The sequence below is a fragment of the Pseudomonas sp. PS01297 genome, from assembly GCF_029959305.1.
Lineage (GTDB): Bacteria > Pseudomonadota > Gammaproteobacteria > Pseudomonadales > Pseudomonadaceae > Aquipseudomonas > Aquipseudomonas helleri.
The window spans coordinates 1-57,671 of the sequence record NZ_JASCPQ010000017.1 but is presented as its reverse complement, the minus strand read 5'-3'; the positions used below and the strand labels follow the sequence as shown (position 1 = coordinate 57,671).

Annotated in this window: 51 protein-coding genes and 3 tRNA genes; 26 read left to right on the top strand and 28 right to left on the bottom strand. The window is 57.3% G+C overall.

What is annotated here, in order from left to right; translation table 11 throughout:
• Window positions 1–240: 240 nt before the first annotated feature.
• From groL to QMX84_RS08105, 4 genes are all read right to left on the bottom strand, one after another.
• Window positions 241–1,884, bottom strand: a complete 1,644-nt coding sequence (gene groL / locus QMX84_RS08120) for a chaperonin GroEL (RefSeq protein WP_153335516.1) — start codon at window positions 1,882–1,884, stop codon at window positions 241–243.
• 49 nt (window positions 1,885–1,933) lie between these two features.
• Window positions 1,934–2,227 (bottom strand): co-chaperone GroES, encoded by a 294-nt coding sequence (locus tag QMX84_RS08115; RefSeq protein ID WP_016779794.1) that lies wholly within the window; start codon window positions 2,225–2,227, stop codon window positions 1,934–1,936.
• A gap of 247 nt (window positions 2,228–2,474) precedes the next feature.
• Window positions 2,475–2,948, bottom strand: a complete 474-nt coding sequence (locus QMX84_RS08110) for an FxsA family protein (protein ID WP_048386665.1) — start codon at window positions 2,946–2,948, stop codon at window positions 2,475–2,477.
• A gap of 71 nt (window positions 2,949–3,019) precedes the next feature.
• Entirely contained in the window at window positions 3,020–3,745 is a 726-nt protein-coding gene (locus QMX84_RS08105) for a HugZ family protein (protein ID WP_282363543.1), read from the bottom strand.
• A 51-nt stretch (window positions 3,746–3,796) separates the two neighbouring features.
• Between QMX84_RS08105 and QMX84_RS08100 the strand changes: the two genes are divergently transcribed.
• Window positions 3,797–4,555, top strand: a complete 759-nt coding sequence (locus tag QMX84_RS08100; protein ID WP_282363542.1) for an SDR family oxidoreductase — start codon at window positions 3,797–3,799, stop codon at window positions 4,553–4,555.
• Between the two features lie 96 nt (window positions 4,556–4,651).
• Here the strand turns inward: QMX84_RS08100 and QMX84_RS08095 are convergent, their stop codons facing one another.
• Entirely contained in the window at window positions 4,652–5,665 is a 1,014-nt protein-coding gene (locus QMX84_RS08095) for a DUF481 domain-containing protein (RefSeq protein WP_048369621.1), read from the bottom strand.
• Between the two features lie 152 nt (window positions 5,666–5,817).
• On the opposite strand from QMX84_RS08095, the gene QMX84_RS08090 reads away from it, so the two are divergent.
• The 4 genes from QMX84_RS08090 (at window position 5,818) to QMX84_RS08075 (ending at window position 10,542) form a co-directional block, all read left to right on the top strand.
• On the top strand, window positions 5,818–6,171 hold the full coding sequence (locus tag QMX84_RS08090; protein WP_048369620.1) for an MGMT family protein: 354 nt from the start codon (window positions 5,818–5,820) through the stop codon (window positions 6,169–6,171).
• A 42-nt stretch (window positions 6,172–6,213) separates the two neighbouring features.
• Window positions 6,214–7,761: an AmpG family muropeptide MFS transporter gene (locus QMX84_RS08085; RefSeq protein ID WP_048386660.1), complete on the top strand. Its 1,548-nt coding sequence runs from the start codon at window positions 6,214–6,216 to the stop codon at window positions 7,759–7,761.
• A gap of 100 nt (window positions 7,762–7,861) precedes the next feature.
• The gene (locus QMX84_RS08080) at window positions 7,862–9,577 is read left to right on the top strand and encodes a proline--tRNA ligase (RefSeq protein ID WP_282363541.1); all 1,716 of its coding nucleotides are present in this window, start codon (window positions 7,862–7,864) and stop codon (window positions 9,575–9,577) included.
• Window positions 9,578–9,594: 17 nt separating this feature from the next.
• Window positions 9,595–10,542, top strand: coding sequence for a hypothetical protein (locus QMX84_RS08075; RefSeq protein ID WP_153335521.1), 948 nt, complete (start codon window positions 9,595–9,597; stop codon window positions 10,540–10,542).
• 7 nt (window positions 10,543–10,549) lie between these two features.
• On the opposite strand, the gene dinB is transcribed toward QMX84_RS08075, so the two are convergent.
• Window positions 10,550–11,626, bottom strand: coding sequence for a DNA polymerase IV (dinB, locus tag QMX84_RS08070; protein ID WP_262123676.1), 1,077 nt, complete (start codon window positions 11,624–11,626; stop codon window positions 10,550–10,552).
• Between the two features lie 279 nt (window positions 11,627–11,905).
• On the opposite strand from dinB, the gene QMX84_RS08065 reads away from it, so the two are divergent.
• The 5 genes from QMX84_RS08065 (at window position 11,906) to QMX84_RS08045 (ending at window position 16,783) form a co-directional block, all read left to right on the top strand.
• Window positions 11,906–11,982 (top strand) — tRNA-Met (locus QMX84_RS08065).
• Window positions 11,983–12,289: 307 nt separating this feature from the next.
• Window positions 12,290–12,366 (top strand) — tRNA-Met (locus tag QMX84_RS08060).
• 160 nt (window positions 12,367–12,526) lie between these two features.
• Window positions 12,527–12,603 (top strand) — tRNA-Met (locus QMX84_RS08055).
• 257 nt (window positions 12,604–12,860) lie between these two features.
• Window positions 12,861–15,503, top strand: a complete 2,643-nt coding sequence (mprF, locus tag QMX84_RS08050; RefSeq protein WP_048386654.1) for a bifunctional lysylphosphatidylglycerol flippase/synthetase MprF — start codon at window positions 12,861–12,863, stop codon at window positions 15,501–15,503.
• Window positions 15,503–16,783: an AcvB/VirJ family lysyl-phosphatidylglycerol hydrolase gene (locus QMX84_RS08045; protein ID WP_123751957.1), complete on the top strand. Its 1,281-nt coding sequence runs from the start codon at window positions 15,503–15,505 to the stop codon at window positions 16,781–16,783. Before mprF ends, QMX84_RS08045 begins: the two co-directional genes overlap by 1 nt.
• Before the next feature lie 105 nt (window positions 16,784–16,888).
• On the opposite strand, the gene QMX84_RS08040 is transcribed toward QMX84_RS08045, so the two are convergent.
• Window positions 16,889–18,790 carry a potassium transporter Kup gene (locus tag QMX84_RS08040; RefSeq protein ID WP_048369602.1) on the bottom strand — a complete coding sequence of 634 codons (1,902 nt, stop codon included), beginning with the start codon at window positions 18,788–18,790 and terminating at the stop codon, window positions 16,889–16,891.
• 309 nt (window positions 18,791–19,099) lie between these two features.
• Here QMX84_RS08040 and rimO point away from each other — a divergent pair, with 309 nt between their 5' ends.
• The 5 genes from rimO to tsaA all read left to right on the top strand — a co-directional run bounded on the left by rimO (window position 19,100) and on the right by tsaA (window position 23,051).
• Window positions 19,100–20,437 carry a 30S ribosomal protein S12 methylthiotransferase RimO gene (rimO, locus tag QMX84_RS08035; RefSeq protein ID WP_123751956.1) on the top strand — a complete coding sequence of 446 codons (1,338 nt, stop codon included), beginning with the start codon at window positions 19,100–19,102 and terminating at the stop codon, window positions 20,435–20,437.
• A gap of 104 nt (window positions 20,438–20,541) precedes the next feature.
• Entirely contained in the window at window positions 20,542–21,015 is a 474-nt protein-coding gene (locus QMX84_RS08030) for a GNAT family N-acetyltransferase (RefSeq protein WP_153433705.1), read from the top strand.
• Between the two features lie 71 nt (window positions 21,016–21,086).
• Complete coding sequence (locus QMX84_RS08025; RefSeq protein ID WP_123751954.1) at window positions 21,087–21,797, top strand: rRNA pseudouridine synthase; 711 nt, start codon at window positions 21,087–21,089, stop codon at window positions 21,795–21,797.
• A gap of 75 nt (window positions 21,798–21,872) precedes the next feature.
• The gene (locus QMX84_RS08020) at window positions 21,873–22,334 is read left to right on the top strand and encodes a DUF1456 family protein (protein WP_048386571.1); all 462 of its coding nucleotides are present in this window, start codon (window positions 21,873–21,875) and stop codon (window positions 22,332–22,334) included.
• Window positions 22,335–22,349: 15 nt separating this feature from the next.
• Window positions 22,350–23,051 carry a tRNA (N6-threonylcarbamoyladenosine(37)-N6)-methyltransferase TrmO gene (tsaA, locus tag QMX84_RS08015; protein WP_282363540.1) on the top strand — a complete coding sequence of 234 codons (702 nt, stop codon included), beginning with the start codon at window positions 22,350–22,352 and terminating at the stop codon, window positions 23,049–23,051.
• A gap of 113 nt (window positions 23,052–23,164) precedes the next feature.
• Here tsaA and fpr read toward each other — a convergent pair whose 3' ends face one another.
• Window positions 23,165–23,944: a ferredoxin-NADP reductase gene (gene fpr, locus QMX84_RS08010; RefSeq protein ID WP_048369522.1), complete on the bottom strand. Its 780-nt coding sequence runs from the start codon at window positions 23,942–23,944 to the stop codon at window positions 23,165–23,167.
• Window positions 23,945–24,061: 117 nt separating this feature from the next.
• Here fpr and QMX84_RS08005 point away from each other — a divergent pair, with 117 nt between their 5' ends.
• The gene (locus QMX84_RS08005) at window positions 24,062–24,988 is read left to right on the top strand and encodes a LysR family transcriptional regulator (RefSeq protein ID WP_048369520.1); all 927 of its coding nucleotides are present in this window, start codon (window positions 24,062–24,064) and stop codon (window positions 24,986–24,988) included.
• Here QMX84_RS08005 and QMX84_RS08000 read toward each other — a convergent pair.
• From QMX84_RS08000 to QMX84_RS07990, 3 genes are all read right to left on the bottom strand, one after another.
• Window positions 24,985–25,347: a diacylglycerol kinase gene (locus QMX84_RS08000; RefSeq protein WP_048369518.1), complete on the bottom strand. Its 363-nt coding sequence runs from the start codon at window positions 25,345–25,347 to the stop codon at window positions 24,985–24,987. The genes QMX84_RS08005 and QMX84_RS08000 overlap by 4 nt on opposite strands.
• A 74-nt stretch (window positions 25,348–25,421) precedes the next feature.
• Complete coding sequence (gene erdR, locus QMX84_RS07995; protein ID WP_282363539.1) at window positions 25,422–26,072, bottom strand: response regulator transcription factor ErdR; 651 nt, start codon at window positions 26,070–26,072, stop codon at window positions 25,422–25,424.
• A gap of 301 nt (window positions 26,073–26,373) precedes the next feature.
• Window positions 26,374–27,120 (bottom strand): tRNA-uridine aminocarboxypropyltransferase, encoded by a 747-nt coding sequence (locus QMX84_RS07990; protein WP_123751968.1) that lies wholly within the window; start codon window positions 27,118–27,120, stop codon window positions 26,374–26,376.
• Window positions 27,121–27,349: 229 nt separating this feature from the next.
• Between QMX84_RS07990 and QMX84_RS07985 the strand changes: the two genes are divergently transcribed.
• Together QMX84_RS07985 and QMX84_RS07980 are read left to right on the top strand one after the other, a co-directional pair.
• Window positions 27,350–27,760, top strand: a complete 411-nt coding sequence (locus QMX84_RS07985; RefSeq protein ID WP_262126232.1) for a quorum-sensing-regulated virulence factor family protein — start codon at window positions 27,350–27,352, stop codon at window positions 27,758–27,760.
• A gap of 198 nt (window positions 27,761–27,958) precedes the next feature.
• Window positions 27,959–29,068 (top strand): TIGR00730 family Rossman fold protein, encoded by a 1,110-nt coding sequence (locus tag QMX84_RS07980; RefSeq protein ID WP_262126233.1) that lies wholly within the window; start codon window positions 27,959–27,961, stop codon window positions 29,066–29,068.
• A 78-nt stretch (window positions 29,069–29,146) separates the two neighbouring features.
• Here QMX84_RS07980 and recX read toward each other — a convergent pair whose 3' ends face one another.
• From recX to QMX84_RS07955, 5 genes are all read right to left on the bottom strand, one after another.
• Window positions 29,147–29,614 (bottom strand): recombination regulator RecX, encoded by a 468-nt coding sequence (gene recX, locus QMX84_RS07975; protein ID WP_153335688.1) that lies wholly within the window; start codon window positions 29,612–29,614, stop codon window positions 29,147–29,149.
• Between the two features lie 8 nt (window positions 29,615–29,622).
• A complete protein-coding gene (gene recA, locus QMX84_RS07970; RefSeq protein WP_153335689.1) occupies window positions 29,623–30,735 on the bottom strand; it encodes a recombinase RecA in 1,113 nt (370 codons plus the stop codon).
• 84 nt (window positions 30,736–30,819) lie between these two features.
• The gene (locus QMX84_RS07965) at window positions 30,820–31,320 is read right to left on the bottom strand and encodes a CinA family protein (protein ID WP_048369506.1); all 501 of its coding nucleotides are present in this window, start codon (window positions 31,318–31,320) and stop codon (window positions 30,820–30,822) included.
• 77 nt (window positions 31,321–31,397) lie between these two features.
• Window positions 31,398–31,739 (bottom strand): phage holin family protein, encoded by a 342-nt coding sequence (locus QMX84_RS07960; protein WP_262126235.1) that lies wholly within the window; start codon window positions 31,737–31,739, stop codon window positions 31,398–31,400.
• Between the two features lie 280 nt (window positions 31,740–32,019).
• On the bottom strand, window positions 32,020–32,754 hold the full coding sequence (locus tag QMX84_RS07955; RefSeq protein ID WP_262126236.1) for an XRE family transcriptional regulator: 735 nt from the start codon (window positions 32,752–32,754) through the stop codon (window positions 32,020–32,022).
• Window positions 32,755–32,946: 192 nt separating this feature from the next.
• Here QMX84_RS07955 and mutS point away from each other — a divergent pair, with 192 nt between their 5' ends.
• Both mutS and fdxA read left to right on the top strand, forming a co-directional pair.
• Window positions 32,947–35,526: a DNA mismatch repair protein MutS gene (mutS, locus tag QMX84_RS07950; protein WP_282363537.1), complete on the top strand. Its 2,580-nt coding sequence runs from the start codon at window positions 32,947–32,949 to the stop codon at window positions 35,524–35,526.
• Between the two features lie 129 nt (window positions 35,527–35,655).
• The gene (gene fdxA, locus QMX84_RS07945) at window positions 35,656–35,979 is read left to right on the top strand and encodes a ferredoxin FdxA (RefSeq protein ID WP_123751946.1); all 324 of its coding nucleotides are present in this window, start codon (window positions 35,656–35,658) and stop codon (window positions 35,977–35,979) included.
• Between the two features lie 211 nt (window positions 35,980–36,190).
• Here fdxA and QMX84_RS07940 read toward each other — a convergent pair whose 3' ends face one another.
• On the bottom strand, window positions 36,191–36,841 hold the full coding sequence (locus QMX84_RS07940; RefSeq protein WP_123751945.1) for a TetR family transcriptional regulator: 651 nt from the start codon (window positions 36,839–36,841) through the stop codon (window positions 36,191–36,193).
• A 265-nt stretch (window positions 36,842–37,106) separates the two neighbouring features.
• On the opposite strand from QMX84_RS07940, the gene QMX84_RS07935 reads away from it, so the two are divergent.
• Genes QMX84_RS07935 through QMX84_RS07925 form a run of 3 tightly spaced genes read left to right on the top strand, consistent with a single transcriptional unit; the run spans window position 37,107 to window position 42,865 of the window.
• Complete coding sequence (locus tag QMX84_RS07935) at window positions 37,107–38,258, top strand: efflux RND transporter periplasmic adaptor subunit (protein WP_048369498.1); 1,152 nt, start codon at window positions 37,107–37,109, stop codon at window positions 38,256–38,258.
• Window positions 38,259–38,261: 3 nt separating this feature from the next.
• Window positions 38,262–41,417 (top strand): efflux RND transporter permease subunit, encoded by a 3,156-nt coding sequence (locus tag QMX84_RS07930; protein WP_282363536.1) that lies wholly within the window; start codon window positions 38,262–38,264, stop codon window positions 41,415–41,417.
• Complete coding sequence (locus QMX84_RS07925) at window positions 41,414–42,865, top strand: AdeC/AdeK/OprM family multidrug efflux complex outer membrane factor (protein WP_048386551.1); 1,452 nt, start codon at window positions 41,414–41,416, stop codon at window positions 42,863–42,865. The genes QMX84_RS07930 and QMX84_RS07925 overlap by 4 nt, the downstream gene beginning before the upstream one ends.
• 58 nt (window positions 42,866–42,923) lie before the next feature.
• Here QMX84_RS07925 and pcaC read toward each other — a convergent pair whose 3' ends face one another.
• From pcaC to pcaR, 8 genes are all read right to left on the bottom strand, one after another.
• Window positions 42,924–43,316 (bottom strand): 4-carboxymuconolactone decarboxylase, encoded by a 393-nt coding sequence (gene pcaC / locus QMX84_RS07920; protein WP_282363535.1) that lies wholly within the window; start codon window positions 43,314–43,316, stop codon window positions 42,924–42,926.
• A 10-nt stretch (window positions 43,317–43,326) separates the two neighbouring features.
• A complete protein-coding gene (gene pcaD, locus QMX84_RS07915) occupies window positions 43,327–44,127 on the bottom strand; it encodes a 3-oxoadipate enol-lactonase (protein WP_282363534.1) in 801 nt (266 codons plus the stop codon).
• A 13-nt stretch (window positions 44,128–44,140) separates the two neighbouring features.
• A complete protein-coding gene (locus QMX84_RS07910) occupies window positions 44,141–45,493 on the bottom strand; it encodes a 3-carboxy-cis,cis-muconate cycloisomerase (protein WP_282363533.1) in 1,353 nt (450 codons plus the stop codon).
• A 48-nt stretch (window positions 45,494–45,541) separates the two neighbouring features.
• Window positions 45,542–46,834 carry an MFS family transporter gene (locus tag QMX84_RS07905; protein ID WP_282363532.1) on the bottom strand — a complete coding sequence of 431 codons (1,293 nt, stop codon included), beginning with the start codon at window positions 46,832–46,834 and terminating at the stop codon, window positions 45,542–45,544.
• Between the two features lie 114 nt (window positions 46,835–46,948).
• Complete coding sequence (pcaF, locus tag QMX84_RS07900) at window positions 46,949–48,154, bottom strand: 3-oxoadipyl-CoA thiolase (protein ID WP_282363531.1); 1,206 nt, start codon at window positions 48,152–48,154, stop codon at window positions 46,949–46,951.
• Window positions 48,151–48,933: a CoA-transferase subunit beta gene (locus QMX84_RS07895; RefSeq protein WP_262126249.1), complete on the bottom strand. Its 783-nt coding sequence runs from the start codon at window positions 48,931–48,933 to the stop codon at window positions 48,151–48,153. The genes pcaF and QMX84_RS07895 overlap by 4 nt, the downstream gene beginning before the upstream one ends.
• On the bottom strand, window positions 48,930–49,787 hold the full coding sequence (locus QMX84_RS07890; RefSeq protein WP_048369484.1) for a CoA transferase subunit A: 858 nt from the start codon (window positions 49,785–49,787) through the stop codon (window positions 48,930–48,932). The genes QMX84_RS07895 and QMX84_RS07890 overlap by 4 nt, the downstream gene beginning before the upstream one ends.
• Before the next feature lie 196 nt (window positions 49,788–49,983).
• Window positions 49,984–50,826, bottom strand: a complete 843-nt coding sequence (gene pcaR, locus QMX84_RS07885; protein ID WP_048386546.1) for a pca regulon transcriptional regulator PcaR — start codon at window positions 50,824–50,826, stop codon at window positions 49,984–49,986.
• 798 nt (window positions 50,827–51,624) lie between these two features.
• Here pcaR and QMX84_RS07880 point away from each other — a divergent pair.
• Window positions 51,625–51,825: a hypothetical protein gene (locus tag QMX84_RS07880; RefSeq protein WP_262126247.1), complete on the top strand. Its 201-nt coding sequence runs from the start codon at window positions 51,625–51,627 to the stop codon at window positions 51,823–51,825.
• A 346-nt stretch (window positions 51,826–52,171) separates the two neighbouring features.
• The gene (locus tag QMX84_RS07875) at window positions 52,172–53,644 is read left to right on the top strand and encodes an inorganic phosphate transporter (RefSeq protein WP_262126248.1); all 1,473 of its coding nucleotides are present in this window, start codon (window positions 52,172–52,174) and stop codon (window positions 53,642–53,644) included.
• Window positions 53,645–53,775: 131 nt separating this feature from the next.
• Here QMX84_RS07875 and ccoM read toward each other — a convergent pair whose 3' ends face one another.
• The 3 genes from ccoM to QMX84_RS07860 form a co-directional block, all read right to left on the bottom strand.
• Window positions 53,776–53,889 (bottom strand): cytochrome c oxidase subunit CcoM, encoded by a 114-nt coding sequence (gene ccoM, locus QMX84_RS07870; protein ID WP_048386544.1) that lies wholly within the window; start codon window positions 53,887–53,889, stop codon window positions 53,776–53,778.
• A gap of 143 nt (window positions 53,890–54,032) precedes the next feature.
• Window positions 54,033–54,194, bottom strand: a complete 162-nt coding sequence (locus tag QMX84_RS07865; protein ID WP_088500241.1) for a hypothetical protein — start codon at window positions 54,192–54,194, stop codon at window positions 54,033–54,035.
• Window positions 54,195–54,290: 96 nt separating this feature from the next.
• Window positions 54,291–54,602, bottom strand: coding sequence for an aspartate-semialdehyde dehydrogenase (locus QMX84_RS07860; protein WP_262126251.1), 312 nt, complete (start codon window positions 54,600–54,602; stop codon window positions 54,291–54,293).
• Between the two features lie 155 nt (window positions 54,603–54,757).
• On the opposite strand from QMX84_RS07860, the gene rapA reads away from it, so the two are divergent.
• Window positions 54,758–57,604: an RNA polymerase-associated protein RapA gene (rapA, locus tag QMX84_RS07855; RefSeq protein WP_282363530.1), complete on the top strand. Its 2,847-nt coding sequence runs from the start codon at window positions 54,758–54,760 to the stop codon at window positions 57,602–57,604.
• Window positions 57,605–57,671 lie beyond the last annotated feature (67 nt).

Below are 57,671 nucleotides of genomic sequence, written 5' to 3'. Positions count from 1 at the left end.
CCAGCGTTGTAGGGCGTTTACACGATTTAGTTAACGGCCGCGCGATGTTGACGAGTCTTTCACTCGACGCTCACACACTACCGACAACAGCGACTGCATACTCGTGCGCCCACAGGTGTTTTGTGGGTGGTAGATCAAGAGATCGCAGCCTGCGGCAGCTCCTACGGGATACTCATCAGGCACAAAAAAGCCCCGCCTGATCACTCAGGCGGGGCTTTTGCGTATCGGGGTAAGGCTGGCTTACATCATGCCGCCCATACCACCCATGCCGCCCATGTCTGGCATGCCGCCGCCAGCTGGTTTGTCTTCCTGGATCTCAGCGATCATCGCCTCAGTGGTGATCATCAGGCTGGCAATCGACGAAGCCGCTTGCAGAGCCGAACGAGTCACTTTAGCCGGGTCAAGGATACCCATTTCGATCATGTCGCCGTATTCGCCAGTGGCAGCGTTGTAACCGAAGTTACCCGAACCCTGCTTCACTTTGTCGACTACAACGCTTGGCTCGTCGCCGGAGTTGGAAACGATCTGGCGCAGAGGTGCTTCAACAGCACGACGCAGCAGCGCGATACCAACATTCTGATCGGCGTTGTCGCCTTTCAGGTCAGAGATTGCCTGCAGAGCGCGAACCAGTGCCACGCCACCGCCAGGTACCACGCCTTCTTCAACGGCTGCACGGGTCGCGTGCAGGGCGTCTTCAACGCGGGCTTTTTTCTCTTTCATTTCAACTTCGGAACCAGCGCCAACCTTGATCACTGCTACGCCGCCCGACAGCTTGGCCAGACGCTCTTGCAGTTTTTCACGGTCGTAGTCCGAGGTGGTGTCAGCCACTTGAGCACGGATCTGAGTCACACGTGCCTGGATGTCCGCTTCAACGCCAGCACCGTCGATGATGGTGGTGTTTTCTTTGGACAGGATTACGCGCTTGGCGTTACCCAGGTGCTCCAGAGTGGTGCTTTCCAGGCTCAGGCCGATCTCTTCGGAGATAACGGTACCGCCAGTCAGAACAGCGATGTCCTGCAGCATTGCTTTGCGACGGTCGCCGAAGCCAGGTGCTTTAACAGCAGCGACTTTAACGATACCGCGCATGTTGTTCACAACCAGAGTCGCCAGGGCTTCGCCTTCAACGTCTTCAGCCACGATCAGCAGTGGACGGCCGGCTTTGGCAACGGCTTCCAGGACTGGCAGCATTTCGCGGATGTTGGAGATCTTTTTGTCAACCAACAGGATCAGCGGGCCGTCCAGCTCAGCCACCATGGTGTCTGGCTTGTTAACGAAGTAAGGGGACAGGTAGCCACGGTCAAACTGCATGCCTTCAACCACAGACAGTTCGTTTTCCAGGCCCGAGCCTTCTTCAACGGTGATCACGCCTTCTTTGCCGACTTTAGCCATGGCTTCAGCAATGATGTCGCCGATGGAGCTGTCGGAGTTGGCAGAGATGGTACCCACCTGAGCGATTGCCTTGCTGTCAGCGCATGGCTTGGACAGTTGACGCAGCTCTTTGACAATGGCGATGGTCGCTTTGTCGATACCGCGTTTCAGGTCCATCGGGTTCATGCCGGCAGCGACGGCTTTCAGGCCTTCGTTGACAATCGACTGAGCCAGAACGGTTGCAGTGGTAGTACCGTCACCAGCGTCATCGTTAGCACGGGAGGCAACGTCTTTAACCAGTTGCGCGCCCATGTTTTCGAAGCGATCTTTCAGTTCGATTTCTTTGGCAACCGAAACACCGTCTTTGGTGATGGTCGGAGCGCCGAAGCTCTTCTCGATGATCACGTTGCGGCCTTTAGGGCCCAGTGTTGCTTTTACTGCGTCAGCCAGGACGTTGACACCGGCGAGCATTTTTTTACGGGCGGAATCGCCGAATTTAACTTCTTTAGCAGCCATGTTCGTTCTTCCTTAAATACTTTGTAGTAACGGGAAAAGGAGCGGGAAATCAGCCTTCGATAACAGCGAGAATCTCGTTCTCAGCCATTACCAGCAGGTCTTCGCCGTCGACTTTCACAGTGTTGCTGCCGGAGTAAGGGCCGAACACAACCTTGTCACCCACTTTCACGGCCAGCGCACGCACTTCACCGTTGTCCAGAACGCGGCCAGTACCCACAGCAATGACTTCACCGCTGTTGGCTTTCTCGGCAGCTGAACCCGGCAGAACGATACCGCCAGCGGTTTTCTTTTCTTCTTCGCTGCGACGGATTACGACGCGGTCATGCAGAGGACGAAGCTTCATTGTCGATCTCTCCTAATTGTGGTGTTCATCGGCCGGTGTCAATACCGGCTGGGTTTGCAAGTCCGGAAATGCCGGGTGTTAATCGCTGAAGGGTGCCTGCTGTTGCCAGCAAAACCCTGCGGTGCCAGTTACATAAGGGCGCATCCAGTGATTACAAGAGCGCCCAGACGAAATTTTTTACCTTTCGCACCGCGCAAAAACAAACACGGCACTCTTGAGTGCCGTGCTTAAGCCTTTACAGGGAAACTTACTTGTCGCGGTGTTCAAACTCGCCTTCGATCACATTGGGCTCACGGCCCACGGGTTGATGCGTGCCAGGGCGATGCGCCGTTTCAAATTCCTCGGCAAAGGCACGCTGGCGCATCGCTTGCTCTTCTGCACGTTTGCGCAAGCGATTGACCAGAAAATGACGAACCGGCGGGAGCAGCAACAGCAGACCGGCGATGTCGCTGATAAAACCCGGCAGTACCAACAAGCCGCCACCCAACGCCACCATCAGGCCTTGAAGCATTTGTTGAGCCGGCAGCTCACCACGATTGAGGCTTTCACGCGCACTCAAGGCGGTGGCCAAGCCCGCAACGCGTACTACCAGAACCCCGAACAAGGAGCCTGCGATGATCAGCAGCAACGCCGGGAAAAACCCGATAGCGGTGCTGACCTTGAAAAAGACGTACAGCTCTAGCACTGGAAACAACAGAAAGAGCAATAAAAAAGCGCGCATCAAATGATTCCTCTCCGGAAGAATATCTTCCAACACAGCTTAGATGACGGCGCGCCTTTGTGAATTCAAGGTTATGCCGTTTCTTTTTTAGGCCATTCACTTGCGCGAGCCAGCAAAACCAGCGCTTCGCGCACTTGTGTCGAAGTGTTACAAGCCTCTGGAAAGGCCAGCCAGTACACACTCTGACCAATGCGCAGATGCATGCCTTCGCTGTCCAGGCCGACCATTTCTGCAGGTGTAGTCTTTGGCAGCCCGGCCAGCTCAACGTAATGAGCGATGGCGTTAGCGTGATCGTCGTTCATGTGCTCGATCATGCGCACTTCAACTGGTCCGGCAAAAGGGTTGGCCAGTGTGAGTTGATCCACCCAGTGAATCGCACCAAAACCACCGATATAACGATGGCGCACCGGGTTGAGCACCCAAAAGTCGAAGTCATGGGCGGTGTGATAGCTCTGCGACTCCGGGAAATAGCGGTAGTAACGCTCAGCCGCGGCTTCAATGGCCGCCGGGTCAGTCAGTTGCTCGGCTTCGGCCAGGTAGGTCAGGCGTCCTACCGCCTGCACGTCTTCGGCGCCACGCTCACCCACCATCAGTGAGCACTTTGGGTCTTTGCGCAGGTTGTGGGTGTGCTGAGCGATCCGGCTGATCAGGATCAATGGCCGCCCTTGCTCATCAAGGCAATAAGGCACCATAGACCCAAAGGGGAACCCTGGCATTGCCTTGGAGAGCGTGGCCAACGCTCCACGGTATTCCTTGAGCAATAATTCTCGGGCATGCTTGGCTACTTCAACGCTCAACTTATGACTCCTTAATAAAAATCCGTCGAAACGGTCGAGATCAGGGCACTCATGCAACTAAAAGACAAAGTAATCATTATCACTGGCGGCTGCCAAGGGCTAGGTCGCGCCATGGCCGAGTACCTGGCGGCCAAGGGCGCCAAGCTGGCTTTGGTGGACCTGAACCCGGAAAAACTCGAGCTCGCCGTTGCGGCCTGTCAGGCCCACGGAGTTCAAGCGCGGGCTTATTTGTGCAACGTCGCCGATGAAGAGCAGGTTACACAAACCGTGGGGCAAATTGCTGAAGACTTTGGCGCGATCAATGGTCTGGTGAACAACGCCGGGATCTTGCGTGATGGCCTGCTGTTGAAGGTCAAGGACGGCGTAGTCAGCAAAATGAGCCTGGCGCAGTGGCAAGCTGTTATCGACGTCAACTTGACCGGGGTTTTCCTGTGCACCCGTGAAGTGGCGGCGAAGATGGTCGAACTCAGCAGCCAGGGCGCGATTATCAATATTTCTTCCATCTCACGTGCTGGCAACGTTGGCCAAACCAACTACTCGGCCGCCAAGGCCGGTGTGGCAGCTGCGACCGTGACTTGGGCCAAAGAGCTGGCGCGTTACGGTATCCGTGTGGCGGGCATTGCTCCCGGGTTTATCGAAACCGAAATGACCTTGGGCATGAAGCCCGAAGCCCTGGAAAAAATGACTGCGGGCATCCCGCTGAAACGCATGGGCAAGGTCGAAGAAATTGCCCATTCAGCGGCGTATATCTTTGAAAACGACTATTACAGTGGCCGGATCCTGGAGCTGGATGGTGGTTTAAGGATTTAACCCCCGCCCTGCTGGAGCGGCCTGAGGCTACGATCTTTTGACGTTCAAGATCAAAAGATCGCGAGGCGAGCTCGCTCCTGCACAAGGGTCGTGGTGTTACCACATCACGCCAAAACCTGCGGTGTAGCGGGTTTTGTTGAGTGCGTTGTCTTTGCCGCTGCTACTGCCGATCAGGTCTTTTTCAGCCTTGAGGTTGAGCGATGCCCATTCGGTGACTTTGTAGCGCAAGCCAATTTCGGCGTCGAGGCTGTAGTCTGAATCCCCGCCCAGCGGCTTGCCCAGTTCACCGTTGGTAAAGATCGATACCGTTTTACCTACCAGGTAACGGTTGTAATCCCACTTCATGGCCAGCGAGTAGAAGTTGCTTTTACCGCCATCCGAGTATTCATAGTCGGTACGGTTCAGCAGTGAGCCCAAGGAAAACGCGCCCAGCTCGTCATCCCAGAACTGATAACCAGGACCAGTACCTACAGTGCGCTGACGGGAAATGTCTTCGATTCTGTCGCGGGTGTAGTTCAAGCGGCCCTGCCAGTACCAGTGCTCATCAATAAAGTGGTCAAGCGCGTATTCGGCATTCCAGTTGTTCGTGGTGACCACATCGTTCTGGGCCTCACGGTTGTAGGAAGCTTCGGCGTTGTGACGCCAGGCGCCGTGACGCGCCGAGGTTTTGAGGTCGATGTCGTAGTCGTCGGTGTCTTTGTCGGCGCGTTTGTAGTCCAGCGCGACGTCGACATTACCCTTCCAGACAAAGTCTTCGATCAGCGGTTTGGGTTTGACGATTTGCTGAATGCTCGCCAGCTCAACCGTTTTAGGCGCCTCGCCATTGGCCAGGATGACCTTGCCGTCTTCGGCCGCCTTGAGTGACTTAGCCTTTTCACCCACGTAGGCATCTTGTTTGACCAGCAGTTCCTGATCGCTTTCCAGGGTTTTGACTTGTTTCCAGTCAATCGGAATAGCGCCCGCATAGTCGGTCTGAATCAGCAACTTGCCCCCATCAAACACTTTTATCTTGCCGGACAGACGGTCGCCGTTCTTTAACCAGACCGTATCGGCGAGCAAAGGCGTGGACACATTCAAGACAGCAAGGCATAACAAGGTTCTGGACAACATAAGCAGATGCGAAACTCGGTTTTACGAAAGAATGACGGCATTATCCAGAAGGACACACCCCAAGCAAAGAAAGACCCGGTGTTTTTCGTGTAGTTCCTTTGCTATCGCGCGCGACGGAAACGTCTTATTTATAACTCCACGGTTTTCGCCCCATGAACTCACCCGACAGTGCATCGCCATCGCCTGCCGAGCTTCGACGAACGGCCCTGTACTCGACCTTGATGCAAGTGCCCGATGGCAAAGTCGTCACCTATGGCCAGCTTGCCGAGCTGGCAGGCCTGGGCCGAGCCGCCCGCTGGGTCGGCCGCACGCTAAGCCAGCTCCCCGAAGACACCCGCCTGCCCTGGCATCGGGTGTTGGCCGCAGGCGGCAGGATCAGTTTGCCTGCGGGCAGCCCTAGCGGTGATGAACAACGAGCGCGTCTGCGCGGCGAAGGATTAAGCATTGTTAATAATCGTGTGGATATACGACGCCATGGCTGGCGCCCGATAGAGCACTGCGGTTAGAGTGCGCCCTTTGTTTCCGCAATCAGAGGCAGACTCGAGTCCATGCCCCGTAAAACCTGGCGCGAAGCGCTAGCTGCCTATTCCAGCCCCTCAACCCTTGTGCTGTTGTTGCTCGGTTTCGCCGCCGGTTTGCCGTACATGCTGGTGTTTTCAACGCTGTCTGTGTGGTTGCGCGAAGCAGGTGTGGCCCGCGAAACCATCGGCTATGCCAGCCTGATCGGCCTGGCTTATGCCTTTAAATGGGTGTGGTCGCCGCTGCTCGACCAATGGCGCCTGCCATTGCTCGGCAAGCTGGGCAGACGCCGCTCGTGGCTGGTGCTGTCACAGACGCTGGTGATCCTGGGCTTGATCGGCATGGGCTTTTGCGACCCGCAAAAGCACTTGTCATGGCTGATTGCGATTGCCGTTATCGTGTCATTTGCCTCCGCCACCCAAGACATCGCGATCGACGCTTACCGCCTGGAAATTGCCGACGACAGCCGCCAGGCCGCCCTCGCCGCCAGTTACATGTCCGGTTACCGCGTAGCCGCCCTGCTGGCAACGGCCGGGGCACTATTTTTTGCTGAGGGCTTCGGCTCAACCGGCTTCAACTATAAGCATTCGGCCTGGACCGGCACTTATGTGCTGTTCGGCGTGCTGATGATCCCCGCGTTGCTGACCACCTTTTTCATGCGCGAACCACCGGTCACCCTGCGCACTCAGCTGTCGGTGGGCCGCTATAGCTTCGTCCATCAACTGGCCTCGGTGTTCGTGCTGATCGTGCTGCTGGTGTCGGTGCCGGCGATGTTCACCCAGCTGTACAACACCAACTTTGCGGGCGTGCTGTTTGAAGGCATGAGCCCCATGACGCTGCTGATGGAAGACCGCGCGTTTCTGCGCGCCATCCTTTATATCCTGCTGACCGGTTTGTGCCTGTCCACCATGGGGCGACGCGGGCTCGCCCCCGTCTTGACGCCGGTTAACGACTTTATTGTGCGTTATCGCTGGCAGGCGCTTTTGCTGCTTGGGCTGATTGCTACCTATCGCATGTCTGACACGGTCATGGGTGTGATGGCCAACGTGTTTTACATCGACCAGGGCTTTACCAAGGACCAGATCGCTGGTGTCAGCAAGATTTTCGGCCTGTTCATGACCCTGTTCGGTGCAGGCATGGGCGGGCTGCTGATTGTACGTTTCGGCATTTTGCCGATCCTGTTGATTGGCGGGGCCGCATCCGCCGCGACCAACCTGCTGTTTATGCTGCTGGCCGACATGGGCCCGAATCTGCAGATGCTGATTGTCACGATTTCACTCGACAACTTCAGCTCCGGCCTCGCCACCTCAGCCTTTGTTGCCTACCTGTCGAGCCTGACCAACCTCAAGTTCTCTGCCACCCAATACGCATTGCTCAGCTCGATCATGCTGCTGCTTCCGCGTTTGATGGGCGGCTACTCCGGGGTCATGGTCGAGAAGTTCGGTTATCACAACTTCTTTATCATCACCGCCATCATGGGCATCCCGACCCTGCTGCTGATCAGCCTGCACTGGTATCAGGAAACCCGTAAAGCCCGTCTGAACCCCACAGTAGACCTCGACAAACGCGCCGATTGAACGGAGGGAGCCTGCCTCCCTCCCCCGGTCTGTACGCAATCAAATCTCGCCCGTACAATGGCCAGTCAAATTTAGTCATCAGCAACGGCAACGACTACCCATGCGCACCAGTCAATATTTGCTCGCCACACAGAAAGAAACGCCTTCGGACGCGGTCGTTATCAGCCATCAGCTGATGCTGCGCGCCGGCATGATTCGCAAACTGGCCTCGGGCCTGTACACCTGGCTGCCCATGGGCTTGCGGATCATGCGCAAGGCCGAAGCCATTGTTCGCGAAGAAATGAACGCTGCTGGCGCTCTGGAAGTGCTGATGCCGAGCATTCAACCGGCTGAACTGTGGCAAGAGTCCGGTCGCTGGGAAGAGTACGGCCCGGAGCTGCTGCGCCTTAAAGATCGCCACGGTCGCGAGTTCTGCGTGGGCCCGACCCACGAAGAAGTCATCACCGATCTGTGCCGCAACGAGCTGAACAGCTACAAGCAGTTGCCGATCAACCTGTACCAGATCCAGACCAAGTTCCGTGACGAAATCCGCCCGCGCTTCGGCTTGATGCGTGGCCGCGAGTTCATCATGAAGGACGCCTATTCGTTCCACGCCGACCAGGCATCGCTGCAGGTCACTTATGACCGCATGCACCAGGCCTACTGCAACGTGTTCACTCGCTTGGGTCTGAAGTTCCGCCCGGTAGAAGCGGACAACGGCTCCATCGGTGGCGCGGGCTCCCACGAATTCCACGTACTGGCTGAGTCCGGCGAAGACGATATCGTGTTCAGCAATGGCTCCGAATACGCAGCCAACATCGAAAAGGCCGAAGCTGTTCCAGCCGAAACCTCCCGTGCGCCAGCGTCTGAAGAACTGCGCCTGGTCGATACGCCTGACGCCAAGACCATTGTTCAATTGGTAGAAGGCCACAACCTGCCAATCGAAAAAACCGTCAAGACCCTGATCGTTCACGCCGCTGAAGAAGGCAAGCTGATCGCCCTGGTGATCCGTGGCGACCACGATCTCAACGAAATCAAGGCGGGCAACCATCCGCTGGTGGCCAGCCCACTGACCATGGCTTCGGACGCTGATCTGCGTGACGCCATCGGCGCTGGCGCGGGTTCCCTGGGCCCGCTGAACCTGCCACTGCCTTGCATCATCGACCGCTCGGTCGAGCTGATGAGCGACTTTGCGGTCGGCGCCAACATCGACGACAAGCACTACTTCGGCGTGAACTGGGAGCGTGACTTGCCTGTACCTACCGTTGCCGACCTGCGCAACGTGGTCGCTGGCGACCCAAGCCCGGACGGTAAAGGCACGCTGGAAATCAAACGCGGCATCGAAGTGGGCCACATCTTCCAGCTGGGCACCAAGTACAGCGAAGCGATGAAGTGCCAGGTACTGGGCGAAAACGGCAAGCCTGTAACCCTGACCATGGGTTGCTACGGCATTGGCGTTTCTCGCGTGGTGGCGGCTGCCATCGAGCAGAACAACGACGAGCGCGGCATTATCTGGAGCGATGCCCTGGCACCGTTCCAGATCGCCCTCGTGCCGCTGCGTTACGAAACTGACGCCGTGCGTGAAGCCACCGACGCGCTGTATGCACAGTTGACCGCCGCAGGCTTTGAAGTACTGCTGGATGACCGTGACAAAAAGACCAGCCCGGGCATCAAGTTCGCAGACATGGAACTGATCGGTATTCCGCACCGGATCGTCGTCAGTGACCGCGGTCTGGCCGAAGGCAACCTGGAATACAAGAGCCGCACCGAAGCAGAGCCACAAGCCCTGCCCGTTGCTGACGCCCTGGCTTTCCTTCAGGCACGTATCCGTCGCTGAACCCACATAGAGACGTCATGTTCAATCGAAGTACCTTGACGGGCGCCGCCATATGCGGCGCCCTGTTGTTGAGCGGCTGCGCCAATCACATGTCACAACGCAGCGAGCATGAAGAGCGCATTGAGCGCAAACTGCTCGCCCACACCCTGCACATTGACGTCGGTTCGCCGGCGGCCATGGAGTTGCCGCAACGCCGTGTGCGCATCAATGAACAAAAGACCTTTGAGGTCACTGAGTTCGATGTCACCCGTCATTACGACCGCTACACCCCCTACCAACCCTGGCGCAAAATCTATGAGATGCCGCTGGGCGCGGTCGCGGTTGTGGCGGGTGTCGGGGCCAATGTGCTGAACGTGTTCATGTTCGGGCAATTGCCTGACAGCGTGACCAAAGACTGGATCACTTACGGCGTCGACGGCCTCAACCCGGCGATGAACGTGCAATCTCACGGCCGCGCCGAGCAGAACCTGGCCGGCATCGAAGAGATCCAGCGAGACAAGCGCATGGAATACTCAAGCTTGCCGTGGGCAGAACGCCCGGTCATCGTCAGTGCGGGCAAGCAAAGCCATGAAATGACCACGGACCGTAACGGTGTGTTGCGCCTCAATTTGCTCGACAGCCCGTTTGCCGAACAAGACTTGAATCGCGTGAGCAAATTGACCATCACGGTCGAAGATGCTCAGGACGAAGCGCATTCCGACTCAACCCTGTCGATCAGCAGTAATTTGCGTGGCAAGTTGCTCGAAGCGCACAACTTGATCTACGACGACCTTGAGGGTGACGACGTCAACCAATGGGTGCATCGGGTCAAGCGCTTGTCAGAACTAGGCCTTGAAGAAGAAGCCAGCGAGCTGGAGCAAAGCCTGATTGAACTGACGCGCAACGACCCTGAGTTGCAGCGTGAGTTTTTGCAGTCGCTGACCAAGAACGCCGGTCGACTGGTGGCGGACCCCGGGGTTAGCTAAAGCGCCTCTACGGGTGCCTGGCGAACAACTCCAGTTGCTCATGCCCGGAGCTCAAATCATGTAAACGCACGCCAAGCCCCAACAATCGGACGGGCTTGGCACCGCGTGCAAACGCCTGACTCATCAACCCCTGATAACTCTCAAGATCGCGCCCCGCTCCGGACTGCTCCAGGGTGGTTTGGGTAAAGTCGTGGAATTTGACTTTGACGAAGGGCTTGCCGGGGCGATAGCTGCTGTCGATTCTGGCGATACGCCCGTTCAAGGTGTCGAGAAGTTCGGGCAGTTTGTCCAGGCACGCGGCCAGATCCGGCAAATCCGTGTCGTAGGTGTTTTCGACACTGACAGACTGGCGTCGGCTATCGCTTTGCACCAAGCGCTCATCAATCCCGCGCGCCAGCCCCCATAAACGCTCGCCAAAACTGCCAAATTCACGCACTAACGCCAACTTGTTCCAGTCACGCAGGTCATGACAGGTCTCAATACCCAAGCGCCCTAACTTGTCCGCTGTCACCTTGCCCACACCGTGCAGCTTGTTGACCGGCAGCGCCGAGACAAAGTCTTCGACCTGATCAGGGGTGATCACAAACAAACCGTTGGGTTTTCTCCAGTCACTGGCGATCTTCGCCAGGAACTTGTTCGGCGCTACCCCCGCCGAAACGGTGATGTGCAATTGATTCGATACCCGACGTCGAATGTCCTGAGCAATACGCGTGGCGCTGCCACCGAAATGCGGGCTGTCAGAGACATCCAGATACGCCTCGTCCAACGACAACGGCTCAATGAGTTCGGTGTAATCGCGCAAAATGCCGTGGATTTCTTTCGACGCTTCTTTATAAGCGTCCATTCGGCCATTCACGATGATCAGGTCCGGGCACAGCTTGAGTGCATGCCGGGACGCCATCGCCGAACGCACGCCATACGCACGCGCTTCATAGTTACACGTCGAGATCACGCCGCGCCGGTCTGCCGAACCGCCGACCGCCATGGGCTTGTTCGCCAGGCTCGGGTTATCGCGCATCTCAATAGCGGCATAGAAACAGTCACAGTCGACGTGGATGATTTTGCGCTGCGTTATGTCAGGCATGGTTCTTCAAGGTGTAGGTAAAACAGAACGCCAGTATGTCACCGAGAACTGTATATAGCACCAGTAGTGTTTGGTAAGCCGACAAATGCGGCGCTATCAGCCTTGCCTTTGTTTTTGTGATCCGACTGAAAATTATCTAATAACGCCACACCCCTTGTCCTACAGGGGCTGTAGCCAATTAAACAACCCTGTTTAATGCCTAACCAATTGAAGCAGAAGACTTTTTTTGAAATTAACGTTTGACAGTACAGCGTATCGCTGTAGAATCCGCCCCACAGACGCGGGATGGAGCAGTCTGGTAGCTCGTCGGGCTCATAACCCGAAGGTCGTCGGTTCAAATCCGGCTCCCGCAACCAAACATCGAAAAAGGCTACTCGAAAGAGTGGCCTTTTTTGTGCGCGTAGGTTTTATGCACCAAACCCCGTAGGAGCAGCCGCCCCGTCTTCGACGCCGCGCTGTCGCGCAGCAAACAGGCCACCGAATATTTTCAGCATCCCCCAATCGGTTCCCTCTCCTTCGGGAGAGGGCTAGGGTGAGGGGGCTCTTAGATCAAGATCAAAAGATCGCGAGGCAAGCTCGCTCCTACAGCTAACCACTTATTTAGCCCATTTATGCATTAAAGGTTGACTCACTCGCTCATCACTGTAGAGTGCGCACCACAGACGCGGGATGGAGCAGTCTGGTAGCTCGTCGGGCTCATAACCCGAAGGTCGTCGGTTCAAATCCGGCTCCCGCAACCAAACATTAAAAGGCTGCTCGAAAGAGTGGCCTTTTTTGTGCCTGAGTGTTTTTCACCCTCCCCCTTTGTCGGGAGAAAGGGATTAAAACCGGACAATTCAATCGCTTAGGCGATTTAAGGTTGACAACTCAGCGCGCCTCTGTAGAATGCGCCCACACAGACGCGGGATGGAGCAGTCTGGTAGCTCGTCGGGCTCATAACCCGAAGGTCGTCGGTTCAAATCCGGCTCCCGCAACCAAACATCGAAAAAGGCTACTCGAAAGAGTGGCCTTTTTTGTGCGTGATCAAAAAGTATTTCTCTCCAGTGATTAAAGGTTCTGTCATCTATCTGAAGATTCGCTCGTCTATGCTGAGCGGCAGCAATTACCTTTTTTTCACATGCCAAACCTGAACATCAGGCAAACAGTTGAAAGTATTTTGAAATATTTTGACCAAAAGGATTGGTAACTTGAGTCTATGCCTCCATCCTATCGCGCACGATTCACGAGGTGATTGATGCCCGATAACTCGCCAGAACTTAAAGAACCCGCTTCAGCAGCCCACCCGATTGCAGCCAAACGCCTGCATTTACTGGACCTGTTGAGCAAGTACCGCCAACCTATTGGACTCGCACTCACCCTGCTTCTGTTTGCCATAGCCCTGATTGCCTGCCGCCATCTGCTCAGCGAACTCGACCTTTACGCCTTGCACGACTCCATCATGGACGTCCCCAGGCCCGCCCTGCTCGGCGCCGTGGCTGCAACGGCTGTCGGCTTTGTGATTTTGCTTGGGTACGAGTGGTCTGCCAGTCGCTATGCCGGCGTCAAACTGCCACCCAAAACCCTGGCACTGGGCGGGTTTACCGCCTTTGCCATTGGCAATGCCATTGGCCTGTCGCTCTTGTCCGGCGGCTCTGTGCGCTATCGTTTGTACGCACGCCATGGCGTAGGTGCCTCCGAAGTCGCGCACATGACGCTGTTCGCCAGCTTGTCGTTGGGCTGCGCTTTGCCACCGCTTGCCGCCCTGGCAACCCTAAGCAACCTGCCTGCCGCTTCCGCTGCCCTGCATATTCCGGTTTACATCCTGGCGGCCATTTCAGTCGCCGTGCTGTTGTTGTTTGGCTTGCTGGCGCTGGGCATTTATCGCCGTCGCCTGCCCGAGCAACCCATCCCGGACAACCTGCTGGTCAAAGCGGGGCGCCGCACCCTGCGCCTGCCAAGTGCACGACTGACCCTGCTGCAACTGGTGATTACCGCGCTGGACGTCGCCGCTGCGGCCACGGTGCTGTATTTGCTGCTTCCCGAAGCGCCGCCGTTTGGCGCCTTCATGCTGGTTTACTTACTGGCGCTGGCCGCCGGTGTACTCAGCCACGTGCCGGGCGGTGTCGGGGTTTTTGAAGCGATTTTGCTGGCCGCCTTCGCCGACAAACTCGGCGCCGCACCGTTGGCCGCCGCGCTGCTGCTGTATCGCTTGATCTACGTGATCTTGCCGCTGCTGCTTGCCTGCCTGATGCTACTGATCAATGAAGCCCAACGCCTGATTCAGACACGCCAAAGCTTGCGCGTGGCCTCCGGCCTTGCTGCGCCGATTCTGGCGGTATTGGTATTCATGTCGGGCGTGGTTCTGCTGTTTTCCGGGGCTACTCCGGAAATCGATACCCGCCTTGAGCACATCGGCTTTCTGATCCCTCACCGCCTGATTGACGCCTCGCACTTCGGTGCCAGCTTGATCGGCGTGCTCTGCCTGCTGCTGGCCCAAGGCCTGCGTCGTCGACTGTCGGCGGCCTGGATGCTGACCACGATCCTGTTGTTGGTCGGCGCTGTACTGTCTCTGCTTAAAGGCTTCGACTGGGAAGAGGCGTGCATTCTGGTCCTGACCGCAAGCTTACTGGGCCTGTTCCGCCGCTCGTTCTATCGCCCGAGCCGTCTGACCGAGCTGCCGTTTTCACCGCTTTATCTGGTAGCCAGTGCCTGTGTACTTGGCGCTTCGGTGTGGTTGCTGCTGTTTGCCTATCAGGATGTGCCATACAGCCATCAACTGTGGTGGCAATTCACCCTCGACTCGGATGCCCCACGCGGCCTGCGCTCACTGATGGGCGCGGCGGTGCTGCTGGTGATCGTGGCCCTGACCTGGTTGCTGCGCACGGCGCGCCCTACCATCCACTTGCCGGATGCCAGTGAACTGGAACGCGCCGAGAAGATCTTGCTGGCTTCAGACCAGCCAGATGGCGGCCTGGCCCTGACCGGCGACAAAGCCTTGCTGTTCCACCCGGACGACAGCGCGTTCTTGATGTACGCCCGCCGCGGCCGCAGCCTGGTTGCGCTGTATGACCCCATCGGCCCTGCGCAACAGCGCGCCGAGCTGATCTGGCAGTTCCGTGACTTGTGCGACACCTTCCACGCCCGCCCCGTGTTTTATCAAGTGCGCGCCGAGAACCTGCCGTTCTATATGGACATCGGCCTGACCGCGATCAAATTGGGCGAAGAAGCCCGGGTTGACCTGCACCGCTTTGATCTCGACGCCAAGGGCAAAGAGATGAAAGACCTGCGCTACACCTGGAACCGCGGCACCCGCGACGGCCTGTCGCTGGAGATCCACGAACCGGGCGAAGCGCCGATGGATGAGCTGAAGGTTATTTCTGATGCGTGGCTGACCGGCAAGAATGTCCGGGAAAAAGGCTTCTCGCTCGGACGCTTCAGCGAGGATTACATCAAGCACTTCCGCGTTGCCATCATCCGTTTTGAAGGCAAGCCCGTGGCCTTTGCCAACTTGCTTGAGACTCACAGCCATGAGCTGTCGAGCCTCGACTTGATGCGCGCCCACCCGCAAGCGCCGAAACTGACCATGGAGTACATGATGGTCGGCCTGATTCAGCATTATAAAAAGCATGGATACGCCCGTTTTAGCCTGGGAATGGTCCCATTGTCTGGCCTCCAACCCCGTCGTGGCGCGCCATTGACTCAGCGTCTAGGGTCAATGTTGTTCCAGCGCGGTGAGCACCTGTACAACTTCCAGGGTTTGCGCCGCTTTAAAGACAAATTCCAGCCCGACTGGGAACCTCGTTATATGGCCGTGCCTGCCGGACTTGACCCGCTGGTAGCGCTGGCTGATACCGCCGCCCTGATTGCAGGCGGCTTGACTGGATTGGTGAAACGTTAATGAAACATCGTTCCTGGCGTTTTTTGCTGTTAATTCTGGTGATACTGGCTGCGCTGGCAGCCGGCGGCTATTGGTTCTGGAATCGCCCGGCCCCCGAGCCGACGGTTGAGCACCTGAGCCAAGCCGATGGCTCGACCCTGACCAAAGTGACACCTGGCCAGACCGCGCGCGCCCAAGTGGTGATTGCAACACCGGCCGAAGAGGCTCTGACCGACGCTCAACTTTCGGCGCTGAGCCGTGGCGGCAAAGCGCAATTGGTACAGGTCATTCTGCCCAAGGAAGACTGCACCCTGCAGCAGCAAGCCCTGCAAACGGCACTGCAACAGTTGAAAGGCCCGCCTACGCTGGTTAGCGGCATCGGCCCGGGCGCAACCCTGGCCTGGCGCTGGCTGGCCGAGCAAACCAACGACAAGGCCCAAGCCGTGTCGGTGGGTTTTGCGCTTGAACAACCGGGCTGCACGTTGCCCATGCCTAAATCTGCCGCACACGGCAGTTGGCTGGTGGCCTGGAACGACAACCCTGACGACCCTAGCGCTGCTTTCGTACGTGATCAGCCGAACGCTCAGACCAGCATCAGCGACTATGACATTCACTTCCCTCAGGTATTGAGCAACGAACTGCGCAAGATTCTGGTCGGCGACAACAACGGCGGGCTGAACATGCCTGTGGTTGAAGTGCCTGCAGGCCAGCAAAACAGCACAGTGACGCTGTTCCTGTCGGGTGATGGCGGCTGGCGCGACCTGGACCGTGACGTGGCCGGCGAGATGGCCAAGATCGGTTATCCGGTGGTCGGTATCGACATGTTGCGTTACTACTGGCAGCACAAGACCCCGGAACAAAGCGCCACCGACCTGACTGAACTGATGCAGCACTACCGTCAAAAGTGGGGCACCCAGCGCTTTGTTCTGGTCGGCTACTCATTTGGTGCAGACGTTCTGCCGGCCACGTTCAACCGCCTGCCTGAAGCCGAACAGAAACGCGTAGACGCGATTATTCTGCTGGCCTTCGCCCGCAGTGGCAGCTTTGAGATTCACGTTGACGGCTGGCTCGGCAAAGCAGGCGCTGAAGCCGATACCGGCGAAGAGATGTCCAAGCTGCCAGCCAACAAAGTGGTGTGCATCTATGGCGCCGAAGAGACAGACGAAAGCGGCTGCACGGCCAAAACAACAGTAGGCGAAAGCGTCAAGTTGCCAGGCGGTCACCACTTTGACGAAAACTACCCGGCCTTGGCCCAACGCCTGGTAGACATGATCAAGAAGCACCAGGCTACTGCCCCGTAACACACGCAACCCCGGTAGGAGCGAGCTTGCCTCGCGATCTTTTGATCTTGAAAGATCGCGAGACAAGCTCGCTCCTACCGTGTTTTAACATCGCTACAGCACTGGCTACATCTCGACCTGGGTTCCCAGTTCGATCACCCGGTTTACCGGCAGGTTAAAGAATCGCAAGTTGCTGTTGGCGTTCTTCAACATGAAGGCAAACAACCCTTCCCGCCAACGCGCCATACCCACCAGCTTGGAAGCAATGACCGTCTCGCGGCTCAGGAAGTAGGTCGTGCGCATCGGGCTGAAGTCCAGCTCGTCGAGATGGCACAGTTTGAGCGCCTCTGGCACGTCGGTTTCATCCATAAAGCCAAAGTGCAGGATGACCCGGAAGAACCCCTCACCGTAAGCATCTACTTCAAACCGCCGCTGCGCAGGCACGCGCGGGGTGTCTTCGTTGACCACGGTGAGCAAGACCACTTGCTCATGCAGTACCTGGTTGTGCAGCAGGTTATGCAACAGCGCGTGCGGCACTGCGTCCGGCCGGGCGGTCAGGAACACCGCTGTACCTTGCACCCGATGCGGCGGCTGAACACGGATGCTGCTGATAAACAGCGGCAGCGGCAACGCGCTTTCATCCAGGCGATCAACCAGCAATTGTTTGCCGCGCCGCCAGGTGGTCATCAGGATAAACAGCACGATCCCCGCCAATACCGGGAAGGCGCCGCCCTGGACGATTTTCGGCACGTTGGCGGCGAAGAACAGGCCGTCAACCAGCAGAAAGCCGACCAACACCGGTACCGCCAACACAGGTGGCCACTTCCACAGCATGAGCATGACCGCCGACACCAAAATACTGGTGATCAACATGGTCCCGGTCACGGCCACACCGTAGGCCGACGCCAGGGCGCCCGATGACTCAAAGCCCAACACCAGCAAAATAACCCCGACCATCAATGACCAGTTCACCGCGCCGATGTAGATCTGCCCCTGCTCGGCACTGGAGGTGTGCTGAATGTGCATGCGCGGGATGTAGCCCAGTTGAATGGCCTGACGAGTCAACGAGAAGGCCCCGGAAATCACCGCCTGAGAGGCAATAACGGTGGCCAGCGTGGCCAGCCCTACCAGAGGGATCAACGCCCAGCTCGGCGCCAGCAGGTAGAACGGGTTACGCGCTGCTTCCGGGTTTTCCAGAAGCAGAGCCCCTTGGCCGAAGTAATTGAGCACCAGCGCAGGCAGCACCAGGATGAACCAGGCGCGAGCAATCGGCTTGCGTCCAAAGTGGCCCATGTCGGCGTACAACGCTTCAGCACCGGTCAACGCCAGCACCACCGCGCCCAGAATCGCCACCCCCATGCCCGGGTGCGAGACAAAGAAACGCACGCCCCACACCGGGTTCAGCGCGTTAAGCACCTCCGGGTGCTGAGCGATGCCATGAATCCCCAGGCCACCGAGTACCACAAACCACAGCACCATGATCGGCCCGAACAGCTTGCCGAGTGTGGCCGTGCCGCGGCGCTGAATTAAAAACAGCGCGATCAGCACAATCAGCGCCAGCGGCACGACCCAGCGATCCAACCCGGCAAACGCCAGCTCCAGACCTTCAACCGCCGACAACACGGAAATGGCCGGGGTAATCATGCTGTCGCCATAGAACAGCGAAGCGCCAATCAACCCCAGAATTACCAGCACCGTGCGCAACTTGGGATAAGGCGAGGCCGCGCGGCGCGCCAGCGCAGTAAGGGCCATGATCCCGCCCTCGCCTTCGTTGTCGGCGCGCAGGATAAACAGCACGTACTTGATCGAGACCACCCAGATCAGCGACCACAGGATCAACGCCAAAATGCCGAAGACACCATCGTGGTTAACCTGTACGCCATACCCGCCGGTAAACACCTCTTTAAGGGTGTACAGCGGGCTGGTACCGATATCGCCATATACCACGCCAACCGCGGCAACCAGCATTCCGATAGGTTTTGCCTTTGAGTGACCGTCTTCTGTTGCCGGACTACTGACATGCCCCATTAACCACTCCTACGACTTTGGACCGTGTTTCTTAATGGCGAGCGCCGCATTTGGTGTGCAGCATGCTCTGATTTTCTGACTGTAAGCCACGACTTTTACCTACGAAATCAGCTTCGTTAAAAAGCGGGTTTCGCAACGGCGCGCAGCATAGCGCAGCACTCGTCGTAAATCCCCGTATAACGCTGGTCAAGTGCGTTCACCATAGCTAAAATTGCGCACTTTTTTTGATCAGAGGCGCGCAAACTCCAAGCGCCCGTTCGTCGTGCAGCCTTTACGGGCATGTAACGTCACTACATACCGAGGTTCGCCATGTCCACCGTTACCACGCCAGCCAACCCTAAGGTTGGCTTTGTTTCCTTGGGTTGCCCGAAAGCGCTGGTCGACTCCGAGCGCATCCTTACGCAACTGCGTATGGAAGGCTACGACGTTGTTTCCACCTACCAGGACGCCGACGTTGTGGTGGTCAACACCTGCGGCTTTATCGACAGCGCCAAGGCCGAGTCGCTGGAAGTCATCGGCGAAGCCATCAAGGAAAACGGCAAGGTCATCGTGACCGGCTGCATGGGCGTCGAAGAAGGCAACATCCGTGACGTGCACCCAAGCGTGCTCGCCGTGACCGGCCCTCAGCAGTACGAGCAAGTGGTCAACGCGGTTCACGAAGTGGTGCCGCCCCGTCAGGACCACAATCCGCTGATCGACCTGGTGCCGCCACAAGGCATCAAACTGACACCGCGCCATTACGCGTACCTGAAGATTTCTGAAGGCTGTAACCATAGCTGCAGCTTCTGCATCATCCCTTCGATGCGCGGCAAATTGGTCAGCCGCCCGGTGGGCGATGTGCTGGACGAAGCTCAGCGCCTGGTTAAAGCCGGGGTTAAAGAGCTGCTGGTGATCTCTCAGGACACCAGCGCCTACGGCGTCGACGTCAAATACCGCACCGGTTTCTGGAACGGCGCGCCGGTCAAGACCCGCATGACCGAACTGTGCGAAGCCTTGAGCACACTGGGTGTTTGGGTTCGCCTGCATTACGTGTACCCGTACCCGCACGTTGACGAATTGATCCCGTTGATGGCGGCCGGCAAGATCCTGCCGTACCTGGACATCCCGTTCCAGCACGCCAGCCCTAAAGTACTCAAGGCCATGAAACGTCCGGCCTTTGAAGACAAGACCCTGGCCCGCATCAAAAACTGGCGCGAGATCTGCCCGGAACTGATCATCCGTTCGACCTTCATCGTCGGCTTCCCTGGCGAAACCGAAGAAGACTTCCAGTACCTGCTGGACTGGCTGACCGAAGCGCAACTGGACCGCGTAGGTTGCTTCCAGTACTCGCCCGTTGAAGGCGCACCGGCCAACCTGCTGGACGCTGCCATCGTACCGGACGACGTCAAACAGGACCGTTGGGAGCGCTTTATGGCGCACCAGCAAGCTATCAGCGCGGCACGCCTGCAACTGAAGATCGGCAAGGAAATTGAAGTCCTGATCGACGAAGTTGACGAGCAAGGCGCTGTTGGCCGCTGCTTCTTCGACGCCCCGGAAATCGACGGCAACGTGTTTATCGCCACCGAGAAAGACATCAAGCCGGGCGACAAGATCATGTGCCGTGTGACCGACGCCGACGAGTACGACTTGTGGGCTGAAGCGTTGTAATCCACACGCTGCGCTTAAAAAAAGCCCTGCCGCACATGCGCCAGGGCTTTTTTTACGGCTATTGTTAGGAGGCTCCTCAATCATCAGTGTCGGAGACACGCACGATGAAACAACAATGGGCCATCCAAACGCCACGTCTCAGAGATTTCGAAGCATTAACCGAGGTGTGGGAAGCGTCCGTTCGAGCCACCCATGATTTTTTACCCGACAGTTACATTGTCTTGCTGCGCCAACTGGTCATCAGCCAGTACCTGGACGCGGTGATGCTGATTTGCTGTAAAGACCCTTCCAGCAAGCGCATTGCAGGCTTCGCCGGGGTTGCCGCCGGTAAAGTAGAAATGCTCTTCATCCACCCTGACTACCGCGGCCAAGGCGTCGGCAAGTGCCTGCTTCTGTTCGCCATCAACGAGCTGAATGCCGAGAGGCTGGACGTCAATGAGCAAAACCCGCAAGCCATTGGCTTTTACTTCAAACAGGGTTTTGAGGTGGTCGGGCGCTGCGAAAACGACGGACTGGGCCAGCCTTATCCGTTGCTGCACCTGCGCTACAAACGCCAAAAGCCACTGGCGCGCAGTTAAGGCAAATGTTGCCGGGCTTAACCGGCGCCAGGCGGGTACAATAGCCGCCCAATTCCATTACGGCCCCTGTCATGTCTGAACCGATACGTCTCTCCAAACGCCTCATCGAACTCGTCGGCTGCTCGCGCCGTGAGGCCGAACTGTTCATTGAAGGTGGCTGGGTCACGGTAGATGGCGAAGTCATCGACGAACCGCAATTCAAGGTCGACCAGCAAAAGGTCGAACTTGATCCGCACGCCAAGGCCACGGCTCCAGAGCCTGTGACCCTGCTGCTCAACGCACCGGCGGGCCTGGACACTGACAGCGCCATGCAACTGCTCAGCCCTCAAACCCTGAGCGAAGAGCACCGCTTCGGCAAGCGCCCGCTTAAAGGTCACTTTCTGCGTTTGAGTGTGGGCAACGAGCTGCAAGCCAACGCCAGCGGCTTGCTGGTGTTTACTCAGGACTGGAAAATCGTCCGCAAACTGACCGCCGATGCCAGCAAGATCGAGCAGGAGTACGTGGTCGAAGTGTCGGGCGAGATGGCTCCCCATGGTCTCAACCGACTCAACCACGGCCTGACCTACAAAGGTCGCGAGCTGCCTGCGGTCAAGGCCAGTTGGCAGAGTGAAAACCGCCTACGCTTTGCCATGAAGAACCCGCAACCGGGCGTGATTGCATTGTTCTGCCAGGCTGTAGGCCTCACCGTTATTTCGATTCGCCGGATTCGTATTGGCGGCGTCTCGATGGGCAAGTTGCCCGTTGGCCAATGGCGCTACATGACGGCCAAAGAAAAGTTCTAAACACGGCCACGCCCACCTATTTCGACACCGCAGCCTTGCCTGCGGTGCTCACTGCTGATTATCAGGATTACCCACATGATTCATAACGACGTACTGCGCAGCGTGCGCTACATGCTAGACATCAGCGACAACAAAGTTGTCGAGATCATCAAACTGGGCGGTTTGGACGTCACCAAAGCTGACATCGAAACCTACCTCAAAAAAGACGAAGAAGAAGGCTTTGTTCGCTGCCCGGACAACGTCATGGCGCACTTTCTTGATGGCCTGGTGATCTTCAAGCGCGGCAAGGACGACAGCCGTCCAGCGCAGCCGGTTGAACTGCCTGTGACCAACAACATCATCCTGAAAAAACTGCGCGTGGCGTTCGAACTCAAAGAGGACGACATGCACGCGATCCTCAAGTCGGTTGACTTCCCGGTGTCCAAACCAGAACTGAGCGCCCTGTTCCGCAAATTCGGCCACAACAACTACCGCACCTGTGGCGATCAGTTGCTGCGTAACTTCCTGAAGGGGCTAACCCTGCGGGTTCGTGGCTGATACGGCGACAAACACATGACTTACACCGTCTCGCCTGTCGGCTTTTTGCGCTCCTGTTTCAAGGAGAAGTTCGCCATTCCGCGACAACCCCAACTGGCACCCGCTGCCCGGGGTGTTCTGGAGCTGGTTGCGCCCTTTGACCAAGGCGATGCCGTGCAAGGTCTGGAGCAGGTCAGTCATGTCTGGCTGTTGTTTGTGTTTCACCAGGCGCTAGAAGACAAGCCCCGGCTCAAGGTGCGCCCGCCACGCCTGGGCGGCAATAAGTCCATGGGGGTGTTTGCCACCCGTGCGACTCACCGGCCCAATGGCATCGGCCAGTCGGTGGTCAAACTGGATAAGGTCGAAGCCGGTCGCTTGCACATTTCGGGCATTGACCTGCTCGACGGGACGCCGATTCTCGATATCAAGCCGTATGTGCCCTACGCCGACATTATCAGCAGTGCGAGCAACAGCATGGCCAGCGCGGCGCCGGTGCTGATCCCCGTGCAATGGGCTGACTCAGCGCTGCACGAGGCGCACGCCCATGGGTTGCGCTTGCAGGAACCGTTGGTGGCGCTGATTGAGCAATGCCTGGCGCAAGACCCACGCCCGGCTTACCAAACGCCGACTGCCGAGCGTGAATACGGTGCGCAGTTCTGGGATCTGGATGTGCGCTGGCATTATCCGGAGCCGGGGGTGATTCGTGTGCTTGAGGTTGTTTTAGCCAGCAAAGGTTAAGCACCAGGATCAAGGGATCGCGAGGCGAGCTCGCGCCTACAGATCCTGTCTTCGCGGACAATAAAAAGCCCGCGCTACCTTGGGGTAGCGCGGGCTTTTTTGTGCAGCGGCGCTTACTTCTCGACGAAGGCACGCTCGATCAGGTAATCACCCGGCTCACGCATACGTGGCGAGACGGTCAGGCCGAAGCTGTTCAGCACTTCGCTGGTTTCGTCGAGCATGCTTGGGCTACCGCACAGCATGGCACGGTCGTCCTGCGGGTTGATCGGCGGCAGGCCGATGTCGCTGAACAGTTTGCCGCTGCGCATCAGGTCAGTCAGACGGCCCTGGTTTTCAAACGGCTCACGGGTCACGGTTGGGTAGTAGATCAGCTTGTCACGCAGCGCTTCACCGAAGAACTCGTTCTGCGGCAGGTGCTCGGTGATGAACTCGCGGTACGCAACCTCGTTGACGTAACGCACGCCATGGCACAGGATCACTTTTTCGAAACGCTCGTAGGTTTCCGGGTCCTGAATCACGCTCATGAAAGGAGCCAGGCCAGTGCCCGTGCTCAGCAGGTACAGATGCTTGCCAGGCTTCAAGTCATCCAGCACCAGCGTACCCGTAGGTTTCTTGCTGATGATGATCTCGTCGCCTTCTTTCAAATGCTGCAACTGGGAGGTCAACGGACCATCCGGCACCTTGATGCTGAAGAACTCCAGATGCTCTTCCCAGTTCGGGCTGGCAATGGAGTAGGCGCGCATAAGCGGACGGCCATTGGGCTGTTGCAGGCCGATCATCACGAACTGACCGTTCTCAAAGCGCAGGCCCGGATCACGGGTGCACTTGAAACTGAAAAGGGTGTCGTTCCAGTGGTGAACACTGAGGACACGTTCGTGGTTCATGTTGCTCATGTACGGGGCTCCTAAATTCGCCAGCGCTGACTATGAGCGCAATTGCACAGCATTCTAATGGCGACGACAATATCTGTTAACTGAATTATTAAGATAAGGGTTATCGGTTATATCGATATGCGATTTACTCTCAGACAACTCCAGGTGTTCGTTACCGTCGCCCAACAAGAGAGCGTGTCCCGTGCGGCAGGCTTGTTGGCCCTTTCACAATCGGCAGCCAGTACCTCAATCACCGAACTGGAGCGCCAGACCAGTTGCCAACTGTTCGACCGCGCGGGCAAGCGCTTAAGCCTCAACGCCCTGGGTCGGCAGTTATTGCCACAGGCCGTCGCCTTGCTGGACCAGGCCAAGGAAATCGAAGACCTGCTCAACGGCAAGTCCGGCTTTGGCTCACTGACCGTCGGCGCGACCCTGACGATTGGCAATTACTTGGCGACCTTGCTGATCGGCAGCTTCATGCAGGCTCACCCGGAAAGCCAAGTCAAACTGATTGTCCAAAACACGGCTCATATCGTGCAACAAGTTGCTCACTATGAAATTGATCTGGGTCTAATCGAAGGCGACTGCAGCCACCCGGACATCGACGTTCAGAGCTGGGTTGAAGACGAGCTGGTGGTCTTTTGCGCCCCTCAACACCCACTGGCCGCCCGTGGGCATGCCACCCTCGAAGAACTCACCCGCGAAGCCTGGATTTTACGTGAACAAGGTTCGGGCACGCGCCTCACGTTCGATCAAGCCATGCGCCATCATCAAAGCGCGCTTAACATTCGCCTGGAGCTGGAACACACCGAAGCGATCAAGCGGGCCGTTGAGTCCGGCTTGGGCATCGGCTGTATCTCGCGCCTGGCACTGCGTGATGCTTTTCGTCGCGGCAGCCTGGTGGCGGTCGAAACCCCTGACCTGGATCTGGCGCGGCAGTTTTTCTTTATCTGGCACAAGAAGAAGTATCAAACCTCCGCCATGCGCGAGTTTTTGGAGCTGTGCCGCGCCTTTACCGCCGGGGTTCAGCGCAGCGACGAAATTGTTCTGCCTGCAATCGCTTAAAGCAGAATCACCGCCCACACCACGGCAATCAGGGTCAGCACCACGAACTGTGCGGCGCTGCCCATGTCCTTGGCGTTCTTTGACAGCGGGTGCAAATCGAGGGAAATTCGATCGATCGCCGCTTCAATGGCCGAGTTAAGCAGCTCGACAATCAACGCCAACAGGCATACCGCTATCAGCAATGCTCGCTCGACCCGGCTGACATCCAGGAGGAACGTCAGCGGGATCAGCACCACATTGAGCAACACCAATTGGCGAAATGCCGCCTCACCAGTAAAGGCTGCACGCAAACCGTCCAGCGAGTAACCGCCAGCATTCAAAATCCGTTTAAATCCGGTTTTACCCTTGAAAGGCGACATAGATAGGCAACTGCGTAAAAAATGAGTGGAAAAACTAAATCAGGCCGCGTCAAAAATGCGTGAAGTTTGACAGTTTAATGGCTCGATATAGATTCGAGTTGTTGCAGCAGCAGTGCGGCTTGAGTGCGGGTACGCACCCCCAATTTGCGGAAAATCGCCGTCACGTGCGCCTTGATCGTCGCTTCCGAAACGCTTAACTCGTAAGCGATCTGCTTATTCAACAACCCCTCGCAGACCATGGTCAACACCCGGAACTGTTGAGGTGTCAGGCTGGCCAAGCCTTCGCTGGCCGCTTTGGCTTCTGCCGAAACCGGCACTTCTTCAAAGGCTTGGGGCGGCCAGGAAACATCGCCATCCAGTACCGTGCGCACAGCGGTTTGAATGGCTTCCATTGAACTGGATTTAGGAATAAAGCCACTGGCGCCAAACTCTCGCGAGCGCACCATGACCGAGGCTTCTTCTTGAGCAGACACCATCACTACCGGGATTTGCGGGTACTGACCGCGCAACAACACCAACCCGGAGAAACCGTAAGCACCTGGCATGTTCAAGTCGAGCAGCACCAGATCCCAATCGGCCTTTATCGCCAGCTGTTTTTCCAGCTCGGCAATACTGGCGACCTCGACCAAGCGAACATCAGAACCCAATCCCAGAGCAACGGCCTGGTGCAAGGCACTGCGAAACAACGGATGGTCATCAGCAATCAGGATTTCGTATGTGGCCATTGTTTAAATGATCCTGTTTTTCAGGCGGGCCCGGTTTAAAGCCAGAACCCGCTAAGGCAACTCGAGCAACAGTCTGAAAACTGTGCATCAAAGGGCAAGATTTACGCTAGAAGTTAGAACTTATAAGCGTTTGAGCAGCATCTGCCGCCGAATCGGCGCCAAGCATGCCCAGCCAAAACGGTAGGGTCAAGCGTAAAACCTGACACCGAGGTCCAGTAACAGCCATTACTGCGCCAGCATTCAAGTGGAATGGAGCCAGCCGCTTATTTCGCTTCGAAAATTGTAGCGCTACTTCTTTAGTCTATTGAGCCCGGATCTGAGAAAGGTCTTTTACAAAAAAGCCCAGTTCTTGATGCGCTGTACTCGACTCATTCACCGGCAACTGGTTTTTGGCATCTAGGTAATGCTGGCTGAACACATCAAAGTACGCATCCAGGGCAGCCGATGCTTGCGTATCGCCAGCCAGATCAAGGCACAAACTGGCCACTTCGGCGGTACACAAATGCTCACTGCGTGTTGAACGGCGCAACCGGTAGCGTGAGAGCTTTTCAGGCAAAAGGCTCAGGATCGGCAAGCCATCCAGATACGGGCTTTTGCGAAAGATCTTGCGCGCTTCAGTCCAGGTCGCATCCAGCAGGATAAACAGCGGCCGCTTGCTGCTGTCGACTTCGACGGTGTGGGTGACTCGCTCAGCTGCCACATACTCGCCGGGAAACACCAGATAAGGCTGCCACTGCGGGTCAGCCAACAACGCCAGCAGGTCTTTATCGGTTTCAGTACGCGACCAGATAAAAGCGAAGTTGTCGCTGACCACGTCCGCGATCAACCAGCCGGTATTACTCGGCTTGAACACTTCCTTTTTAGTCATGAGCAGGCAGACGCCCGCGCGCGTATTGACCTTTGGCCGCCACCGGCACAAGCAATGGCTTTCGATCACACGGCAGGTATGGCAACGCGGTGCACGTGAGCCACGCGCCAAATAAGGTTTAGTGCTCTCCTCTTCACGCTCGTCTCGCAAACGGGCCACAGCGTTAGGGGAAAAGGTCATCAAGGTCATGGGTTTTTACTTACGCCAGCAACCGCTGATTCGCCACGGTTTGGCGCAGAAGCGGATTCAATAGAGAAAGGCGCGCAGTCTACCAGAGGCCGCAGGCCTGCATGCCAAACCATGACCACGGGCATTTCCTGACACACAATGCTGACCTATACTCCTGCGCCACTGAACGCACAGATCGATGGTGGGTCAAAGCCTGCGTCACGTACATCAGGAGAGTTTCATGTTGCGCACTATTATTCCAACCGTAGCCTTAATGCTGGCACTGCCTTTGGGCGCGCAAGCGGCCTCTCTTGCAGAATTCAATCTGAACAAGTCCCTGCAAGCGACTGCAGAAGCCAGCAACGTTGGGAAACCACGGGCTATCAGCCCCGATTTGCTGGATAAAGGCTTCACGGTTGATGGCACCGTACTGATCAACAATCTGGAAGCCAGCCCGAACATGGCCGCCAAAATGCGTTCTGCTCCCGAGTTGGCCGTCCCGCAGCTAGGCCGTAGCGTTTGCAGCGACCCCAATTTCCGCAAACTGTTGGCTCGTGGTGCCACCATGCGCTTCGACATCCGGGAATACGGCAATAACAAATCGGTACTGACCCAAGACATCCGCGCCGATAACTGCAAGCGCAAAGGCTGATCCCGCGTCTACCGCACGCCGTTGCTAACAATGGCGTGCACCCTCTTCCTCTCCAATTCTTCATTTACATCAGCCAATTAGCGGTTGCCAGCGCCAACAAGTCAGGACCATTATCAAGGCATGATGGTGACACGCTGTGTCTTGGGGCCTGCCCCCATGTCCGGCGTGTTCAAGGATGTTGTGTTGAAGGAGAAATGCATGCCCGATCAATCCAGTGACTCCCTTCCCCTGTATTTCGAGGGCCAGGGCCTTGACCTTGCTCAACACGTGGACGCGCAGCTGCAGCTTGTCGCACCCGACAGCCCCAACCGGCCGCTGTATCGCGAAATGTTGTTCACTGTTTTGCGCATGGCCCACGATGATCTTGATCGCTGGAACGCCAAGATCATGTTGCAAGCTGTTCGCGAGCTGGAAAAAACCTTCCGTGTGCTGCAATCCTTCAAAGGCCGCCGAAAAGTCACGGTCTTCGGATCGGCACGCACGCCGGTAGAACACCCCCTGTATGCACTGGCCCGTGAAGTGGGTGCGACACTGGCACGCGCCGACATGATGGTCATTACCGGAGGCGGTGCCGGCATCATGGGGGCTGCCCATGAAGGCGCGGGGCTTGAACACAGCCTTGGGTTCAATATCACCCTGCCTTTTGAACAGCGCGCCAACCCGACGATCAATGGCTCAGCCAATCTGTTGGCCTTCCACTTCTTCTTCACCCGCAAGCTGTTTTTCATCAAGGAAGCAGACGCGCTGGTCATGTGCCCTGGTGGCTTTGGCACGCTGGATGAAGCACTGGAAGTGTTGACGCTGATTCAAACCGGCAAGTCTCCCTTGGTGCCCATCGTGTTGCTGGACATGCCGGGCGGTACCTATTGGAAAAGTGCGCTGGAGTTCGTCCACAACGAGTTGGAAGCCAATCAGTACATTCTGCCTAACGACCTGAAACTGATGCGCTTTGCCTACAGTGCCGAAGAGGCATTGGCTGAGATCAATCAGTTTTATAACAACTTCCATTCAACCCGCTGGCTGAATAAAACGTTCGTTGTGCGCATGAAGTACCCGCTCAATGTGCACGCGCTCGCGCATATCCAAAAAGCATTCGCCGATATCTGCTTGAGCAATGGGTTTTGTCAGTCGCCGGATGACGGCATAGATCATGACGCGTCACTCAACTTATACCGTTTGAGCTTTGCATTCAGCGGGCGTAATCAGGGGCGTTTGCGGGAGTTGGTCGACTTTATTAATCTGCCGCAGCACTGGGAAATGACCGACATGGCAGCCACATCGGCAGAGTGTGAGTCGCTGGCGGACTAGTCTGATGTAACAAGGATTAAAAAATCGGGGGCCGCTTCGCGCCCCATCGCAGCCTTCGGCAGCGGCTACAGGTAGTCGCTAGTCGTCGAATTCTCGGCCGCTTAATACGCGACCAATCATGTCCATCGTATAACCGCGATAACTCAAGAAGCGGCCTTGGCGGGCACGCTCTTTCGCATCTTCGGGCAACTTGCCTGCAAACTTGCGACGCCAGGTGTCTTCCAACTGTTCTTGCCAGTTAAAGCCACTTTCGCGTAATGCTTCTTCAATATCGCCACGCGACAAACCGCGCTGTCCAAGTTCTTCGCGAATACGCAAAGGGCCATAGCCAGAGCCTGCACGGTAATTGATATAGCTTTCGAGGTAACGCGACTCCGACAACAGCCCCTCTTCCGTTAAACGGTCGAGGGCGATGTCGATCATGTCGGGGCAAGCTCCGCGCTGACGCAATTTGCGCATCAGTTCGACTCGACCATGCTCGCGTCGCGCGAGCAGGTCCATTGCAGCTCGTCGCACCGCGACGAGGTTATCCAAAACGACAGTCATGAGTTCTATCAGTTATCGTTTTCTGCAGAGTTCTCGAGCTCGATTTCTGCCGCTTCTGCTTCTTCAGCCGCCACTTTGGCAGCCTTGCTCAGTTTGGGCATGACCTTCAGCTCGGCCAGTTCGCTGTCAGTTTTTGGGCCCAACAGCTTGGCACGCAGTTGTTTCTCGAGGGCGTCCTTGATGTCCGGGTTATCGTCCAGGAACTTGGCGGAGTTCGCCTTGCCCTGACCAATTTTGTTGCCGTTATAGCTGTACCAGGCGCCCGCTTTTTCAACGAAGCCGTGCAATACGCCCAGGTCGATCATCTCACCGTTGAGGTAGATGCCCTTGCCGTACAGAATCTGGAACTCGGCCTGACGGAATGGCGGTGCCACTTTGTTCTTGACCACTTTGACGCGGGTCTCGCTACCGACGACCACATCGCCTTCTTTCACGGCACCCGTACGACGGATGTCCAGACGAACAGACGAGTAGAACTTCAGGGCGTTACCACCGGTAGTGGTTTCCGGGCTACCGAACATTACGCCGATCTTCATACGGATCTGGTTGATGAAGATCACCAAGCAGTTTGCGTTTTTGATGTTACCGGTGATTTTACGCAGTGCTTGCGACATCAAACGGGCTTGCAGGCCCACGTGTGCGTCGCCCATGTCGCCTTCAATTTCAGCTTTAGGGGTCAGCGCGGCCACGGAGTCGATGATGATAACGTCAACAGCGTTGGAACGCACCAGCATGTCGGTGATTTCCAGTGCCTGCTCGCCTGTATCGGGCTGGGAAACCAGCAGGTCATCGACGTTCACACCCAGCTTGCCTGCATACTCAGGGTCCAGCGCGTGCTCGGCGTCAACGAAGGCACAGGTTGCACCCGCTTTTTGCGCTTGTGCAATCACAGACAACGTCAGGGTGGTTTTACCCGAGGACTCTGGACCGTAGATTTCAACAATACGGCCTTTTGGCAGACCGCCGATGCCCAGCGCGATGTCCAAACCCAGCGAACCTGTAGAGATAGCAGGGATTGGCTGGCGATCTTGATCGCCCATCAACATGACGGCGCCTTTGCCGAATTGACGTTCGATCTGACCCAGGGCCGCAGCCAAGGCTTTCTTCTTGTTGTCGTCCATTAAAGTCCTCTCAAAATCAATAAGGCCATGACGGCCGATAACTGTATAAGTAGCCAGTATTATTCCACAGGGTTAAACGATCGCCTACCCCTGATTTTCTATTTCTCGTACCGTTCGGCGTATTAGGCCTTCCAGCGCCGCAATAACGGTTTGTCGGCGGACCTCATCGCGGTCGCCCGGGAAGTGCCTGCACTCGGCCGTCACCTCGTCACCAACGCCCCACGCCAACCAGACCGTGCCTACCGGTTTCTCTGGCGAACCGCCGCCAGGGCCAGCGACGCCACTGACGGCGACAGCAAAGCGTGCATCACTGTGCGCCTGCGCGCCGCGTACCATCGCCTCGACCACTTCGCGGCTGACGGCTCCAACCTGAGTAAACAGCGCCTGCGGCACATCAAGCTGCCGGGTCTTTTGCTGATTGGAATAGGTCACAAACCCCGCCTCGAACCAGGCAGAACTGCCGGCGATTCGGGTGATGGCTTCTGCAATGCCCCCGCCCGTGCACGACTCGGCGGTTGTGACGTGAGCGTTAAGAGTCTGTAGATGGCGCCCAAGTTCAGCTGCCAGTTGAGAGAGTGGGTCCATGAGGTTCTCCTGTGGGTACGCCCAAGCGCCATAACCTACACGAGCCGGTGAGCGTTGCAAGGCGATGCCGCCCAAGCCTAGCGTTCGCTGCGCGAATCCGGCGCTGCAGTGTCGACCCCCAGGCGCTTGGCGGCCCAACGCTGATACACGCTAATTGCAGCATCGGCCCCCGCCAGCGCGGTCAGGCAACCAAAGGCGCCAGCCGCCAGAATCGACATCCCGGCGGCGTACAGCAACATAAAGGTGGAAACACCACACACCATGCAGGCACCGGAACGCAACGCCAGCCGCCGGACCAGCAGCCAGCCGCTGGCACCTTCTTTATCTGCGCGCCACATCTCGCCAAAGATGCCGCCCACCAAAGCGAGAAGGATGACCAGCAGCAGCGGCATATCCTGCAATATTTGCGGCTCATTCATCGTGCCATCACTCCTGAATCCTTACTGATAAAAGCCAGTGTCTGGCCTGAGCTGAACAGCGGGCGCGCTGCCCGCCGCGTCGCATCCCTGCGCGAGTCAGATCGGGGAACCGCGATGTGACAAAGACTATGTCTGTATGGATATACAGTCAATGCATCAATGCATATATTTGTTTTGAACGCCGTTAACAGCCAGATAAAGCAACGCGAGCAGTGCGATTAGTCTTTCAAAAGGCAAGAAAAAGCCCACATAGACGTGGGCTCATTCGTAAAACTGCAGGCTAGCGAGCGTACATGCCCCACCAGAAGACGTGGCCCAAAATCACCAGTTGCTCATCCTCCAGATCACAGTAGTCATAGTCCTCATCGGGATATTCATCACGATTAAAACTACGCAAACGGATGCCACAGGCCAGACGATATAACTGTTTCACGCGCAACTGGCCGTTGTGATTGAGCGCATACAAGTCACCGTCGATGACCTCCTCAAGTGAACGCTTGCCGACATTGACGCCCACTGTGGCGCCGTCACGCAGCACCGGAAGCATGCTTTCACCGCGTACGGTCACGCATTTCGCCTGGTCAAACTCCACGCCGTTGTGGCGCAGGCTGCGTTTGCCGAACCGTAACTTGGCCCGCTCGCTCTCTTCAATGGCAAAACGCCCCGAGCCTGCGGCCAATTCGACCTGGCGCAAGAACGCAATGGACACTTCATCATCGGCCACGGGGGTGTCGTCATCCCACAACAAGATGTCACGCAACTCAGCATGCCTGGGTGGACTGTCAGAAAAGCCTGAGCCGGCGCGATCATCTCGCCCCCGCAGGCGATCAGTACTGATGTGGAAGTACTCGGCAATTTTGGAGATATGTCTGTCGGAAGGATCGACAATTTTCCCGCTCAAAATTCGCGAGAGCGTGGACTGCGGGACTCCCGTGCTCCGATGCAGCGTCATCGCACTGATCTGGTGCCGGGCAAGCAGGTCTTTCAAGACCGTTGAAACATTTCGTTTGGACATGCCGGGAATAGTGCTGGCCGTGTTTATAGATGGCAAATGCTATTTCTTCTATTTATAGCAACGCGTCAGCACGCCCGGTACGCACCTGTAGATGCAGGGGGCTGACATGTTAACCTTGCGCCCATTGCGAAATAGCCGCGCCTGACGCCCGCTTTTCACCCACCTTTTAATCGAATCCGCCTAAGCCTTCTCATGAGTAAGAATACTTCCGACCTGTCCTCACACACGCCGATGATGCAGCAGTACTGGCGCCTCAAAAACCAGCACCCCGACCAGTTGATGTTCTATCGCATGGGCGACTTCTACGAGATTTTCTATGAAGACGCGAAGAAGGCGGCCAAGTTGTTGGACATCACCCTGACGGCTCGCGGGCAGTCGGCCGGGCAGGCGATTCCGATGTGCGGGATTCCTTATCACGCCGCCGAAGGTTACTTGGCCAAGTTGGTCAAGCTGGGCGAGTCGGTGGTGATTTGCGAACAGATCGGCGACCCGGCAACAAGCAAGGGCCCGGTCGAGCGTCAAGTGGTGCGTATCATCACGCCGGGCACCGTCAGCGATGAGGCGCTGCTGGATGAACGCCGCGACAACCTGATTGCCGCCGTACTGGGCGATGAGCGTCTGTTTGGCCTGGCGGTGATGGACATCACCAGCGGCAATTTCTCGGTGCTGGAGATTAAAGGCTGGGAAAACCTGTTGGCCGAACTGGAGCGCATCAACCCGGTGGAGTTGATGATTCCGGACGACTGGCCACAAGGCCTGCCTGCCGAAAAACGCCGTGGCGTTCGTCGTCGCGCGCCGTGGGACTTTGAACGTGATTCGGCGTTTAAAAGCCTGTGCCAGCAGTTTTCGACCCAAGACCTTAAAGGCTTTGGTTGCGAGAACCTGACCCTGGCAATTGGCGCTGCCGGTTGCTTGCTCAGCTACGCCAAAGAAACCCAGCGCACCGCCCTGCCCCATTTGCGCAGCCTGCGCCATGAGCGCCTGGATGACACCGTGGTGCTGGATGGCGCCAGCCGTCGCAACCTGGAATTGGACACCAACCTGGCCGGTGGTCGCGACAACACCTTGCAATCGGTGGTCGACCGTTGCCAGACCTCGATGGGCAGCCGCCTGCTGACCCGCTGGCTGAACCGCCCGCTGCGTGACTTGAGCGTGCTGTTGGCCCGTCAGTCGTCGATTACCTGCCTGCTCGATGGCTATCGCTTTGAGAAACTGCAACCGCAGCTTAAAGAGATCGGCGATCTGGAGCGGATTCTGGCGCGTATCGGCCTGCGCAATGCACGCCCGCGAGATCTGGCGCGCTTGCGCGATGCCCTGGGTGCCCTGCCTGAGCTGCAAGATGCGATGATCGGTCTCGAAGCCCCGCATCTGCAACAACTGGCCACCACCACCAGCACCTACCCGGAACTGGCGGCGCTGCTGGAAAAAGCCATCAATGACAACCCGCCCGCGGTGATCCGTGACGGCGGCGTGCTGAAAACCGGTTATGACGCTGAGCTGGATGAACTGCAATCTCTGAGCGAGAACGCCGGGCAGTTCCTGATTGATCTTGAAGCACGTGAAAAAGCCCGAACCGGCCTGAGCCACCTCAAGGTGGGTTATAACCGCGTGCACGGCTACTTTATCGAGCTGCCGAGCAAACAGGCCGAACAAGCACCTGCTGACTACATTCGCCGGCAAACCCTCAAAGGCGCTGAGCGCTTTATCACACCGGAGCTAAAAGCCTTCGAAGATAAAGCCCTGTCGGCCAAAAGCCGCGCGCTGGCCCGCGAAAAGATGCTCTACGAGGCGCTGCTGGAAACCCTGATCGGCGAGTTGCCGCCCTTGCAGGACACCGCCGCCGCACTGGCCGAGCTCGATGTGCTGAGCAACCTGGCCGAACGCGCACTGAACCTGGACTTGAACTGCCCGCGCTTTGTCGACGAGCCGTGCATGCGTATCGACCAAGGCCGCCACCCAGTGGTCGAGCAAGTGCTGACAACACCGTTTGTGGCCAACGATCTGGCGCTGGATGACAAAACCCGCATGCTGGTGATCACCGGTCCTAACATGGGCGGTAAATCGACCTACATGCGTCAGACAGCATTGATCGTCTTGCTGGCCCATATCGGCAGCTTTGTACCTGCTGCCAGTTGCGAACTGTCACTGGTCGACCGGATCTTCACCCGGATAGGCTCCAGCGATGACCTGGCAGGCGGTCGCTCTACCTTTATGGTGGAAATGAGCGAGACAGCGAATATTTTGCACAACGCGACCGATCGCAGCCTGGTGCTGATGGATGAGGTGGGCCGTGGCACCAGTACGTTCGATGGTTTGTCCCTGGCATGGGCAGCCGCCGAACGCCTCGCTCACTTGCGCGCGTACACCCTGTTTGCCACGCACTACTTTGAGCTGACCGTTCTGCCCGAGAACGAACCGCTGGTCGCCAACGTGCATTTGAGTGCAACAGAACACAATGAACGCATCGTGTTTTTGCACCATGTCTTGCCAGGCCCGGCCAGTCAAAGCTATGGTTTGGCCGTTGCACAATTGGCCGGGGTTCCAGCCAATGTCATCACCCGGGCACGTGAACATTTGAGCCGACTCGAAACGACCAGCCTGCCTCATGAAGTACCGCGACCAGCACCTGGCAAAAAAGCAGTACCGCAGCAAAGCGATCTGTTTGCCAGCCTGCCGCACCCCGTACTGGATGACCTGTCCAAGCTCGATCTGGACAACATGACGCCGCGTAAAGCACTTGATTTGCTCTACACATTAAAGACACGCCTTTAAAAGCTGCTAGAATCGCGCGCGGTTCGGGATGCTACTGGCCTTTTAGCCTGGTCAGTAGATATCACTCCTGAGCCCTGCGAACCCGAACTGTAAGGGCTTCGCTGCCGCCGCCTGAGGAGAAAATTAGAAATGACCTTCGTCGTCACCGACAACTGCATCAAGTGCAAGTACACCGACTGCGTAGAAGTCTGTCCGGTGGACTGCTTCTACGAAGGCCCGAACTTCCTGGTAATTCACCCGGATGAGTGCATTGACTGCGCGCTTTGTGAGCCTGAATGCCCTGCACAAGCCATCTTCTCGGAAGATGAAGTGCCTGCCGGCATGGAACAATTTATTCAGTTGAATGTTGAGCTGGCTGAAATCTGGCCAAACATCACTGAAAAGAAAGACGCTCTGCCGGACGCGGAAGAGTGGGATGGCGTGGCAGGCAAGATCAAAGATCTCGAACGCTGATTCACGCTGTACTAAAAAGCCCCGGTCTCTTGCGAGCCGGGGCTTTTTGCGTTCAAGGGCGATGAGAACACCCGAGTGGTAACAATTACACTACAAAATACTTAGCTGACTAACTTTAAACCCGCAGCGTAGACATATATAAAGGCCATCTGGTATCAATTCACGCCACGGGTAAAAACTTCACTAGCCTTATGCCTTCAGGCAACTAGACTCAAGCTCTATTGAGCTGCGGGCTACGCAGGCTAGGACTGAGACGCAGCATGTCAATGCAGGTGTCGACCCAGGTTTCGGCTTCTTTATAGAGTTCAAAGCAGTCGGGAACCAGCAGCCATTGCCCAAGAATACCGTCTATATAGGCGTGCAAAGCGATTGCCGCACGACGGGCATCCAGGTTCGAAGGGAGTTGTTCGCGATGGACTGCATTACTCAGCGTGAGCTCGATCCGGCTGTTACAGTCGACACTTGCCATTTGGCGTTGACGGCGCAAATCGCACATTTCGTCTGTGAATTCGCACTTATGAAACAAAATCTCATTGATACGCCGAGTTTTCGGATCAGTCGCCACCTGACGAAACAGATGAACCAACAAACTGCGCAAGCAGCCCAGCGGATCAAGCTCCTCTTGGCTCTCGCTGGCTTTGGCCAGTTCTTCCAAAGGTTCACGCAGACTGTCCAGCATGGCCTGAACCAGGTCAGCCTTGTTGCTGAAATGCCAGTAGATAGCGCCCCGGGTGACACCCGCCAACGCAGCGATATCAGCCAGCGTGGTGCGGGCAACCCCTCTTTCATAAAAGGCCTGCTCGGCTGCTTCGAGGATTTTGCTCCGGGTTTCCTGAGCTTCTTCTTTGGTACGACGCACCATAACAATCACAACCTCAATCAGGAGGGTCTGGACAATTTCAGTTCGGTATCCAAACCGGCATCGGGTGGCGTTTGTTCTGCCTTATCCCGGTCTACTACGGACTCAAAAATGGACTCTGGAACGCTGCTTGCGACAGATTCCCACTGTTTACAAACAGACATGAATGTAAGTATATTCCTTAGCAAGCTCTTTATCCACCCGGAACAGCTTTCTATACCCTTCCACTATTCTTGTGCGCTTTCGCGTGCCTGACCCGAGGATCTTCATGCAATTTAAGCCAGCTGTTACCGCTCTGGTTGCTGCCATCACCCTAGCTTCGCTGCTCAGCGGATGTAAGAAGGAAGAGGCAGCACCTGCCCCACAAACCCCTCAGGTCGGCGTCGTGACGCTGAAAACCCAGCCATTTACCTTGACCACCGATCTTCCAGGTCGGACGACTTCGTATCGTTCGGCAGAAGTTCGCCCTCAAGTGAACGGCATTATCCTTAAGCGCTACTTCAAAGAAGGCAGCGACGTTAAAGAAGGCCAGCAGCTGTATCAAATCGATCCGGCTATCTACGAAAGCAGCGTGCTGAGCGCCAAGGCGACCTTGCAATCGGCCAAGTCCCTGGCTGATCGCTACAAGCAACTGGTTGCAGAGCAAGCCGTAAGCCGTCAGGAATACGACAACGCCGAAGCCGCTCGCCTTGAAGCCGAAGCTGCACTGAAAACCGCTCAGGTAAACCTGCGCTATACCAAGGTCCTGGCGCCGCTGTCAGGTCGTATTGGTCGCTCGCTGTTCACTGAAGGCGCACTCGTAACCAGTGGCCAAGCCAATGCATTGGCCGTGATTACTCAACTGGACCCGATTTACGTAGACGTGACCCAATCCTCGGTAGAGATGCTGGAACTGCGTCGCGACCTGGCAGATGGCCGTCTGAAAAAGGCCGGTGAGAACGCTGCCAAGGTCAAACTGACCCTGCCGGACGGTAGCGAATACCCACTGGAAGGTCGTCTTGAGTTCACCGAAGTCTCGGTAGACGAGACCACCGGTTCCGTCACCCTGCGTGCGGTGTTCCCGAACCCTGACAGCGTTCTGTTGCCTGGTATGTTCGTTCACGCCCAACTGGAAGCGGGCATTAACAGCGATGCCATTCTGGCCCCACAAATTGGCGTCACCCACAACGCCAAAGGCGAGCCAACGGCCCTTATCGTCGGTCCGGACAACAAAGTTGAGCTGCGTGTGTTGCAAGCAACGCGCACGGTTGGCAGCGACTGGCTGGTAGAAAAAGGCCTGAACGCCGGTGACCGTTTGATTACAGACGGCCTGCAGTACGTCCGTCCAGGCGCTGAAGTCAAAATCATGGACAAGACTCCAGGCGCAACCCCGGCATCGGCCCCGGCCACTGATAAAGCTTCGGGCAGTAAAGGGGAATAAACCATGTCGAAATTTTTTATCGACCGTCCAATTTTCGCCTGGGTAATAGCCCTGGTGATCATGCTGGTCGGGGCTTTATCGATCCTCAAGCTGCCGATAAACCAGTACCCGAGCATCGCACCACCGGCCATCTCGATTTCCGTGACCTATCCGGGTGCTTCGGCACAAACCGTACAGGACACCGTGGTTCAGGTGATCGAGCAGCAACTTAACGGTATTGACCACCTGCGTTACGTGTCATCGGAAAGTAACTCCGACGGCAGCATGACCATTACCGTAACGTTCGACCAGGGTACCAACCCTGACACCGCTCAGGTTCAGGTGCAGAACAAGCTGAACCTGGCCACCCCGCTGCTGCCACAAGAAGTGCAGCAGCAGGGTATCCGGGTTACCAAGGCAGTGAAAAACTTCCTGATGGTAGTCGGCGTGGTGTCCACCGACGGCAGCATGAACAAGGACGACTTGTCGAACTACATCGTCTCCAACATGCAAGACCCGCTGTCGCGGACGGCAGGTGTGGGTGACTTCCAGGTGTTCGGTGCCCAGTACGCCATGCGTATCTGGCTGGACCCGGCCAAGTTGAACAAGTACAACCTGACCCCGGTGGATGTTAAAACCGCGATCGCGGCGCAGAACGTCCAGGTGTCTTCCGGCCAATTGGGTGGCCTGCCTGCGCTGAAAGGCCAGGAACTGAACGCAACGATCATTGGTAAAACCCGCCTGCAAACCGCCGACGAGTTTAAAAAGATCCTGCTGAAAGTGAACACCGACGGCTCTCAGGTTCGCCTGGGTGATGTCTCCGAAGTGGGCCTGGGCGGTGAGAACTACAGCATCAGTGCACAGTACAACGGCAAACCGTCCTCCGGTATTGCAATCAAACTGGCTTCTGACGCTAACGCCCTGGACACGGCCAAAGCCGTTCGCAAGACCATTACTGACCTGGAACCCTTCTTCCCGCCAGGGATGGAAGTCGTATTCCCGTATGACACCACTCCAGTGATCTCGGCCTCTATCAAAGGGGTTGTTGAAACACTGGTAGAAGCAGTCGTGCTGGTGTTCCTGGTGATGTTCCTGTTCCTGCAAAACTTCCGCGCCACCATCATCACCACGATGACCGTACCGGTTGTATTGCTGGGTACCTTCGGGATCCTGGCCGCTGCAGGCTTCAGCATTAACACCCTGACCATGTTCGGTATGGTCCTGGCCATCGGCTTGCTGGTGGACGATGCCATCGTTGTGGTGGAAAACGTCGAGCGGGTAATGGCCGAGGAAGGCCTGCCGCCCAAAGAAGCTACCAAGAAGTCCATGGGCCAGATCCAGGGCGCTCTGGTGGGTATTGCCCTCGTACTGTCGGCGGTATTGCTGCCAATGGCGTTCTTCGGCGGCTCCACCGGTGTGATCTACCGTCAGTTCTCGATCACCATCGTATCGGCCATGGGCCTGTCGGTTCTGGTCGCCCTGGTGTTCACCCCGGCCCTGTGTGCCACGATGCTAAAACCGATCACCAAAGGTGATCATGGTCAGAACAAACGTGGGTTCTTCGGTTGGTTCAACCGTACTTTTGACAGCGGCGTACGCGGCTACGAAAAAAGCGTAGGCAGCATTCTGCGCCACAAAGCGCCGTACCTGCTGGCCTATGTCCTGATCGTTGTGGGCATGGTGTTCCTGTTCACCCGCATTCCTAGCTCCTTCCTGCCGGAAGAAGACCAGGGTGTACTCTTTGCTCAGGTTCAAACCCCACCGGGTACCTCAGCCGAGCGGACTCAGGAAGTCATCGACCGGATGCGTGAATACCTGCTCACCGACGAAACATCGGCGGTGTCTTCGGTATTTACCGTGAACGGCTTCAACTTCGCAGGTCGCGGCCAAAGTTCGGGTCTGGCATTTATCATGCTCAAACCGTGGGGCGAGCGTGATGCCGACAACAGCGTGTTTGCGCTGGCAGCACGTGCCCAGCAGCACTTCTTCACTTTCCGCGATGCAATGGTGTTTGCGTTTGCTCCGCCAGCGGTCATGGAGTTGGGTAACGCCACCGGTTTTGACTTTTTCCTTCAAGACCAGGCAGGCATTGGCCACGAGAAATTGCTGGAAGCGCGTAACCAGTTCCTCGGTATGGCTTCGCAAAGCAAAGTGCTGGCGGGAGTGCGTCCAAACGGCTTGAACGACGAACCTCAGTACAAACTGATCATCGACGACGAAGCGGCGCAAGCGCTGGGCGTAAGTCTGTCGGACCTCAACAACACGCTGTCCATCGCGCTGGGTGCCAGCTACGTCAACGACTTCATCGACCACGGCCGGGTAAAAAAGGTGTTCCTGCAAGGTACCGCCTCTTCCCGTATGAGCCCGGAAGACCTGAAGAAGTGGTACGTGCGTAACGACCAGGGAACCATGGTGCCGTTCTCGGCCTTTGCCAAGGGCGAGTGGATTTACGGCTCACCTAAACTGTCGCGTTATAACGGCGTAGAAGCCATGGAGATTCTGGGTACACCTGCTCCGGGCTACAGCAGTGGTGAGGCCATGGCAGAAGTTGAAGCCATCGCCAAGAAGCTTCCTAAAGGTGTCGGTATTTCCTGGACAGGTCTGTCTTACGAGGAACGTTTGTCAGGTTCGCAAGCCCCTGCCTTGTACGCAATTTCCTTGCTGATGGTCTTCCTGTGTCTTGCCGCACTGTATGAAAGCTGGTCGATTCCGATCGCGGTCATGCTCGTTGTACCGCTGGGGATTATTGGTGCGCTGCTGGCTACCAGCCTGCGTGGCCTGTCCAACGACGTGTACTTCCAGGTAGGTCTATTGACGACAATCGGTCTGGCAGCGAAAAACGCCATTCTGATCGTCGAATTTGCCAAGGAACTGCATGAACAAGGGCGTAGTCTGTACGACGCCGCGATTGAAGCGTGCCGGATGCGTCTGCGACCGATCATCATGACGTCCCTGGCGTTCATTCTCGGTGTTGTGCCGCTGGCCATCTCCCACGGCGCAGGCTCGGGCAGCCAGCACGCCATTGGTACAGGCGTAATCGGCGGGATGCTGAGTGCGACCCTGCTGGCTATTTTCTGGGTGCCGCTGTTCTTTGTTGCCGTCTCCTCGATTGGCAATAAAAAAGACACTGAGCAAAAAGAAGAACTGACTAACACTCCAAACAAAGAGGCTGGCCAATGAGCAAGTCGCTTCTCGCAGTAGCGGTTGCAGCGTTTACGCTGAGTGGCTGCTCGCTGATACCGGACTACCAGCGCCCTGAAGCGCCGATAGCCGCGCAATACCCGCAGGGCCCGGCCTACTCGCCGAACGAGGCGCCAAACCAGGCCGCTGCAGAACAAGGCTGGCGTCAGTTTTTCCATGACCCTGCCCTGCAACAGCTGATCCAGACAGCTCTGGTCAACAACCGCGACCTTCGGGTCGCGGCGCTGAACATCGACGCCTATGCCGCGCAGTACCGCATCCAGCGTGCGGATCTGTTCCCGGCGGTGACCGCAGATGCCAGCGGCAGCCGTCAACGCACCCCGGCGCGCATGTCGCAAACCGGCAAGGCGGGCATTACCAGTCAATACTCCGCGACCCTTGGGGTCAGTGCGTATGAGCTGGACTTGTTCGGACGTATCCGCAGCCTGAGCGATCAGGCTCTGGAAAACTACTTCGCCACTGAAGAAGCCCGCCGTTCCACTCAGATCAGTCTGGTGGCCAACGTTGCGACCGCTTACCTGACCTGGCAAGCCGACAAAGAGCTGCTCAAGCTGACTGAAGACACCCTCAAGGCGTTCGATGAAAGCTACAAGCTGACCCTGCGCAGCAATGAAGTGGGCGTAGCCTCGGCACTGGAGCTCAGCCAGTCGCGCACCTCAGTGGAAAACGCCAAAGTTCAATTGGCCAAGTACACCCGTCAGGTCGCCCAGGATGAAAACAGCCTGGCCCTGCTGCTCGGCACTGGTATTCCGGACAATCTGCCGACAGCCAAACCGCTGTCGGCTGACTTGCTGACCCAAATGCCAGCGGGCTTGCCGTCCGACTTGCTGCAACGTCGTCCGGACATCCTTCAGGCCGAGCACCAGTTGTTGGCGGCCAACGCCAACATTGGTGCCGCACGCGCCGCGTTCTTCCCGAGCATCAGCCTCACCGCCAATGCCGGGACCTTGAGCCCAGACCTCTCGGGTCTGTTCAAGGGCGGTTCGGGCACCTGGCTGTTCTCGCCGCAGATCAACCTGCCGATCTTCAACGCAGGCGCTCTGCGCGCGAGCCTGGACTACTCGAAAATCCAGAAGGAAATCACCGTCTCGCAATACGAGAAGGCGATCCAGACGGCATTCCAGGAAGTTTCTGACGGCCTGGCAGCACGTCAAACCTACAACCAGCAGTTGCAGGCGCAAGCCGATTTCGTTAACGCCAACCAGGACTACTACCGTCTGGCAGAGCGTCGCTATCGGATTGGTGTCGACAGCAACCTGACGTTCCTTGATGCACAGCGCTCGTTGTTCAGCGCGCAACAGGCGTTGATCACCGATCGCCTGTCGCAGTTGACCAGCGAAGTCACACTGTACAAGGCGCTGGGCGGTGGCTGGTACGAGCAGACCGGGCAAAACCGGCCTGTATCGGACAAGCCGCCAAAAGCTTGATAGCGACCCGATAAAACAAAAAACCCGCCACTTGGCGGGTTTTTTGTTGGTCATATGATTATTCCCGGGACTCGACGCCCAACTCGTCCCACACCGACTCCGCCAAATGGAAGGTCGCATTGGCCGCCGGAATGCCGCAGTAGATCGCGCTCTGCATGATCACTTCTTTGATCTCTGCACGGGTCACGCCATTGTTGGCCGCGGCGCGCAGGTGCAGTTTGAGTTCTTCGCTGCGGTTCATGCCGATCAGCATCGCAATGGTAATCAGGCTGCGGGTATGACGCGCCAATCCAGGCCGCGTCCAGATATCACCCCACGCATGGCGGGTGATCATTTCCTGGAACTCGCTGTTGAACTCGGTCAGGGCGTTCAGGCTGCGGTCGACGTGTGCATCGCCCAGCACGGCGCGGCGTACGCCCATGCCCTCTTCATAACGTTGTTTCTCGTCCACAAAACGCTCCTTAAACCGCTTGTTGGGCTAACAAAAACGCCAGCACCCGCTGGCTGAACGCATCAACGGCCTGCACGTTGGACAAGTGCGCCGCGTAGAACTCTGCGTACTCGGCACCGGCCACGTGTTCCTGAATGAAATGGCTGCCCGAAGGCGGCGTCACGGCGTCTTCGGTGCCTGCAATCACCAGCGTCGGCACGCGAATCGCGCCGAGCTGATCACGAAAATCGGCATCACGCACCGCCGCGCAGTTGGCGGCATAGCCCTGCGGCGAGGTGGCCGCCAGCATGTCAGTAATGCGCTTGGCTTGATCTGGGTGGGCCTGGGCGTAATCTGCGGTAAACCAGCGGGCAATCGACGCATCACGCAACCCGGCCATCGCCGCGGCACCGTCACGCAACACCATTTCAATTCGCGGGTTCCACACCGACGGCTCACCGATCTTGGCCGCGGTGTTGCACACCACCAGCGAGTGCAGGCGTGAGCCGGCATAAATGCCCAACCACTGGCCAATCAGGCCGCCCATCGACAAGCCGCAAAAATGCGCACGCTCAATGTGCAACGCATCGAGTAACGCCAGTACATCGCCGCCCAACTGCTCAATGCTGTACGGGCCTTCGGTCACTAGCGACTGGCCATGGCCACGGGTGTCGTATCGCAGTACCTGAAAATGCTCCGCAAACGCCGGAACTTGCGTCGCCCACATGCCCAAGTCCGTGCCCAATGAGTTGGACAACACCAACACCGGGGCGCCTTTCGGGCCATCGAGTTGGTAGTTGAGTTCACCTTCTGCCAGTTGTACACGCCCCACGGCCATCTCCTTTTTAGACTGCCAACGCAAAATGTTCAGCCCGTGCCCGCTCGACCCACGTCGTCGCTTGCCCCAGGTAAAGAGCAGGATCAAGTAAGCGATCCAGTTCGTCCGACGACAACTGCGCGCTAATCTCGGGCTCATCGCCCAACACCGCACGCAGATGCCGATGCTCGGCCACGGCCCGCTTACAGCATTGCTCCAGCAGGTGATGCGCGGTTTCGCGCCCCACTCGCTGCGCCAATTCAATACTCACGGCTTCGGCCAACACCAGACCGTGGGTCAAATCGAGGTTTTGCGCCATGCGCTCGGCATCCACTTCCAGCCCCTGAGCAATATTGAGGGCTTGAGCCAACGCACCCGCAACCAAACAGCAAATCTCTGGGAGGGTTTCCCACTCGGCATGCCACAAGCCCAAACTGCGCTCGTGTTCTTGAGGCATGGCGCTGAACAAAGTGCTGAGCAGCCCGGGAACCCGCGTCGCCGCGCTGATCAATACGGCAGAACCCACCGGATTGCGCTTGTGCGGCATGGTCGAAGACCCGCCCTTGCCCGGCGCTGAAGGCTCGAAAACTTCCGCCGCCTCGGTCTGCATAAGCAAACTGATGTCGCGGCCCATCTTGCCCAGGCTACCTGCCACCAACCCGAGCACCGCCCCAAACTCCACCAGACGGTCACGCTGGGTGTGCCAGGGCTGGTCGGGCAACGCGAGCTTCAACTCGGCGGCCAACGCGTGCGCCACGGGTAACGCTTGCTCACCCAGCGCGGCTAAAGTGCCCGAAGCGCCGCCAAACTGCAGGCTCAGCAAACGCGGTTTTAACGCTTGAAGCCGCTGACGGCTGCGTGTAACGGCGCCCAGCCAACCGGCGATTTTCATCCCCAAGGTCACGGGCGTTGCTTGCTGCAACCAGGTGCGACCCGCCAAGGGCGTGGTGGCATAACGCTGGGCCTGTTGCGCGAGAACTTCGCCCAACTGCTGCAAATCCTGCTCGATCAGTGCGAGGGCAGCGCGCAGTTGCAGCACCAGCCCGCTGTCCATCACGTCCTGGCTGGTCGCGCCCAGGTGCACATAACGTTCGGCCTCGGGGCTGATGCTGGAAATCTGCTTGCCGAGCGCTTTCACCAACGGGATGGCCGAGTTGCCGGCGCTGGCAATGGCCAACCCCAAGGCTTCAAAGTCGTAAAGCTCGGCGCGGCAAGCCGCTTCAATCGGTGCAACTGCTGACGACGGAATCAGTCCAGTGCTGGCTTGAGCCCGAGCCAGGGCGGCCTCGAAGTCGAGCATGGCTTGAACCCGGCCATGATCACAAAACACCGCGCCCATGGCCTTGCCCGTGAAATAGGCGTCGAACAGTTGGTTACTCATAAACCTTCCTTTGCAGGCGCGCGCCGCACACCGGCGCGCGCAAACTCATCACAAATCGTGATGCAGGTATTTGGGCTGCTTCGGCAAACGGAAACTAAACAGGAAGGCGATGGCCATCATGACCGTCACGTACCAGTAAAAGGTGTTTTCCATGCCCATGGACTTCAGGCCCAAGGCCACATATTCCGCCGAACCGCCAAACACTGCGTTAGCCACAGCGTAGGCCAGGCCCACACCCAACGCCCGCACCTGTGGCGGGAACATCTCGGCCTTAACCAAACCGCTGATCGAGGTGTAGAAGCTGACAATCGCCAGCGCCAGAGTGATCAACACAAAGGCCAAAAACGGGCTGGTAATGGTTTTCAGGCTGAGCAAAATCGGTACGGTGCACAACGTGCCCAAGGCGCCAAACCAGAGCATCGAGTTTCGACGGCCGATTTTGTCCGCAAGCATGCCGAACAACGGCTGCATGCACATATAAAGGAAGAGCGCGCCGGTCATGATGTAACTGGCGGTTTTGGCGTGCATTCCGGCGGTGTTCACCAGGTATTTCTGCATGTACGTGGTAAAGGTGTAGAAAATCAGCGAGCCGCCAGCGGTGTAGCCGAGCACGGTGATAAACGCCGCTTTGTGGTCACGAAACAGCGCTGCGATGCTACCGGCGTCCTTGTCTTTACGGGTTTCAGCGCTGGTGGTTTCTTTCAGTGTGCGACGCAGCAACAGCGAGATAACGGCCGCGATGGCGCCAATCACAAACGGGATGCGCCAGCCCCATGCGCGCAGCTCTTCTTCTGACAGGATCTGCTGAAGAATTACCACCACCAGCACCGCCAGCAATTGCCCGCCGATCAGGGTGACGTATTGGAACGAGGCAAAGAAACCACGCTGTCCCTTGAGGGCAACCTCACTCATGTAAGTGGCCGTGGTGCCATATTCACCACCCACCGACAGGCCTTGAAACAGCCGCGCAAGCAACAGTAATGCAGGTGCCCACGCACCAATCGAGGCGTAAGTCGGCAAAAAGGCGATGACCAATGAACCGGCACACATCATCATCACCGCGATCATCATTGAGTTCTTGCGCCCGTGCTTGTCGGCCACCCGGCCAAACAGCCAGCCACCGATAGGACGCATCAAGAAGCCCGCCGCAAACACACCGGCCGTGTTCAGCAACTGCACCGTTGGGTCATCGGAAGGGAAAAAGGCAGGCGCAAAGTAGATTGCACAGAACGCGTAAACGTAAAAATCGAACCATTCGACCAAGTTGCCCGAGGAGGCACCGACGATCGCGAAGATCCGTTTTCTACGTTCTTCTCCTGTGTAGTGAGTGTCTGTTGTCATGATTTTAGACTCATCTGTTTAGTTATTTTCAGACATACCTTGCAACAAGTACCCCGCAACCACAATGCGCCAAACGATTGAGTCCTTAATCGTCTGGCGCACCGTGCGGGCAAATCAGACCCGTTCTATCGCCAGCGCCAAGCCTTGGCCGACCCCTACACACATAGTCGCCAGGCCTTTTTTACCGCCGGTTTTTTCCAGTTGGTGCAGGGCCGTCAGCACCAGCCGCGCACCGCTCATGCCCAGCGGATGGCCCAACGCGATGGCGCCGCCATTGGGGTTAACCTGTGGCGCATCATCCGCCAGCCCCAACTCACGCAACACGGCCAACCCCTGGCTGGCAAAGGCTTCGTTGAGCTCGATGACATCAAAGTCACTGACCGCCAGGCCCAGACGCTCAACCAGTTTGCGCACCGCAGGCACCGGGCCAATGCCCATCACTCTCGGTGCAACCCCGGCGCTGGCCATGCCCAACACCCGCGCGCGGGCAGTCAGGCCATGACGTTTGACCGCATCAGCCGAGGCCAGAATCAACGCCGCAGCCCCGTCGTTGACCCCCGAGGCATTGCCTGCGGTGACGGTTTTGTCCGGGCCGTTGACCGGTTTGAGTTTGCTCAGGGTGTCGAGGCTGGTGTCGGCACGTGGGTGTTCATCGCGCTCAACCACACTTTCGCCTTTTTTGTGGGCGATACGTACCGGCACAATCTCTTCAGCAAAATAGCCCGCCGCCTGTGCGGCCGCTGTGCGCTGCTGGCTGCGCAGGGCAAAGGCGTCCTGGTCGGCGCGAGAAATCTGGTAGTCATCGGCCACGTTGTCGGCGGTTTGCGGCATCGCATCGACACCATATTGAGCTTTCATCAAAGGGTTGATGAAGCGCCAGCCAATGGTGGTGTCTTCCAGCTTCATGTTGCGCGAGAACGCGGCATCGGCCTTGCCCATCACAAACGGTGCCCGCGACATCGATTCAACGCCACCGGCAATCGCCAGTTCCATTTCACCGCTGGCAATGGCACGGAACGCCGTACCAACCGCGTCCATCCCCGAGGCGCACAACCGATTGAGGGTGACGCCGGGGATGCTCTCCGGCAGCCCGGCCAGCAACGCTGCCATGCGCGCGACGTTGCGGTTGTCTTCGCCCGCCTGGTTGGCGCAGCCCAGAAACACTTCGTCGACTTCGTCCCATTTCACCGTGGGGTTGCGCTCGATCAGCGCCTTGATCGGCGTTGCCGCCAGATCATCCGCACGAACGGCCGACAAGCCCCCGCCAAAACGGCCAATCGGGGTACGAATGGCGTCACAGATAAACACTTCACGCATCACGCTTCTCCTGGTGCCTGACCGTGGGCAAGGGCCGTGCGCGCTTCCAGGTCACGCAAAGCGCTTAGCTCAACGTCGGTCGGCTCGGCGGTTTGCTCAACCTTGTCGGCAAAGCGAATCGCCCAGCCCGTTGCCGCCACGACTTGTTCACGCGTCACACCGGGGTGCAGGGCGGTGACCACGAATTCATTGCTCTGCGCTTCAGGTTCCATGATGCACAGGTCAGTGATGATCCCCACTGGCCCTGCGCCTGGCAGGCCCAAACGCTTGCGCGAGTCGCCGCCTTCGCCGTGACCAACCGAGGTAATGAAGTCCAGTTTGTCGACAAACGAACGGGCTGATTGCTTGAGGATGATCAGCACGCTTTTGGCAGAACCGGCGATTTCAGGTGCACCACCGGCGCCCGGCAGGCGGACCTTAGGATGGTGATAGTCACCGACCACAGTCGTGTTGATATTGCCGAAGCGGTCTACCTGAGCGGCACCCAAAAAGCCGACGTCAACCCGACCACCTTGCAACCAGTAGCGAAAAATCTCGCTGGTGGAGACGACCGTGTCAGCCGTTTCGGCCAGCTCACCGTCGCCAATCGATAGCGGCAGCACATTAGGCTTGGCGCCAATCGGGCCAGACTCGTAAATCAGCACCACATCCGGCGACGAGGTCAGCCGCGCCAGGTTCGCAGCCTTCGAAGGCAGGCCAATGCCGACAAAACACACCGAGCCATTTTTCAAACGGCGGGCGGCGGCAACGGTCATCATTTCGTTGGTGGAGTAAGCCATTATTTTGCCTCCGAAGCGCGGGCCAGCTTGGCCTGGAACTCACTGAAATTGGCGGTGCCGTGGATGTATTCGTTTATCCATGCGGTAAAGGTTTCGCGGTCACGGGCAATCGGGTCCCAGGCCTGATAGAAACGGTTATCACGCTCGGTGTAACCATGTGCGTAGGAAGGATGCGCACCACCCGGCACGTGACACACGGCGCTCAAAGCCCAGGTCGGCAGGACGCAGGCGTTCATCGGCGCCTGCAAGTCATCGACAATCTCTTCAACCGTCACGATGCAGCGCTTGGCGGCCAAGGCGGCCTCTTTTTGCACGCCCAAAATGCCCCACAACAGTACGTTGCCCTTGCGGTCAGCCTTTTGCGCGTGGATCACCGTGACGTCCGGGCGCACCGAAGGCACCGCCGCCAGCACTTCACCGGTAAACGGGCAGGTAACGGTCTTGATCAGCGGGTTGACCTTGGGCAAGTCGGAACCGGCATAGGCGCGCAGTACCGCGAATGGCAAGCCCGAAGCGCCAGCCACATAGGCATTGGCCAGATCGGCGTGGCTGTGTTCTTCGATTTCCAGCGGCTGCGGCCACTGTTTTTCGACGGCATCGCGCAGACGGTGCAATGAACCGACACCAGGGTTGCCGCCCCAGGAAAAAATCAACTTTCGTGCACAGCCGGCGCCGATCAATTGGTCGTAGATCAAGTCAGGCGTCATACGAACCAACGTCAGGTCTTTCTTGCCCTGACGAATGATTTCATGACCTGCAGCGGTCGGAATCAAGTGAGTGAAACCTTCGAGGGCGACCGTATCACCGTCATTCACAAACTGTTTCACGGCGTCGTGTAACGAAATGATTTCTGCCATGAGGGGTAGCTCCCGTTTCTTGTTTGCCACTGAATAGAAAACGGTGCGTCGAGCGGCACCGGACTGTCAGCAGGTTAAGCCGCCCTCCCAGCTCAAACAATCCGATAATCGACGATGTGTTCGGTAATCGAACACATAGTTAGCCTGCTTGGAATTGACCAAAAAATCGGTGAGATTCGCGTGATAAACGGTGGGGTCAAGTGAACAGCTGCGCGCTCAGTTCGCGGCTTGAACTGAGCATGATCGGCAAAAAGCGCTGCTCCAACTCTGTGCGTGAGACGCGCCCGGCGTGGGTGCTGACGTTCAGGGCCGCCAGTACCTGGCCGGAAGCGTCGTACACCGGTACGGCAATCGAACGCAGCCCCTGCTCCAGTTCTTGATCGACAATGCACCAGCCCTGCTCGCGGACTTTCTGCAAGCATTCAAGCAACGCCTCGGGGGTGTGCAGGGTGCGACTGGTTTTGGCCTGAAACTCAGCATGGGCCAGGTATTCGTTGAGGGTCACATCATCAAGGGCTGCCAGCAAAATACGCCCCATCGACGTGCAATACGCAGGCAAACGACCGCCCACCGAAAGGTCGACGGAAATCAGCCGTTGGGTGGTGGCCGAACGGGCGATGTAGAGGATGTCGTCACCTTCGAGCGTCGCCATGTTGCAGGCTTCGTGCAGTTGCTCGCTCATGCGGTCCAGATACGGCTGGGCCGACACCGCCAGTGGTGTCGACGACAAATAAGCATGGCCTAGGGTCAGCACTTTGGGCAGCAACGAATAGGTCCGGCCATCGGTGGTGGCATAGCCCAGTTTGATCAACGTATACAAACAGCGCCGTACAGCGGCGCGCGGGATCTCGGTTCTATGGCTGATCTGGGCAATCGTCAGGTGCCGTTTACGTTCCTGAAACGCCTGCACTACGGCCAGACCCCGGGCCAGCGAGGCCATGAAATCGGGGTCGCCGGTAAACGCCTGAATACGTTTGGCGGGTGACGCCACAATCGGTGGCGCCAGGCCAGTCACTGCATTGCGCAATTGCTCACTCATACCCTATCCCCCTGTTGTGGCTTTTATTGTTATTACAGATCGGCCCCGGTAACAACAGACACACGGCAGACGCAATATTGGCCGATTATCGAACCGACGACCGATAATCGCAACATCCTCACCCTTCATCATGGATATGAATGCGACGTAGGCAACGCCTCATGATCCTGTGCGTTTAATAAAGTTCCATTGCCGTACTTTATAACTACAGACAACACCTGCGTCTGATTTCCATTAAGCTTTTTTTACCGGCTACACTGCGACTAACAACCTCTCCCACTCATTGGAGTGCATTTTTCTTATATGCCCGGCCAATTAAGCTGACGGTAGCGCTCAACAACTTGACACTACATTTACCTCCACCCGTATTAATAGTTCTAAAAAATGCCGGAAGCTGTTCATTCCCTGAATTTTTGCAACAAAGTTTGCACTTGGAAGTTGACGGACCTGAAGCGCTTCGGCGATAGTAGACGCCTTACTCAAGCCTTTATGGCCCGCAAGTAATTGAATGCACAGAGTCAAGCATTCCCGCCTTTTGGATCCAACCCGCTCGTTGAACTCAATAGGCCGAAAGGCTTAACTTCCAAGTGCGACCTGAATTGTCCACCCTCTGGGGTGAGCACTTAAGTGCTGCAGCGCTCATGTGTTAATTAATGACGTTGCCGCGTGCACAGAGTGGTTGATTTAACCTTGACGTTGCTTATAGATATCCGTCTAAAGCTGACTCAAACGTCAGATGTATCAACCTCTCTGCCGAGTGGTTCACCAGGTTTAATCTTTACTTAATTAGGTAGCACTGTGACGAAAGACGAACTGCGCGCAGAACTTGAGCGTCAGGAACAACGTTACAAGGATGTTTACGGCGGCGAAGTCACCACTTATGCCGCAAAGCCGGAGCCCGAGCGCAAGCCTTGGCGCAAACGTGCAAGCCTGCTGGATCAGGCGTTTTCTCAAGAAATTCAAAAAATTGAGAAAGGACTCAAAGCTGAAGAGTCGTGAATCACCACGCCTGAAATCTGTGTAAAAAAGGCTACAACGCCTCATGCCGCTGCATTGACCGGAGGCAGACCTTCGCCCGACAAAAGGTCTGCCTAAGCCACCAGACAGTCTGATTACAGAAATTTCACACACTCAAATCAGACCGTCACGTGGGCACAGGCCCTCCTCTCTGAAACGCTTATAGCCTTTGTTATCAGCGGCTTGGAGCTGTGTTTGGACCTTGTTAAATCGGGACGCCCTACCGCTTTTTTCATTTATAGATGTTACCGACGAGCACCAAGTGCATCGATTACCAAGGTTTTCTGGCATAATCCGGCCCCCTTTATGACCGTGTCAGAAAACCTTCATGATCGATCTACTAAGCGGATTGGATGCCTGGGTTCTTATCAGCCTCTTCTTCGCCCTAGCCTTTGTTCTCGCCTTCGAGTTCATTAACGGCTTTCATGACACCGCGAACGCGGTAGCGACTGTCATCTACACCAAAGCCATGCCGCCTCACCTGGCGGTGTTCTTCTCCGGTGTATTCAACTTTCTGGGCGTCCTGCTGGGCGGAGTCGGGGTGGCCTACGCCATCGTCCACTTGCTGCCGGTAGAGCTTCTGGTCAACGTGAATACCGGACATGGCCTGGCCATGGTGTTCTCGCTGCTGGCTGCGGCCATTACCTGGAACCTGGGTACGTGGTACTTCGGGATCCCGGCCTCCAGCTCACACACCCTGATCGGCTCGATCCTCGGTGTAGGTCTGGCCAACGCCCTGATCAACGGCATCCCGGTGAGCGAAGGCGTTAACTGGCAGAAGGCTATCGATATTGGCGCTTCGCTGGTGTTCTCGCCACTGGCGGGCTTCATCATTGCCGGCCTCATGCTGGTCGGTCTGAAGTGGTGGCGTCCGAATTCCAAGATGCACAAGACACCGGAAGAACGCCGCAAGCTGGATGATAAAAAGCATCCGCCGTTCTGGAACCGTCTGGTTTTGGTGATTTCTGCCATGACCGTGAGCTTCGTTCACGGCTCCAACGATGGTCAAAAAGGTATCGGCCTGATCATGCTGGTACTGATCGGTATCGTGCCGAGCGCCTTCGTTCTGGACTTGAACAGCAGCACTTACCAGATCGAGCGGACGCGCGACGCGACGCTGCACCTGAGCCAGTTCTATCAGCGTAACCACGAAAGCCTGAACGAATACCTGGCATTGGGCAAAAGCGTTAAAAGCGACCTGCCGGGCAAGTTCAGCTGCAATCCGCAGCAAACCGAGCCAACCATTGCCGCCCTGTTGAGCTCACTCAAGGGTGTGACCGACTACCACTCCATGACCTCTGAGCAGCGCATCGAAATTCGTCGCTACCTGCTGTGCCTGGATGACACGGCGAAAAAAGTCAGCAAGCTGCCAGTGCTCGATGCCAGTGAAAAAGCGGATCTCGAAAAACTGCGTAAAGACCTGACCACCACCACTGAATACGCCCCGTTCTGGGTGATTCTGGCTGTCGCACTGGCCTTGGGCCTGGGCACCATGGTTGGCTGGAGACGCGTGGTTAAAACCATCGGCGAGAAGATCGGCAAGCAAGGCATGACCTACGCCCAAGGCATGGCCGCTCAGATCACCACCACTATCGCGATTGGCCTGGCTAACGTCTTTGCCCTTCCGGTGTCGACCACGCACATCCTGTCTTCAGGCGTGGCGGGCACCATGGTTGCCAACAAAAGCGGCCTGCAAGGCAACACCATCAAGACCATCCTGATGGCCTGGGTGCTGACCCTGCCTGCCACTGTCGCACTGTCTGCAGCCCTGTTCTGGTTGGCGTCCATCGCCCTCAACTGATCCAGCGCCTGACAAAAAAGGTACGCCCCTCACGGGGCGTACCTTTTTTTATGCGTTTTCACAGGCAAAAAAATAGGCGACCGAAGTCGCCCAAAATGCCTTGCGTGCTCGTGTACCAGAAAGACCCGGCGCTACTTATTGCGCTTCTGGGAGTCTTTCCAGATAAAAAAACCCAGACCTGCGAAGAACAACACCATGAGACCGACCGTCACTACCCCTGCGATAACCACATTGTCGAGAAACATGACGGCCTCCTGCTCGTGTCTGTTTGTGTTGGAGCTAGATTAACCACACAAGCAGGCGCATACGTTGACCGGGATCAATAGTGATCGCGGCCCGGCGGAGCATGGAAAGAAAAGTTGATGCAGATCAGCAAAAAAGCCGTAGATCAGCGCTTTTTAGGTTTCTTTTTCGGCTTTTTCTTGGCATTTGCCAATGGCATTGCTTGCTCGAATGCCTGGCGCACTTCGTTCAGACGCTTCTCTTTAAGGTCATGCACACGCTTGGCACGTTCTGCACCCAGGTCAACCAGATTGCTGTCTTGGCTCATAAAAATCAGGTCACTGTCAGAGGCTGTTGGCTAAAAGGATTCAAGGGACAGCGCAATAATGCGTTGAGGCCGGACAACAGGCCAGAAAAAATCCAGTCATATCTCGATATCAATCCATAAGCCCTGACGTTGCGCACCATCGACCACGCCATCAGGGGCGGGCTGATCCGCCTGGACTTCATCGGACAGCGGCGGCTGCCCCTCCTGTTGGCGTTTGTGTTGCTGACGCTGCTGCTCTTCGCGCAGTAACAACGCTGCCTGATCAGCATCATGGTGCTTGAGGTTGACCGTACTGTCCCCAGAGCTGGCTTGGGCAGGCACCACCGCGGGGATTTCAGGGCGCGGGCGTACCGGGTCTTGTTGTGACGTCACGGGGACAACGCTCAGCGGTAGAATCGGCGGCAGCATGATCGTGTGCTCCTGTTCTGCGTCCGGCTGAAAACCACTCATCGAAAAGCGCCATAGGCTTCTTTTGAGTAGAGCAGCTTTTTGTCAGAGTCCTTTGGACTGAGGACTCTGCTGCGTTAATATACTCGGCTTTTTCAAAGCGGGAGTCAGGCAGCATGGCGCAGCAGTATCAACCGGGGCAACGCTGGATTAGTGACAGCGAAGCTGAGCTAGGCTTAGGCACCGTTCTGGCACAGGACGGTCGCTTGCTGACCGTGCTCTATCCGGCCACTGGCGAAACCCGCCAATATTCGCTGCGTAACGCCCCACTGACGCGCGTGCGTTTCTCGCCGGGCGACACCATCATCCACTTTGAAGGCTGGAAGATGACCGTTCGCGAAGTCGATGACTCCAGCGGTCTGATGGTTTATCACGGCTTCAATGAACAAAACGAGCTGGTGACCCTGCCAGAAACGCAACTGTCGAACTTTATCCAGTTCCGTCTGGCCAGCGACCGTCTGTTCGCCGGGCAAATCGACCCGCTGTCGTGGTTCTCGCTGCGTTACCACACCCTTGAGCACACTAGCCGCCAGTTGCAATCGCCGCTGTGGGGCCTGGGTGGCGTGCGTGCGCAACCCATCGCTCACCAACTGCACATTGCCCGTGAAGTGGCCGACCGTATCGCGCCGCGCGTATTGCTGGCTGACGAAGTAGGCCTGGGTAAAACCATCGAAGCAGGCCTGGTGATTCATCGCCAACTGCTCAGTGGCCGTGCCAGCCGTGTGCTGATCGTGGTCCCGGAAAACCTGCAACACCAATGGCTGGTCGAAATGCGTCGGCGCTTCAACCTTGAAGTCGCGCTGTTTGACGAAGAACGCTTCATTGAAAGCGATGCCGGCAACCCGTTTGAAGACTGCCAGTTGGCTCTTGTGGCCCTGGAATGGTTGGTTGACGACCCTAAAGCGCAAGCAGCCCTGTTCGACGCAGACTGGGACCTGCTGGTGGTCGACGAAGCTCACCACCTGGTGTGGCACGAAGATCAAGTCAGCCCTGAATACGGTCTGGTCGAGCAACTGGCCGGCGTGATCCCTGGCGTCCTGCTGCTGACGGCGACCCCGGAGCAACTGGGTCAGGACAGCCACTTTGCACGTTTGCGCCTGCTCGATCCCAACCGCTTCCACGACCTGGCTGCCTTCCGCGCCGAGAGCGAGAACTATCGCCCGGTCGCTCAGGCTGTACAGGAACTGCTGGATAAAGGCCGCCTGTCCCCAGAAGCGCACACCACCATCCATAACTTCTTGGGCGCTGAGGGCGATTCGTTGCTCGCGGCGGTCAACCAAGGCGATACCGAAGCCAGCGCGCGTCTGGTTCGTGAACTGCTAGACCGTCATGGCACTGGCCGCGTTTTGTTCCGTAACACCCGCGCCGCGATCCAGGGCTTTCCCGAGCGAAAATTGCATGCTTACCCGCTGCCATGCCCGGACGAATACCTCGAACTGCCCATCGGTGATCACGCCGAGCTGTACCCGGAAGTCAGCTTCCAGGCCCAGCCGGACGCCAGCGATGAAGAGCGCTGGTGGCGCTTTGACCCACGCGTAGAGTGGCTCACCGACACCCTGAAAATGCTCAAGCGCACCAAAGTACTGGTGATCTGTGCTCATGCCGAAACCGCCATGGATCTGGAAGACGCCCTGCGCGTTCGCTCCGGTATTCCTGCCACGGTCTTCCACGAAGGCATGAACATTCTTGAGCGTGACCGCGCAGCTGCTTACTTCGCAGATGAAGAGTTCGGCGCACAAGTGCTGATCTGTTCGGAAATCGGCAGTGAAGGTCGCAACTTCCAGTTCGCTCATCACCTGGTGCTGTTCGACCTGCCGTCCCACCCGGACCTGCTGGAGCAGCGTATCGGCCGTCTGGACCGTATCGGCCAGAAGCACATCATTGAACTGCATGTGCCGTACCTGGAAACCAGCCCGCAAGAGCGCCTGTTCCAGTGGTATCACGAGGCCCTGAACGCGTTCCTCAATACGTGCCCGACCGGCAACGCCCTGCAACACCAGTTCGGCCCACGCCTGCTGCCGTTGCTTGAAGAAACCGACGACACCCCGTGGCAAGCGTTGATCAACGAAGCCCGCAGCGAGCGCGAGCGTCTTGAGCAAGAGCTGCACACCGGTCGTGACCGCCTGCTGGAGCTCAACTCCGGCGGCGCGGGTGAAGGCGAAGCACTGGTAGAAGCGATTCTTGAGCAGGACGATCAGTTCACCCTGCCGATCTACATGGAAACCCTGTTCAATGCGTTCGGCATCGACAGTGAAGACCACTCCGAAAACGCCCTGATCCTCAAGCCGAGCGAGAAAATGCTCGACGCCAGCTTCCCGCTGGGTGACGACGAAGGCGTGACCATCACCTACGACCGCAACCAGGCGCTGTCGCGTGAAGACATGCAGTTCATCACTTGGGAACACCCGATGGTGCAAGGCGGCATGGATCTGGTGCTCTCGGGCTCGATGGGCAACACCGCCGTGGCACTGATCAAAAACAAGGCGCTCAAGCCCGGGACCGTTCTGCTCGAACTGATTTACGTCAGCGAAGCCGTTGCCCCGCGCTCCCTGCAACTGGGCCGCTACCTGCCGCCGGCTGCGCTGCGCTGCCTGCTCGATGCCAACGGCAACGATCTGTCTTCGCGCGTGGCCTTCGACACCCTGAATGAACAACTGGAAAGCGTGCCCCGTGCCAGCGCCAACAAGTTCATCCAGGCCCAGCGCGACAACCTGACGCCGAAAATCAATGCCGGCGAAGCCAAGGTTGCGCCTCGTCACGCTGAACGTGTAGCCGAAGCGCAACGCCGTCTGGCAGCCGATACGGAAGAAGAACTGGCGCGCCTGACTGCGTTGCAAGCGGTCAACCCGACCGTACGTGACAGCGAGTTGGTTGCCTTGCGCAAACAACGTGAACAAGGGCTGGCCATGCTTGAAAAAGCCGCGCTGCGCCTAGAAGCGATTCGCGTACTGGTCGCCGGCTAACCCGGCCCTCTGTAGGAGCGAGCTTGCCTCGCGATCTTTTGATCCTTAAAAGATCGCGAGGCAAGCT

Coding starts and splice junctions, on each gene's coding strand:
- QMX84_RS08040 (WP_048369602.1), bottom strand. CDS start 18,790: ATGGGGCATGTCAGTAGTCCGGCAACAGAAGACGGTCACTCAAAGGCA.
- erdR (WP_282363539.1), bottom strand. CDS start 26,072: ATGGCCACATACGAAATCCTGATTGCTGATGACCATCCGTTGTTTCGC.
- QMX84_RS07960 (WP_262126235.1), bottom strand. CDS start 31,739: ATGAATGAGCCGCAAATATTGCAGGATATGCCGCTGCTGCTGGTCATC.
- rapA (WP_282363530.1), top strand. CDS start 54,758: ATGGCGCAGCAGTATCAACCGGGGCAACGCTGGATTAGTGACAGCGAA.
- recX (WP_153335688.1), bottom strand. CDS start 29,614: ATGACTGTCGTTTTGGATAACCTCGTCGCGGTGCGACGAGCTGCAATG.
- dinB (WP_262123676.1), bottom strand. CDS start 11,626: ATGCCTGACATAACGCAGCGCAAAATCATCCACGTCGACTGTGACTGT.
- QMX84_RS07930 (WP_282363536.1), top strand. CDS start 38,262: ATGTCGAAATTTTTTATCGACCGTCCAATTTTCGCCTGGGTAATAGCC.
- mutS (WP_282363537.1), top strand. CDS start 32,947: ATGAGTAAGAATACTTCCGACCTGTCCTCACACACGCCGATGATGCAG.
- QMX84_RS07875 (WP_262126248.1), top strand. CDS start 52,172: ATGATCGATCTACTAAGCGGATTGGATGCCTGGGTTCTTATCAGCCTC.
- QMX84_RS08005 (WP_048369520.1), top strand. CDS start 24,062: ATGCGATTTACTCTCAGACAACTCCAGGTGTTCGTTACCGTCGCCCAA.
- QMX84_RS08115 (WP_016779794.1), bottom strand. CDS start 2,227: ATGAAGCTTCGTCCTCTGCATGACCGCGTCGTAATCCGTCGCAGCGAA.
- QMX84_RS07910 (WP_282363533.1), bottom strand. CDS start 45,493: ATGAGTAACCAACTGTTCGACGCCTATTTCACGGGCAAGGCCATGGGC.
- QMX84_RS07985 (WP_262126232.1), top strand. CDS start 27,350: ATGTTGCGCACTATTATTCCAACCGTAGCCTTAATGCTGGCACTGCCT.
- recA (WP_153335689.1), bottom strand. CDS start 30,735: ATGGACGACAACAAGAAGAAAGCCTTGGCTGCGGCCCTGGGTCAGATC.
- QMX84_RS07860 (WP_262126251.1), bottom strand. CDS start 54,602: ATGCTGCCGCCGATTCTACCGCTGAGCGTTGTCCCCGTGACGTCACAA.
- QMX84_RS07940 (WP_123751945.1), bottom strand. CDS start 36,841: ATGGTGCGTCGTACCAAAGAAGAAGCTCAGGAAACCCGGAGCAAAATC.
- QMX84_RS08045 (WP_123751957.1), top strand. CDS start 15,503: ATGAAACATCGTTCCTGGCGTTTTTTGCTGTTAATTCTGGTGATACTG.
- groL (WP_153335516.1), bottom strand. CDS start 1,884: ATGGCTGCTAAAGAAGTTAAATTCGGCGATTCCGCCCGTAAAAAAATG.
- QMX84_RS07955 (WP_262126236.1), bottom strand. CDS start 32,754: ATGTCCAAACGAAATGTTTCAACGGTCTTGAAAGACCTGCTTGCCCGG.
- mprF (WP_048386654.1), top strand. CDS start 12,861: ATGCCCGATAACTCGCCAGAACTTAAAGAACCCGCTTCAGCAGCCCAC.
- QMX84_RS07890 (WP_048369484.1), bottom strand. CDS start 49,787: ATGGCAGAAATCATTTCGTTACACGACGCCGTGAAACAGTTTGTGAAT.
- QMX84_RS08110 (WP_048386665.1), bottom strand. CDS start 2,948: ATGCGCGCTTTTTTATTGCTCTTTCTGTTGTTTCCAGTGCTAGAGCTG.
- QMX84_RS08000 (WP_048369518.1), bottom strand. CDS start 25,347: ATGTCGCCTTTCAAGGGTAAAACCGGATTTAAACGGATTTTGAATGCT.
- QMX84_RS08080 (WP_282363541.1), top strand. CDS start 7,862: ATGCGCACCAGTCAATATTTGCTCGCCACACAGAAAGAAACGCCTTCG.
- QMX84_RS08095 (WP_048369621.1), bottom strand. CDS start 5,665: ATGTTGTCCAGAACCTTGTTATGCCTTGCTGTCTTGAATGTGTCCACG.
- QMX84_RS07990 (WP_123751968.1), bottom strand. CDS start 27,120: ATGACCTTTTCCCCTAACGCTGTGGCCCGTTTGCGAGACGAGCGTGAA.
- ccoM (WP_048386544.1), bottom strand. CDS start 53,889: ATGTTTCTCGACAATGTGGTTATCGCAGGGGTAGTGACGGTCGGTCTC.
- fpr (WP_048369522.1), bottom strand. CDS start 23,944: ATGAGCAACATGAACCACGAACGTGTCCTCAGTGTTCACCACTGGAAC.
- QMX84_RS08075 (WP_153335521.1), top strand. CDS start 9,595: ATGTTCAATCGAAGTACCTTGACGGGCGCCGCCATATGCGGCGCCCTG.
- QMX84_RS07925 (WP_048386551.1), top strand. CDS start 41,414: ATGAGCAAGTCGCTTCTCGCAGTAGCGGTTGCAGCGTTTACGCTGAGT.
- QMX84_RS08030 (WP_153433705.1), top strand. CDS start 20,542: ATGAAACAACAATGGGCCATCCAAACGCCACGTCTCAGAGATTTCGAA.
- fdxA (WP_123751946.1), top strand. CDS start 35,656: ATGACCTTCGTCGTCACCGACAACTGCATCAAGTGCAAGTACACCGAC.
- QMX84_RS07980 (WP_262126233.1), top strand. CDS start 27,959: ATGCCCGATCAATCCAGTGACTCCCTTCCCCTGTATTTCGAGGGCCAG.
- pcaR (WP_048386546.1), bottom strand. CDS start 50,826: ATGAGTGAGCAATTGCGCAATGCAGTGACTGGCCTGGCGCCACCGATT.
- QMX84_RS08100 (WP_282363542.1), top strand. CDS start 3,797: ATGCAACTAAAAGACAAAGTAATCATTATCACTGGCGGCTGCCAAGGG.
- QMX84_RS08090 (WP_048369620.1), top strand. CDS start 5,818: ATGAACTCACCCGACAGTGCATCGCCATCGCCTGCCGAGCTTCGACGA.
- QMX84_RS07905 (WP_282363532.1), bottom strand. CDS start 46,834: ATGACAACAGACACTCACTACACAGGAGAAGAACGTAGAAAACGGATC.
- rimO (WP_123751956.1), top strand. CDS start 19,100: ATGTCCACCGTTACCACGCCAGCCAACCCTAAGGTTGGCTTTGTTTCC.
- QMX84_RS07965 (WP_048369506.1), bottom strand. CDS start 31,320: ATGGACCCACTCTCTCAACTGGCAGCTGAACTTGGGCGCCATCTACAG.
- QMX84_RS07865 (WP_088500241.1), bottom strand. CDS start 54,194: ATGAGCCAAGACAGCAATCTGGTTGACCTGGGTGCAGAACGTGCCAAG.
- QMX84_RS08025 (WP_123751954.1), top strand. CDS start 21,087: ATGTCTGAACCGATACGTCTCTCCAAACGCCTCATCGAACTCGTCGGC.
- tsaA (WP_282363540.1), top strand. CDS start 22,350: ATGACTTACACCGTCTCGCCTGTCGGCTTTTTGCGCTCCTGTTTCAAG.
- QMX84_RS08085 (WP_048386660.1), top strand. CDS start 6,214: ATGCCCCGTAAAACCTGGCGCGAAGCGCTAGCTGCCTATTCCAGCCCC.
- QMX84_RS08020 (WP_048386571.1), top strand. CDS start 21,873: ATGATTCATAACGACGTACTGCGCAGCGTGCGCTACATGCTAGACATC.
- QMX84_RS07935 (WP_048369498.1), top strand. CDS start 37,107: ATGCAATTTAAGCCAGCTGTTACCGCTCTGGTTGCTGCCATCACCCTA.